The organism is Komagataeibacter diospyri (assembly GCF_043995075.1).
Lineage (GTDB): Bacteria > Pseudomonadota > Alphaproteobacteria > Acetobacterales > Acetobacteraceae > Komagataeibacter > Komagataeibacter diospyri.
On the sequence record NZ_CP171837.1, the window covers coordinates 57,672 to 114,361 of the forward strand.

The following is a 56,690-nucleotide window of genomic DNA, read 5'->3' on the forward strand; positions in this document are numbered from 1 at the left end:
GACCCGACGGGTCGCGGCGGCCATTCGGGCCATTGCGCTCACCAATGCAGGTCTGCTCAGCGCGCTCACGGCGCGATGGATGCAGACAGGGCAGGCGCATACAATCCTGCACGCCATCCAGAAAGAACTGCGCCTGCGCCAGTCCATTGCCCGCAGGGTGCTGGGGGAGGGGCATTGCATGAGCCCCGACGGGCCGCATGTGTGGCTGAAACTGCCGGACTGGTGGGGCAGTGCGGATTTTGTGGCGTATGCCCGCAGGCGAGGCCTGGCGCTGGTGCCCAGCACCGTTTTCACCATCAGCGGCGAGCCGCCGCAGCGGGCGCGGATTGCATTGGGCAGCGCACCGGATGCTGCAAGCCTTGAGGAATCCCTGCATGGCGTGCTGTCGGTGTTGCAGCATAAGCGCTCACCCGGCTTTGCCGATATTGTGTGACCTGCGCGCAGCGTCAGGAATCGACGGGGACATCTGATTCCGGGGTGCGCCATGCGGGCGCATGGAAAAACAAAAAGGCACTTCATTCACGACTGCGTGATTATAAAATCAAGCTAAAACAGATCCTTATGGATACCCCTTACGATTGTATGGTTGTCGTATATTTTTTGTATGTCTCTGTCTTGGCAGGATGGCGGCATGTAATCTGATTTGAGCCGTTTGTACCCTTTTCATAAGGCATACAATATTTTGGCTCTCTGCCATCCCGTGCCACGTTTGCCTCGGCAACGCGGTCAGCCCCGGCTCCCTGCCGGAGACCGCAGCACACGGGAGATATACCATGCCGAAAGTCGAACACGCTCCGTACAAAGACGGCGATTGCTTCGTCAATTATGAAAACAAGGTCTTCGAGGACGTCAAAGCCAAACCCGGCGAAAAAGCCCTCATCACCTTCCACACCGTCGCCAATGAAGGTTCGGTCGGATTTGTAAACCTGCTGCAGGCCACACGCCTGATCCGCAAGGGCTTCGAGACATCGGTGCTGCTGTATGGGCCGGGTGTAACCCTTGGTGTGCAGCGCGGCTTTCCCCGTCTGGGCGACGAAGCTTTTCCGGGGCACATGAACTGCAACAAGCAGATCGCGAAAATCCTTGAGGAAGGCGGAAAGGTCTATGCCTGCCGCTTCGCGCTCCAGGCCCTCTACGGCTACGGCGAGCAGAACCTGATCCCCGGCATCACGCCCATCAACCCGCAGGACGTGCTCGACATCATCCTGCTGGCCCGTCGCGACAACGCCTTCATCCTCAATACCTGGACCCTCTGAAGGCCGAAGGGAGGACCGCACGCCATGTCCCGTATCGTTCGCGCCGCAGCCATCCAGATCAGTCCCGTCCTTGGTGACGATGGTCTGGGGACTGCCCGGAAAGTCTGTCAGGCCATCCGCGAGGCCGCCGAAAAAGGCGTGAAACTGGCGGTCTTTCCCGAAACCTTTGTGCCGTACTACCCCTATTTCTCGTTCATCCAGTCGCCTTTCCGCTTCGGTGGGGAGCATCTGGCGCTTTACGAACGCGCCGTCGTCATTCCCGGTCCGGTCACCGACATGGTGGCAGAGGCCGCGCACCAGACCGGCATGGTCGTGGTGCTGGGCGTGAACGAGCGCGATTTCGGCACGCTCTACAACACGCAGATCATCTTCGACGCCACGGGTGAAATTCTGCTCAAGCGCCGCAAGATCACGCCCACCTACCATGAGCGCATGGTCTGGGGGCAGGGCGATGGTGCAGGGCTGAAAGTGGTGGACAGTGCCGCCGGTCGCATTGGCGTACTGGCCTGCTGGGAGCATTACAATCCGCTCGCCCGCTACGCGCTGATGACCCAGCACGAGGAAATCCACTGCGCGCAGTTCCCCGGCTCGCTGGTCGGGCAGATCTTTGCCGACCAGATGGAAGTCACCATCCGGCATCACGCGCTGGAATCCGGCTGCTTTGTGGTGAACGCCACGGGTTGGCTTACCGAAGAGCAGATCAAGGAAATAGCGGGCGACCCTGCGCTGGAAGGGCCGCTGCGTGGTGGGTGCTTCACGGCCATCGTCTCGCCCGAAGGGAAACTGCTCGGCACACCGCTGACGGAAGGCGAGGGGATGGTGATTGCCGATCTCGACTTCGCCCTGATTACCAAGCGCAAGCGGATGATGGATTCCGTAGGGCATTACGCACGGCCCGAACTGCTCAGCCTGCTTCAGGACCGGCGGCCCGCCCGCACCGTTCATTACGTTGGGGAAGCCAATCCGGTTCCCACATCTACAGATGAGGCTGCGTCATGACCATTCCGACGCTCGGTACACTTTCTGGTCGCAAGCTCGTTACCGACCTGCAATCCTTCGGGCTGCAGATTGGTGAGCAGACCGGCGGCATTGCCCGCAAGGGAGGCGCCGGTCCTTCGGATCACAAGACGATTACCATTGCAGGCCAGACCGTCATGGTCCCGGTCTATACATCTGGCGCGCGGCATTCACCATTCCAGGCCAGCCCGCCGGACCAGCACGGGGCCAGCACGCTGCTACGCGATGGGCAGACACTGGGCACGATCCATTTTCCGGCCGCCCCGCGCTTTTACGGACTGAGCACGGCGGACGGCATTCCGTACTGGAAGATTGCCCTGCTGCATGGGCGTGACACGCTGGCGACCACGGTGCACCAGACCTGCATCCGCTATGCCGACCGGCGCACGTCCTGCCAGTTCTGCGCCATCGGCCAGTCGCTGGAGGCCGATCGCACCATTGCCTACAAGACGCCAGCACAACTGGCCGAGGTCGCCAAGGCCGCCGTGGAACTCGACGGCGTGCGCGACATGGTGCTGACCACCGGCACGCCCAACGTGGTGGACCGGGGTGCTGCCGTGCTGGCGGAATCAGCCCGTGCCATCCGGGCCGCAGTGGATCTGCCGCTGCAGGTGCAGTGCGAGCCGCCGCGTGATCACGGCTGGTTCCAGCGCCTGCGCGACGCCGGGGCCGACAGCCTGGGGATGCATCTCGAGGCTGCCACGCAGGCGGTGCGTGAGAAGATCATGCCCGGCAAGGCCACGGTCAGCGTTGATCGCTATATGGACGCTTTCGCCAGCGCCGTGCCGGTCTTCGGGCGCGGGCAGGTCAATACCTACATTCTGGCCGGTCTTGGCGACAGTGCCCGAGATATTCTGGCTCTGGCTGAACGGCTGATTGCGCTCGGGGTCTATCCCTTCGTGGTGCCGTTCGTGCCGATTTCCGGCACACCACTGGAAAATCATGCCCCGCCTTCGGCCGATTTCATGAAGTCCGTGCTCGCACCACTCGGGCGGATGCTGCGCGAGGCGAACATGAAATCCACCGACATCCGCGCCGGGTGTGGCCGGTGTGGCGCCTGTTCCTCGCTTTCGGCGTACGAATAATGACAGCGATCCTCGAAGGCGTGGACGACCGCCCGTTCATCCCTACGGAATATGTCGTGCGGCTGGCCCGCACGCCGTGGGAACGGGCTGGCTACCATGCGCTGCGCCGCGACGTGTTCTGCACCGAACAGCAGGTGTTTGCGGATGATGACCGGGACGCAATCGACGCGGTTGCCATTCCCATCATCGCGGCGTGCTGCTTGGCGGGCATGCCGGACCGGGTGGTGGGCGCCGTGCGCATCCATGAAGCCGACCCCGGCGTCTGGCGCGGCTCCCGTCTGGCCGTCCATGAAGACCATCGCAAACTGGGACGGATCGGCGCGGAACTCATCCGCATGGCGGTCAGCACGGCACACGGGCTTGGGGCCACGCGGTTCCTGGCCCAGGTACAGGAACAGAACGTGCTGTTCTTCCGCCGCCTGCACTGGAAAAGCCTCGGGGCCATGACCCTGCATGGGTTGCCACATCACGACATGCAGGCCGACCTCTCACGCTATCCGGCGCATGGCCAGGATCAGACCTGGCTGCTGCGCCCGCAGCCCCGTAACCGGCAGGTGGCATGATGGCACACGAACTGACTACACTGTTGCGCACGCTTCGACACGGTCGGGCCCTTGCGGGCAAGCAGGATATTGCCGAAACCGTCGCAATTCTTGGTCGGGATACCAGCGATGGTATCCGCCTTGGCGATGACTGTGCCGCCATACCGGATGGCGATGGCTATCTCCTGCTGGCCAGCGAGGGGTTTCAGGACAGCTTCGTGCGCGCCATGCCTTGGTTTGCCGGGTATTGCGGCGTGATGGTCAATATCAGTGACATCGCGGCCATGGGCGGTCGCCCTGTGGCTGTGGTGGACGCGCTGTGGAGCGATACGTCCGAGGCGGCCGCGTCCATTCTGACCGGTCTGCATGAAGGTGCGCGCACCTATGGCGTGCCGGTTGTCGGCGGCCATACCAACATGCGCAGCACCCATAATTCGCTGTCGGTGGCGATCCTTGGCCGTGCCCGTCATCTGCTGACCAGTTTCGATGCCCGACCGGGCGAAGTCCTGATCGCCGCCATCGACCTGCGCGGCCGCTGGCACGACCCGCACCCGTTCTGGGATGCCAGTTCCGCACTGTGTCACACTGAGGGGGCGGCACGCCTTCGAGATGATCTCGATCTCTTGCCCGGCATTGCCGAGGACGGCCTGAGCCGCGCTGCCAAGGATATCAGCATGGCCGGACTGCTGGGCACCGCGCTCATGCTGGCCGAATGTTCGGGTATCGGCATGACCATCACGCTCGATGACATTCCACGCCCCGACGATGCACCAATGGAACGCTGGCTGTCTGCATTCCCCAGCTATGGCTATCTGCTGACAGCCCGGCCCGAGGATGCCCGGGCGATTATCGCACGTTTTCAGGCGCGCGGGATCACTGCCGCCATCATCGGACAGTGCGATATGACACGACGCCTTGATATCATATGGGACGGGGAGAAAGAAACCTTCTGGGATCTCGCCCGGATGCCTCTCATGGGGTGTGCGCCATGACCCTCTCCATCGGCATCCTGACCCATTCCACCAATCCGCGTGGCGGCGTGGTGCACGGCATGGCGCTGGCCGAAGCCCTGTGCGACGCAGGCCACGACGTCACCCTGATCGCTCCGGACGTGACCGGAACCGGTTTCTTCCGCACGCCCCGCTGCGCCACAAACTGCATCCCGGCCGTGCCCGAGACCGACCTGCCAACGCTGGTGGAACGCCGCATCGGCGAGATCAGGGACGCCCTGCGTGGGCAGCATTTTGACGTGCTGCACGCGCAGGACCCGATCAGCGCAAATGCACTGGCCGAACTGGTGGAGGAAGGGCAGATACCGGGCTTTGCCCGCACGGTCCACCATCTTGACCATTTCACGCACCCGGTCCTTGCCGCGCGGCAGGAACGGGGGATCAGGGCGGCGGCCGAACTGTTTACCGTCAGCACAATGTGGGAAGACGTCCTGCGCAACGACCATGGCCGCGAAGCCCCGGTCGTGGGCAACGGGGTTGATCCCGTGCGCTTTTCGCCCGTGCCGGACGTGCAGGATGCCACGCTGCGGGCGCGGCATCACCTGCCTGCCGACCGTCGCCTGATCCTGTCCGTGGGCGGGATCGAGCGGCGCAAGAACACGCTGCAATTGCTCGACGCATTTCTCGCCCTTCGCCGTGAACGGCCTGATGTGCATCTGGTTGTGGCGGGCGGGGCTTCGCTGCTGGATCATTCTGCCTACCGCACCCGGTTCATGGCGCGTCTGCGCGAAAGCGGTGCGGCCGATCATGTCACCATCACCGGGCCGGTTGCGGATGAGGACATGCCCGCCTTCTATCGGCAGGCGGACGTGCTGGCCTATCCATCCGTAACCGAGGGGTTCGGGCTATGCCCGCTGGAAGCCCTGGCCTGCGGCACGCCTGTTATTGTGTCGGCAATCGCACCTTTCACGGAGCATTTTTCGGCAACGGATGCGCTGTGGTGCCAACCGGCGCACCCCGACACCTTGTTCATGGCGTTGCGCGACGCCCTGCGCGTCGAAAGCCGTGACCATTTCCGGGTCAGCGGCCCCGCAACGGCCCGCCGTTTCGACTGGGGCCACGTCGCCAGTCGGCACCTCCCTGCATACCGGCGTCTGGCGGCCCTGCGGCACGCAGGTGCCCCTGTTTCTGGAGCTTTGTCATGCCCGAAATGACCTTTCGTGTGCGCTGGCCCGATGGGAAGGAGACTGACTGTTACTCCCCGTCGCTGGTCATAAGGGACCACTTCACGCCCGGTCAGGATTATCCGGTCCGGGAGTTTCTTGAAAAGGCGGACACCGCCCTGACGGACGCCAGCGAGCGGGTTCGCGCCTGCTACGGCTTCCCATGCAGCCGCGCCCTTGGCCAGCTTCAGGCCATAAGGCAGGCCAGTGCGCCTTTCCTCAATCGACCCGATGCGCAGGTGCGCGTCCTGTCTTTCAGTTATTGAGACGAAAAGAACGACCATGACACAGAACGAGAAAAGCATCCCCGTCATCATCGTGGGTGGCGGGCAGGCCGGGCTCTCCATGAGCTGGTATCTCTGCCGCGAGAAGGTGGAGCACATCGTCTTTGAGGCAAAGACCGCCTGCCATTCGTGGGATGATGAACGCTGGGACAATTTCTGCCTGGTCACGCCGAACTGGCAGTGCGAACTTCCCGGTCATCCCTATAAGGGGAAAGACCCGCACGGCTTCATGGTGAAGCAGGAAATTATTGACTACGTGAGGGGCTTCGTGAACTCCTTCAATCCGCCCCTGCGCGAGCACACAGCCGTTACTTCCATCACCCGCCATGAAGGTGGTGGCTATCGCGTGGTGGCAGGTGGTGAGACGTGGCACGCGAAGCATGTGGTCATCGCATCAGGCGCGTATCAGGACGCGGTCATCCCCGGCTATGCCAGCGCGATCGACCCCGCCATCCATCAGGTTCACTCGCAGGATTACCGCAACGCGGCCCAGTTGCCGGCAGGGGCTGTGCTGGTCGTGGGCAGCGGCCAGTCCGGCGCGCAGATTGTCGAGGACCTGTTCCTTGAAAAACGCAAGGTCCATCTCTGTGTCGGCTCCGCCCCGCGCGTCTCGCGCTTCTACCGTGGCCGCGACGTTGTGGACTGGCTTGCGGACATGCACTTCTACGACCTGACGGTGGATAATCACCCCCTGCGTGACGGCGCACGCGATAAGACCAATCATTATGTCACCGGTCGAAATGGAGGCCATGATCTTGATCTGCGCCTCTTTGCAAAGAAGGGCGTTGGCCTGCATGGCACGCTGGAGACAATCCGCGATGAAGTGGCGCACTTCGCGCCGGACCTTGCGGAAAACCTTGATGATGCGGACAAGACCAATGCCGACATCAAGAAATCCATTGACGCCTACATCGCCCGTGAAGGGATCACGGCTCCGACCGAAACCCCTTATGTGCCTGTGTGGGAGCCCGATGGCAGTAACACCCCGCTCGACCTGAAGGCTGCCGGGATCACTTCGATCCTCTGGTGCATCGGCTTCCGTCCGAACTATCGCTGGATCGACGTGCCTGTCTTCAATGGGGCAGGCAAGCCGGTCTGGCATCGCGGCGTGACCGATGCGCCGGGCTTCTACTTCCTCGGCCTGCCATGGCTGCACACCTGGGGATCGGGACGGTTCTCCGGTGTTTCGCGTGATGCCGCGTGGTTGGCCAGCCAGATCACCGGCAAAGATGTGCCTGTAGCCTGATCGGAGTAAGCGCCATGCTTCCATGGACAACATACGAGGCGATGTATGACGCGGCCACAAGCCAGCCAGAACAATTCTGGCTGGAGGCGGCGCAACGCATCACATGGAAGCAGGCACCTGTGAGCGCATGCAGGACACGGGCGGATGGCTGGCATGACTGGTTCCCCGACGCCACGCTCAACACCTGCCATAATGCCGTGGACCGGCATGTTGAAAACGGGCGCGGCGGGCAGGCGGCGCTGATCTGGCATTCCTGCGCCACAAAGGAACGGCAGGTGGTAACCTACCGGGAACTACAGGGCAGGGTGGCCGGGTTTGCCGGTGGCCTGCGCGCGCTGGGGGTGGAGAAAGGCGACCGCGTCCTGATCGCCATGCCCACCATGATCGAAACGACTATTGCCATGCTGGCCTGTGCGCGGATCGGGGCGGTGCATGTGGTGGTTTTTGCGGGTTACGCAGGCCCCGAACTGGCGCGCCGGATTGATGATGTGGCCCCGAAAGTCATCATCATCGCCAGTTGCAGCTTTCAGGGGCAGACGCCCGTTGCGTCCGCGCCGGCCCTGAATGAGGCCCTGGCCAAGGCCACGCACCGCCCACAGGCCTGCGTTGTTGTGCAACGTGCAGCGTGTCCGACAGCCCTTCTGCCAACGCGGGATCATGATTTTCGCACGCTGGAACAGTCCGCACCGGCAGAGCCGGTCACGCTGCGCTCCGAAGATCCCCTATATATTCTTCACACGTCAGGCACGACGGGTCATGCGAAAGGCATCGTGCGTGACAACGGCGGGCATGCCGTGGCACTCGCCCTGTCCATGGATCTGATCTATGGTTGCAAACCCGGTGACACCTTCTTCACGACATCGGATATGGGCTGGGTGGTTGGCCATTCCTACGGCGTCTATGCGCCGCTGATCAGCGGCTGCACCAGCGTGATCGTGGAAGGCGGCGCATCGGCTTCCGCCATCCGCGCGCTTTGCCATGAGCATGACGTGAAATGCCTGTTCACCACACCAACACAGATGCGCCTCATGCGGCAGGAAAGCCGTCATCTGTCAGGGGCCATCCTGCCTGCACTGGCCCGCATTTTCGTAGCCGGGGAATATGCGGACCCGACCTTGCTCGACTGGGCGCGGTCGTATTTCCGTAGGCCCGTGGTCAATCACTGGTGGCAGACAGAAACCGGATGGAGCATTACCGCTCATTTCTTTGGCCTGCCCGAGCGCGAGCCGGTCTCGCTCATGAACGATATCGGACGACCCGCACCGGGTTTCCGTCCGGCCATCGTGCCTTCCATACCCGGTGAACAGTGCGGCGAGATTGTCCTTTCGCTGCCGTTGCCGCCCGGCTGCCTGGCTGGCGTATGGAAGGATGGAGCGATCCATGTTCCCACAGCTTATATGGACGAGACCGGCCAGTATTATCGCACCTTCGACGAAGGCATGATCGAGGCCAGCCGCGCCGTGCATATGCTCGGGCGTTCCGATGATGTCATCAAGGTCGCAGGACGGCGGATTTCCGGCGTGCAGGTCGAAAAGATCATCGCCACCCATCCTGCTGTTCATGCCTGTGCCGTGGTTGCAATTGCTGACACGCTGAGAGGACAGCGTCCCGTTGCCTATGTGGTTCCAGATCCCGAAGCGGAATACGCGCCTTCTGCCGAGGAAATCGTTGCGCGGGTCAACGCAGTCCTCGGACGCTGGATTGGTCTGAAAGAAGTCCGCTTCGTCAGGCATCTGCCGACCACCGTGTCCGGAAAGATCACGCGGAAACGCCTGCTGGTCTCCTGACGTGAGCAGTATCGTAACGGGCTAGAGGGCCTTCTCATGCCTGAACATGCGGTGTGGTTGGATCAACCGGGTCGGCTCTGGGTTCGGAATCCCTCTTTCTGCCCCGGACTGGATTTTATCCGGGGCAGAAAACACACATCCCCTATCAGGCGATGCGGATCAGCTTACGGTTGATGAACTCCTCAATGCCCAGGAAGGACAGTTCGCGGCCAAATCCCGAATTCTTGATCCCGCCAAAGGGCAGTTCGGGTGCTGCGGCCGTGGCCGTGTTGATGAACATCATGCCGGTTTCGACCGCTTCGGCCACCCGTTCCGCCCGGCCAAGGTCGCGGGAGAACACGGAACCGCCAAGGCCATAGGGGGAATCATTGGCCAGTTCGATGGCTTCATGTTCGGATGTAACCTTGTGCACGACGGCAACGGGGCCGAAAATCTCCTGATAGAAGACCGGGTTGTCCTTTGACACGTTGGTCAGGATGGTCGGCTCCATGAAGAAGCCCGTCCGCTCCATCCGCTTGCCCCCAGCCACCAGCGTTGCCCCCGCCTTGACCGCTTCGTCAGTCTGCGCCAGTGCAGTGTCGAGTGCCTTCCTGCTGCTCATCGGGCCATGGGTGGTGCCCTCGGCCAGCGGGTCGCCGATGCGGAACTGCGTGATCGCCTTTTTCAGACCGGTGAGGAAGGCGTCATAAACCTTTTCATGCACGATCATCCGCTTGGCCGCCGTGCAGACCTGCCCGTTATTGGCAAACCGGCCCCACGTCGCCCATTTGACGGCGAGTTCAAGGTCCGCGTCATCCAGCACGATGAAGGCATCGCTACCACCCAGTTCCATCGTGTCCTTCTTCAGCGCAGCCCCCGCTTCGGCTGCGACCGTCTGGCCCGCGCGTTCGCTGCCGGTCAGGGCGACGCCACGGATGCGAAAATCCTTGATCAGTTCAGCGGACTGGTCGTTATCAAGGAAGATGTTGGTATAGACGCCCACAGGCGTGCCCGCATCGTGGAACAGCTTTTCAAACGCCAGCGCGCATTGCGGCACGTTGGGCGCGTGCTTGGCGATGACCACGTTGCCCGCCATCAGGTTCGGCCCCGCCACGCGGGCAAGCTGGTAATAGGGGAAGTTCCATGGCTCGATGCAGTAGATCAGGCCAAGCGGCTGATTGATGATCTTCGCATGGCCTTCCTTGACCTTCAGATGCGTGGGGGCGAGGAATTCTGCCGCACCATCGGCATAGAAGGACAGGATATCGGTCGTGATGTCGATTTCCTCCAGCGCGTCGGGCAGCGCCTTGCCCATTTCGGTCGCGATCAGGCGCGCATGTGCCACGCGGTCACGGCGCAACAGGTCGGCGGCCATTGACATGATGACCTTGCGGGCGGCGATGTCGCGCTTCTTCCAGTCGGTCTTCCACACATGGTCCGCGCGATCGACAATCGCCTTCATCTGCGCGGTGGTATGTAGTTCAAACGTGCGTTCCACGGTTTCCGTGGTCGGGTTGAGGGTCTGGTAAAAACTCATTGGTCCGTTCCCCTGTTTATTGATTATGGAAAGGGTAGTCGGTGTAGCCATGCGCGCTGCCGCCATACATCGTCGCCGGGTCCAGCGGATTGAGCGGCCAGTTATGTTCCAGCCGCGCGGGCAGGTCCGGATTGGCGATGAACTTCCGGCCAAAGCCGATCATGTCCGCCCATCCATGGCCCAGCACATGCTGCGCCTTGTGCAGGTCGTAACGGCCCGCGCACAGAATGCGGCCACCAAAGATGTCGCGCACGCTGGCGCGGAAGGTGTCCGGCATTTGGGGCGCATTGTCCCAGTCAGCCTCGGCCAGCGAGACATAGGCGATGCCTGCCTCGGCCAGCACGCGCACGGCCTGCGTGTAGGTTTCCGCCGGGTTGTCTTCCAGCAGGCCGAGATAGACACGCTCTTCCGTGGTCGTGCCGAACAGCGGAGAGAACCGCACGCCCATTCTCGCGGGCGTGACCACAGCGGAGACGGCCTCCACTACTTCACGCAGAAAGCGCAGGCGGTTGGACAGGCTGCCGCCATAGGCATCGGTGCGGAAATTGGCCCGTTCGGAGATGAACTGGTTGATCAGGTAGCCATTGGCCGCGTGGATCTCCACGCCATCAAACCCGGCGGAAAGCGCATTGCGCGCCGCCTGCGCATACATCTCTACCAGTTCATGGATTTCGGGGATGGAGAGTGCGCGCGGCATGTCAGGGGGCACCAGCTTTCCCGTGCCCGGCCCCGTGGGGATGAACACGTTCACGCCTGTTGCCGCAACCGCTGACGGGGCGATCGGCGCCTCATGACCGGGCTGCAATGCGCGGTGAGAGACACGACCCACATGCCATAACTGCGCAAAGATGGGCCGCCGCTTTGTGTGCACCGCGTCAGTGACCAGTTTCCAGCCCGCGACCTGTTCAGGGGAGTAGATGCCCGGTGTCCAGGCATAGCCCTGCCCGCGGGGTTCGATCTGCGTGCCTTCGGTAATCAGGAAGCCGGCCTGCGTGCGCTGCGCGTAATACTCGGCCATCAGCGCGTTGGGAATATCGCCGGGCTGGGTGCTGCGGCAGCGTGTCAGCGGTGGCAGGAAGATCCGGTTTTCCAGCGACAGGTCGCCCAGCCGCACAGGTCCGAATAAAGAAGATGAAGACATGATCAACCCTGTTTACAAATGCAGGCCATCCGTTCGGCCCGCATGTAAACATTGACCCAGCCTGTGGTGTGCGCAAGAACGCACATAAACCGCCACTAGTGTCAGGAATGATACCATGCCCCGCATCCGTCACACCACGCTGGCCTGCAGCCCCGGCTGTACGGTGGAAGCCACGCTCGAACTGTTTGGGGGCAAGTGGAAGGCGCTGATCCTGTATCACCTGTTCGCGGACGGGGTGCTGCGGTTCGGCGAACTGCGCCGCCGCCTGCCCAACGTCACGCAGCGGATGCTGACCAACCAGCTTCGCGAACTCGAAGCCGACGGGCTGGTGTCCCGCACCGTCTTCCCGGAAGTGCCGCCGCATGTGGAATATGCTCTGACCGATCTGGGAAAGACGCTGAAGCCGGTCATTCAGGCGCTCAAGACATGGGGAGATCGCTACGCCCATTCGGTTCAGCGGAACAAAGCTGCTGATTGAGATTGACCGAGAATGCTTGCAGAAACCAAGGAGACGGCTGGCTTCACTTTCTTCGCAATGGAATAATTCATCGTCAGACAGCCCGAGATTCCGGGAAATACGATATCTGGTGACTATCTGTCGCAGAGGTATTGATCACCGTTGGGACGTGAGCAGGCAGAGGCTGGACATTGCCGGTTCACTCGGTCGCAGCTTGGGTAGCTGCCGCCATGAGAAATACCTGCTGGTAGGGGATACGCTATTCCATATCCCGGAAAAAGCGCTGTTCTACTTCAAGGAAGCAGCCCGGATCGTGGCCTCCAGCCAAGCACTAATGCGGGTAATGACCTCTGCCTCAATGCCAAAATAGCCGTGTGGCGTAAGCGAACCACAGTTCTTTTCAGACCGGATTGTGCCGCCTGCCACCATTAACACGGTGACGTCACGACTGCCTGTCATGGCCGCGCCAATTCGCCTTGCATCCTGTGGCGGGGCAACGTTGCATCGGTCATCGCGATTGGCGACAACAAGAACGGGAGCCTGCACCTTCTCCGGATGGGCGCTGAAAACGGTTTCTCCGCTGCCGCCCATAACGGATACCGATTCAGTCAGCACGACACCGGCAATATCCCCTGAAGCGGCATGGGCCGCGCCATTGACGGCTGCAACGGCACCCTGGCTTGTACCAAGTAGAAAAACAGGCCCTGAGTCCAGTCTATGCACGGAAGCGATGATATCCTCGACAAGGTGGGCATAACGCGCGGAACTACGCTGCCCGCGCAGATTGAGACGACCAACTGTATCGGGAATGAGAACCGCAAACCCCTGCCTGTTCCACGCGTCACGCGTTCGCACGACGAAGTTGTCGTCATGACGGATGCGCCCATCCTGCCCGAGGCCGATGTCACCAGTTCCGCCCGGAAACATGATGATCGTCGCCAATGGCCGCTCCGGGGAACTGAAAATGACCCGGACAGATCCGCCTGCACGGAGAGGTATATTCATGACACGTTCATTGATGCCCGGATCTGGAATATTGCCAGTAATCCCCGGTGCGGTGCGATCACCGGCATATCCCACGCGTGGCAGGAGAACGCAGGCGGCCAGCACGATGATCGTGCAGCACAGATAGTTCGGCATGAGCCTGTGCTGACTGCTTCTGATCATTTCATCCAATGCCCAGGCCCACTATTGCTCATGGCCCGAAGACCAGACATGGTCTCCGGGCCGCTTCATATATCATTGTGACGTTCCGTTTGTGGAACGGCCAGCCTTCAAATGGCCTGACCACCAGAAACTTCGATCCGCTGCGCATTCACCCAGCGATTATCCTCGGACAAAAGCGAGGCAATCATCGGGCCGATATCGTCAGGAAGGCCAGGACGCCCAAGTGCGGTGATCTCCCCAATATGGCGGGCAATGTCCGGATTATCCCGTACCATGCCGCCCGAGAAATCGGTTTGGATCGCGCCTGGCGCGACCGTATTGACGGCAATGCGACGGGCCCCAAGTTCCTTGGCCATGTAACGTGTCATCACTTCCACCGCCCCTTTCATGGCGGCATAGGCAATCCAGCCGGGATAGGAAAAGCGCGTCAGGCCGGATGAGATGTTCACGATCCGCCCACCATCCGCGATCAGCGGCAGCAGCGTCTGCGTCAGGAAGAACGGACCCTTGGCGTGAACGCGGTAGGCGGCGTCGAAATCCTCTTCCGTTACCTCGCCAAACAGCCCGCTATGAGATGTGCCAGCCATGTTGACCAGATAACTGAAACGTTCTGCTCCCCATTCGCGCAGCACGCGCCCGACTTCCTCGGCAAAGGCAGGAAAGGCATGCGTATCGCCGGTGTCGAGTGGCAGCGCCACCGCGCGGGCACCGCTGCTCTGGACATTCTCAACCACCTCATCGGCTGCGGATCTGTTGGTGTGGTAGGTGAAAATCGACGAGACGCCGCGTCGGGCGAGAGCCTCAACGGTGGCGCGGCCCAGTCCACGGCTGCCGCCGGTGACAATGGCAATGGTGTTCGCTTCTGGCATGAGTATCTCCATCTGATGAGGGACCAATCTTGGTCACACCATTGCCCGTTCGATAAGATCGCTCTTTCCGCCAGCATTGTTTTGCGCCATGGAATAATCCCATGGACAGGCTTGCCACACTCGACCTCTTCGTTCGAATTGTTGACCGTGGCAGCTTCAGCGCCGCGGCAGCCGATTGCGGCGTCTCCCGCCCGGTTGCGACCGCTGCGATCAAGGCGTTGGAGCAAAGGCTCGGCACCCGACTGCTGCAGCGCTCCACCCGCCACGTCCGGCCAACCGAGGAAGGTGCCGCCTATTATCGTCGGTGTGTGGCGATTCTGGCTGACCTTGAAGATGCCGATCGTGGCGCGAGTGGGGCTGTGGCCGGTCTGTTGCGCGCTGACGTCATTGGCCGTCTGGCGCGCATGATCCTGCTGCCGGCATTGCCGGACTTCCTTGCACGCCACCCGGCGCTGACCGTTCATCTTGGCGAGGGCGAGCGGTTTGTCGATCTGGTGCGCGAAGGGGTGGACTGCGTGGTCCGGACCGGAATCCTGCCGGATAGCGACATGATCGCCCGGCCGCTGGGCGTGATGGAAGAGGTGACGGTCGCCAGCCCGAACTATCTGGCGCGGCACGGAACGCCTGCCTCCCCCGACGATCTGCAGGGGCATCAGATGATCGGCTTCGTATCCTCACGCACTGGCCAGCCCCTACCACTGGAGTTTACGCGCGGAGATGAGGTGATCGAGGTCTCGCTTCCCGCACGCCTGCTGGTCGGCGGCGTTGATACCTACGCCGAAGCGGCCAGGCTCGGCTTTGGCCTCGTGCAGGTGCCGCGCTATGGCTTTGAGGATGACCTTGCAAATGGCACGTTGATCGAAGTTCTCCCTAATTTCCCACCCATGCCAACGCCGGTCTCTGTGCTTTACCCGAGCAACAGGCAGCTTTCTCCGCGTGTGCGGGTGTTCGTGGACTGGCTGGTGGAGATTATTGGCCCGCGACTTCATTCACAATGCGCGTGAGCATCCCTACGCGGGCGCAAAGGCGAGATAGAGCGAGATTGTTGCAATCGAGAACACGGTGGAGGCGAGGACGACCCGTCCCGTAAGGGCTGCCTCCCGATCATAGAATTCCGCCAGCATGAACGAGCCGGTTCCTGTCGGGAGTGCGGCAAGAAGCACGGCAATATGTGTCATTGTTGGCGGCAGGTGCAGCACGGGCGCTGCGATGATCCACGTAACCAGAGGCTGGGCAATCAGCTTCAGGCCGACAAGAATGGCGGCAGTCGACGGGCGTGCAGACGCAGCACCGGCCGAATTCCCGGCAAGGAACAGACCGAGGGCGATCAGGGCGCAGGGGGATGCAGCCCCGCCGAGAAGCTTCAGGAAGGCATGAACCGGTTCCGGCAGGTGGCCACCCGATACCATGACAAGGCCACCAAGTGCTGGCGCCACCAGCAATGGATTTTTCACCAGCGAGAAGAGCGTTTTCGCGACGATGTCGCGCGGTCGTGCTTCGGTCTGCAGTCCGGCCTCGATCAGGACGATCGCTATGACAAACAGCACACAGACCGTCACGATCGTGGCGATGAGCGTTGGCGCCATGCCGGTATCGCCGACAAGGGACAGGACAAGCGGGAAGCCGACGAACCCCGTATTGGCGTAGCTCGCGTTCAGTCCGTCAATGGCCGCATCGGCAAGATGATGTCCTGTCGATACCCGCCACCACAGCGTTCCGGCGAACACGATAAAACAGCCAAGCGTGAATGCCGCAATGAATCCCGGCTCCCACAGATCGGTCAGTTTTGCGTTCGCCACGATATCGAACAGCACCGCAGGCAACGCAAGATAGACCACCAACCGATTGACCTCGCGTGTGGCATTGGGGCCAAGCGCACCCGATTTGCGTGCGATCCATCCGGTAAGGATGAGGGCAAAGATAGGCAGGACGATCAGCAGATTGTTCAGCATCAAGAATCTCGGGCGGTCAGCAAAAGCGTGACGCTACCGGAGGCTATTGATATAATCCAATGCTCATATGGTTCACGATCAATGCTTTCAGGGTATCAGATGGACACGCGGCATATGCAGTATTTCATGGCCCTGGCGGAGACGCTCCATTTCGGTCGGGCCGCCGAGCGAATGAACATGAGCCAGCCGCCGTTCAGTCGCCAGATTGCCATGATCGAGCGCACGTTGGGCGTGAAGCTGTTTGAACGAAACTCGCGCAACGTGGCGCTGACCCCGGCCGGGGAATACTTCATGAAAGACTGCCGTAACGTGCTGGGGCAGTTTGAGGAGGCCTGCCGGGATGTCAGGCTGGTTGCCAGCGGCATGAAGGGCGAATTGCGGTTTGGATTCATGATGCATGCCGCCCACAGCGTCGTGCCGCAACTCGTGCAGCTTTATGCAGAGTCAAGGCCGGATGTCCGGCTTGTGCTTGATGAACGCACGCCGACAGAAATCGATGAGATGCTGGTGGCAGGAACGCTGGATGCCGCCGTAACATTTGACTGCGGATATGCGCCACACCTGCAGACCGTGCTGCTGGCCAGGGAGCGATTACGCATCATCATGCGTAAGGACCATCCCCTTGCCACAGTCGGCCAGATTGGTCCTGAGGAACTCCGCGAGGAGAAGATCATCGCAGCACCCGCCGCGACGGCGCCGGCTCTGCGATCCGCGATCAACAGCTATTTTTCGGCCAGGGGAATTGTCCCGCATGTCGTGCTTGAACCGCGGTTGCAGCACACGATCATCCAGCTTGTTGCAAAAGGGCTGGGCGTAGCCCTTATCCCCGCATCGCTGTGTACCGAACTGGGGGCAGGACTGATATCACGGGCTTTGACAGACGCGCCGCAACTCGACGTTGTCCTTCGCGCGCCGATTACTACAAAAAACCCAGCAGTCTCGACATTTATGGAAATCGGGAAATCGATACAGCGGACTTCACTCTGATCCATGGAACCTGTGCAGAGAGCCAGTTTCCAATATCTTTGCTCTTCATATTCCATCGTCATGAGTGGAGTAATTTCATGATGTCTTCCGATGCCAGACCCAGCCCAAGAACAATCATGATCGCTCCAGATATATAGCCCATCACGATGGACGCCTTGGGGCGGCTGCTTAATATTGTCCGCGCGCCAAATCCGACCATCAGATAGATGGATACGCAGTTCATTGTATGAATGATGCCCAAGATCCCGATCTGTAAAAAGATCGGCCATGATGAACCCGGATTTGTAAACTGGGGCAGAAGGGCAAGAAAAAACAGAAGAGCCTTGGGGTTCAGGCCACTGATGGCGAACCCTTTGGCAATCCAGCGCCGCGCACCAGTTTCCCGTTCATGTCCCTCTTTCGGCACGGGAGGATGACGCAACAGGGAAATGCCCAGTTTTATGAGATAGGCCGCGCCTGCAAATGTCAGAATGGTGACCGCAAGCGGCATGCTGGCGACAAGCGTACCGATACCACCTGCGACCGTTCCGGTAATGGCGAGATATCCCAGGAACAGGCCGAATACCGCAGGAACGACTGCGGCATGAGCACGTATTCCGGCGGAAATGACATACGCCCAGTCAGCACCAGGAGTTGCGGCAAGGAGGATGGAGATTGTCCAGAAGGCAAGAAGTGTATGCAAATTCATCGAAGACGCGCCGCTTTAGAAGAAAATCTACAAGGTCCCGCGGCGTTTTCATGCTCTCCGATTATGCTTTGGATCACTATTCCTGCGACGCGAGAGAGAGCAGGATAGCGCGGACCAGCGGACAGGGGGTTGCGTTTATGCCAATTTTTCCGCCAATATCTGGCATATGATTGCGTCAAAATGTTCATGAATGATATAAAATGCCAATGAAACTGGATGCGATTGATCGGCGTATTCTTCACGTTCTCCAGGAAGATGGCCGCTGCCCTAACAATGAACTTGCCAGGCGCGTTGGGCTTTCTCCCTCGCCATGCCTGCGCCGGGTGCGGATGCTGGAAGAAAGTGGCGTTATCGAGGGGTATGTCGCCGTTGTGAACCCCGCAAAAGCCGGGTTCGGCGTGACGGCTTTTGTCAGGATATGGCTGACGGGAGAAGACGAGCGGCAGTCCGAGCATTTCGTCGAGGAAATCGGGAAGCTTCCGCAGGTGACGGAAGCGCATGTCCTTGCGGGAGATTGTGATTTCCTGTTGCGCGTTGTTGCAGAAGACCTTCCAGGACTGAGACGTTTTCAGAGCGAACACCTTGCGCGGATCAAAGGTGTGCGGAGTATGAAGACCGACATACCCCTCCTGAAGGTCAAGAACGCAAACTTTGCATAAGATATCTCACCCATCATGCTGGAGATGATGGAAGCGAAGCGGGCTGTTATATTGGCGCATGCGTGAAAGCACCGTCCGGAGATCAATTCTTCCGTCCTGATCTGACAGAATGCGCGACATTCAGGTACGCAAATACGCCTGAAGGCGCGGAATGACGAAGTCCAGAAGCACTTTCACGCGCTGGGGCGTCTGTTTGCTACCAAGATACAGTGCATGGATCTCTTCTTCGTCCTGCGCGTCCGCATGGGCCAGAACCTCGACGAGACGGCCGGCCTTGATGTCATCGCGCACATGATAATCGCCAAGCCGCGCCAGCCCCGCACCCCGTAGCGTCAGGCGTCTGACTGTTTCGCCGTTATTGGCGAGCAGGGGACCTTGGACAATACGATCCGCGATGCGCCCCTTCTCCTGCAGCGGCCAGACAGGGGCGGCACGCCGGAAATTGAAGCCAAGGCATTTGTGTTGGTCCAGATCATCAATGCGCTGCGGTGTGCCGAACCGTTTCAGGTAATCCGGTGATCCAACAATCTTGCGTCGTGCCGTGCCGATATGCCGCGCTGTCAGATTTGAGTCCTGCAACGGTCCGACCCGAAAGGCGACATCCGTGCGGTCAAGATAAAGGTCCGTCAATTCATCGGAGAGCGACAGATCAACGACGATATCCGGATAGGCATTCCAGAATTCTGGAAGGAGAGGTTCAAGCGCCAGCGCCCCGAAGGCCACCGAGGCATTGATGCGCACAGTGCCGCCCGGTCGAACTGATCCTGTGGTGAGCGCATGTTCCATATCGTCAAGTTCGGCGATCAGTGCCTGAGCACGCTCGTAGTAAAGCTGCCCTTCCGGCGTGACGGAAAGCCGCCGTGTCGAACGTTCAAGCAGGCGCACGCCAAGGCGTGTTTCAACACGGGCGATCAGTTTGCTTATTGTCGAGGGCGTTGTCATCGACAGGCGGGCTGCCCCGGAAAAACTGCCGCTTTCCACGACACGCAGAAACATCTGCATTTCGCCAATCCGGTTATCCATCAGCGCCTCTTTGATGAAACAGGTTCACAGGTGCTGTGGAGAAGCGACGGATTATCAAAGCCTGTCAAGTTCATCATGTTCCGTAGGGAACAGATGCCGCTCGCACCGCCAAGGCGCCGTCATATTGAAAATGCTTCCGGACAATGGCTCTGAAACCTGATCAGGCGTATCCGGGATACTTTTGCAGGACACTATTGCGATGAAAAACATTCTCCTTCTGAACGGTGGAAAGGCTTTCGCCCATTCTCATGGTCGTCTGAACGATACGCTGCATGACGCCGCCCTTGAACTCCTGTCGAATGCGGGTTTCAACACGCGGCAGACAAAGATCGACGCCGGGTATGACATTCAGGCCGAAGTCGAGAATATCCTGTGGGCTGATCTGGTCATCTACCAGATGCCGGGCTGGTGGATGGGCGCGCCGTGGACGGTCAAGAAGTATGTCGATGAAGTCTTCACCGCCGGTCATGGCACGCTTTACGCCAATGATGGGCGCAGCCGGTCGCATCCTGAGCGCAAATACGGTTCAGGCGGCCTGCTGCAGAGGAAGCATTACATGCTTTCCCTGACATGGAACGCCCCGGAAGAAGCCTTTGTCGATCCGGCACAGTTCTTTGAAGGGAAGGGGATTGATGCGGTCTATTTCCCTTTCCATAAGGCCAACCAGTTCCTGGGTATGGCACCGCTTGCAACGTATCTTGCGTCAAACGTTATGAAGGCACCGGCAGTTGATCGGACCGTCGCGCGCTACCGTGCCCATCTTGCAGACGGTCTTGGCTTTGTCCTGCCAAGAAATGGCGCTGAATCGTAGCCCGGATCGCAGGGTTTTGCCGGGCAACATGGAACCGAGAGAATAGCATGAAGACATGGATACGTTGGGGCAGCGCCGGAGTGATCGGCCTGGCGGTGCTTGGTGCAGCGACATGGGAACTGGTGCTATGCCCGGAAAGCGCATCCCTTCCCGTAACGGCAGGAACAGGCCCGCATCCTGATCTGCCGCAGCCCAACCATACGCTGTTTCCGACTGTCAATGTCGCGACACCCGTGGGTTGGGCGGACGGGCAGGGACCCACATCCGCTCAGGGATTGGCGGTTGCGCCCTATGCGAAAGGGTTCGACCACCCCCGATGGCTCTACCGTTTGCCCAATGGCGATATTCTGGTGGCCGAGAGCAATTCGCCCAAAACGGATGTCCAGACACTCAAAAACCGCATTGCGGGGTTTGTGATGGGTAAGGTGGGCGCGGGGGAGGCCAGCCCGAACCGGATCATCCTGTTGCGCGACACCAAGGGTGATGGGGCGGCGGATACCCGCACGGTGTTCCTCGACCATCTCTATTCGCCTTTCGGCATGGCGCTGGTGGGCAATGATCTCTACGTTGCCAACGCCAATGCAATCCTTCGCTTTCCCTATCATGACGGTGACATGCGGATTGATGCGCCGGGAACCAAGGTTGTGGATCTGCCAGCGGGCTACAACCATCACTGGACGAAAAACCTGCTCGCCAGCCCGGATGGGCGTTTCCTGTATGTGACCGTCGGGTCCAACAGCAATGTTGCCGATAACAGGATGGACGTCGAAGAGGGACGGGCCCGGATTGACCGGCTCGATCTGGGCACGGGAAAGCTGACGCCCTATGCAACCGGGCTGCGCAACCCGAACGGCCTGGCCTTTGAGCCGGAAAGCGGTGCCCTGTGGGTGGTGGTCAACGAGCGCGATGAAATCGGCAGCGACCTCGTCCCCGACTACATTACCTCGGTCAAGGAAGGCGCATTCTATGGCTGGCCTTACAGCTATTACGGCCAGCATGTTGATACACGGGTCTCGCCGCAGCGGCCGGACCTCGTCGCGCAGGCGATTGTGCCAGATTACGCGCTCGGCCCGCATACGGCCTCCCTTGGCATCACCTTCTCTCAGGATGCCACCCAGCTTCCGGACGCCTGGCGCCACGGGATGTTCGTCGCACAGCATGGATCGTGGAACCGCCGTCCCAAAAGCGGCTACAAAGTCCTCTATGTGCCGTTTGCCGATGGGAAGCCGTCTGGCAAGCCGGTTGATGTGCTTACGGGTTTCCTGACGGCCGACGAAGCGCATGTGCATGGTCGACCGGTCGGCCTCGCAATTGACAGGTCGGGCGCATTACTGGTGGCAGACGATGTGGGCGGTGTCGTATGGCGTGTGTCCGGTAACGCTGCCGAATGAATGGGTTGCAAACCGGATGCACCCGGCTCATTTCTCTTGGACCGGTTCTGAGATGACATATGCCACGCTCATGACGGACTGATGTCGTCAGGGGAGCGGTTAGGCAACTTCCTCCACCATAGGTCATTTTCGGCATAACTGCCTGCGAACCACGAAAACTGTCCGGATTGACCTGCTTCAGCACAGCTATTGCAACCGACCCGTCATGGTATGACCTGAAGGTTGCCCCGACAGGTCTGTGCGTGACAGATGAAGTCCTGACCAATGGAGTGACCTGATGCCTTACTCATCAATCCACGATCTGCCAGACCGGGTCCGTCTGCACCTGCCCACCCATGCCCAGGAAATTTTCCGGGCCGCATTCAACAATGCCTGGACCGAATACGGTGCGAAAGGTGAAGACCCCGAGGAAGCCGCCAATCGCGTGGCGTGGGCGGCTGTGAAGCGTAAATACGTCAAGGATGGTAACGTCTGGGTCGAACGGAACGATGCCTGACGGGTGCCACCCATTGTCATGCCCGCCGGATCTGTAGTGTTTCAGAAGCATCTGCCTGTCCTCTGAAGGACCATATCACTCACGCGAACTGGTCAAACAGATCGACCACGCTGGCGGGTGCATCCGGTCCAAAAAACAGGTCCAGATTTTGCGCAGACAGCCGCGCCTTTTCGTGGCTTCGTGGAAAAAGTGCCGCCTCATAGGCCGCCACGGCCGCGTTCATGTCATGGGGATGGGCGATGAGCAATTGGCCGAGTTCCGCGCCGTCATCCAGGGCAAGATTGGTCCCGTTGCCCGCGAACGGAGACATGAGATGTGCGGCATCACCAATCAGGGTCAGGCCGGGTTGGTGCTGCCACAGTAGTACGGGCGGCAGGGCTATATCCGTCACGCAGGGCGACGGTCATTCCGCCCGCCAGAACGCTCCCATTCAACTACGATGCCGATACCCGCGATCCGGCGATGAGAATATCGACCAGACGCTTCGCACTGGTCTCCCAGCCGGGGCCAGCGGCGTAGTTCGAAACCCCGGCCAGGGCACGCAGCAGGTCAACCGGCTCGATATCCGCGCTGATGTCGCCACTGGCAACGGCAGCTGCGACAAGCCCGTCGATCGCACCCTGCAGGACCGTGCCGGATTGGGCATAAAGTGCGCCCGTGCCGCCTGCAAGCCCGTTGAGGGCAGGGGCGATCACCAGCTTGGCGGCAACATAGTCAACAAACAGTCGCATCCAGGCCCGTAGTGCTTCCACCGGCGGGTGCTGGGCGGCAAGGACCGGCGCAGCATCGGCAAGGCGGTCGAGTTCAGCACGATAGACCGCCTCGATCAGCGCATCGCGATTGGGAAAATGGCGGTAAAGCGTGCCGATCCCCACGCCTGCACGTCGGGCGATCTCATCCAACGGAATATCGGTTTCTCCTGCCGTGAAGGCTGCCTTGGCCACGTTCAGCAGGTTTGTCCTGTTGCGCTGTCCATCGCTGCGCGGTCGGCGGCGCGGCTTTTTTTCGTCGGTCACCGGTTTCCCTCTTGTTAAACGGAGCAATCCTCCGCATATACCAAGCGGAGCCATGCTCCATATAACATCCTGCATGCCATTTCGGCAAAAAACGGATGCATCCTTTCAGGGAGTTTTCCCCATGACACAGACTTTTGGCGCAAGCTCGACAACGGAAGATGTCCTCTCTAGCGTATCGCTGAAGGGCAAACGCGTGCTTGTAACCGGCGTTTCTGCCGGTCTGGGCGTTGAAACCGCGCGTGCCCTCGCGGCTCATGGTGCCCACGTGGTGGGAGCGGCGCGCAATCTGGAAAAAGCAGAGCATGCCACCGGGCAGGTCCGCGCGGATGCGGCGCGTGGGGGCGGGAGTTTCGAACTGGTCGCCCTGGACCTTGCGGATCTGGGTAGTGTCCGCGCCTGCGCCGATCAGTTGAACGCAGCCGCCCTGCCTTTCGATCTGGTCATCGCCAATGCGGGCGTGATGGCGACGCCATTTGGCCATACAAGGGATGGGTTCGAGACGCAGTTCGGCACCAATCATCTGGGGCACTTTGTCCTTGTCAACCGCATTGCGGGGCTGATGCGCACCGGGGCCCGGCTTGTGAACGTATCCTCAGCCGGACATCGCTTTGCGGATGTTGACCTGAACGACCCGAATTTCGAGCATACGTCGTACGACCCGTTCATCGCCTACGGCCGTTCCAAGACAGCCAATATCCTGTTTGCCATAGCCTTTGACGCACGGCACCGCGCGCGCGGCGTGCGCGCAACAGCGGTGCATCCGGGTGGAATCCTGACCGAACTGACGCGTTACATGCCAGCAGGCGGCATTGAGGCGATGGTGGCGCGGATCAATGAACAGGCTGCGGCGGAAGGCAAGCCACCGTTCCAGTTCAAGACCATCCCACAGGGGGCGGCCACGGCAGTCTGGGCGGGCGCGGTGGGAGCGGCTGATGCCGTCGGCGGCCATTACTGTGAAGACTGCCACGTAAGCCCGGTCGTGCCCGATGACCAGCCGATCAGTCTGGTCAGTGAAGGGGTACGGGCTTACGCGGTCGATCCTGCACATGCCGAGGCCCTGTGGGCAAAAAGCGAGGAAATGGTCGGGGAGAAATTCTCCTGAGTCATCCGTAGCCCTGTTTGTGGCATAATGGACGTTCCTGACGCCCAGACAGACAGTTTACCGATATGAATGGCCCTGGCGCAGGGGGATGAAAAAGTCTCCCTGCGCTTGCGTGCGAGGATATTGAATGCGCCTTGTTGTTTTCGGCCTGCCCCTTCTTGTCGTGATCCTGAACTGGCTCTGGCCGTTACCGCTTCCGCTGGGGCTGAAGGTGATTGCTGCGACCCTGATAATCATCGCCGCCCTTTACCATTACTGGTCTCGGCTTTCCTCGGGTTCCATCTTTGCCCCGGAATTTCCCCGGCCTGTCATTATCCTGTTCAACTGGGCGTTCGGGGCGATCGCGTTTCTCATGCTGTTCCAGATCGCGCTTGATATCGGTGCGCTGCTGGTTGCGCTGGTAACGTGGCAGCCGGTGCATATCCCGGTGGCGGCGCGGGCCGCCGTGGGTGGTCTCGCCGGGGTACTTTCCGCCATCGGCGTTGCCAATGCGCTGCGGGTGCCCCCGGTCAGGGATGTGACCGTAACCATTCCCGGCCTGTCGCCAGCGTTTGACGGATATCGGCTGGTCCAGTTGACCGACATGCATATCAGCCGGCTGTTTCCCGCCCGATGGGCGAGGGCGGTTGTCGAGCGCACCAACGCGGCCAGGGTCGACATGATTGTCGTAACAGGCGATTTTATTGACGGCTCGGTGGCCATGCGCCGTGCCGACGTGGCACCGCTTGTAGGGCTATATGCGCCGGACGGTGTTCTGGCGATCCCGGGAAACCATGAATATTTCTTCGATTATGGCGACTGGATGCAGCACCTGTCAGAACTGGGCTTTCACATGTTGCTGAACCGCCATGTGGTGATTTCAAGGGGAAGGGCCGGACTGGTCATTGCAGGCGTTACCGACCGGTCGGCACTCGCGCATGGGCAGGCTGGCCCCGATCTGGCTGCGGCCCTTGCGGGGATTCCTGTCGGTGTCCCGGTCGTGCTGCTCGATCACCAGCCCGGTGATGCGCGTGAGGCTGCCGCCCAGGGTGTTGCCCTGCAATTGTCAGGACATACACATGGTGGGATGATTGTTGGCCTCGACCGTCTCGTCGCGCGCGGCAACAGCGGTTTTGTTTCCGGGCGCTATGATGTGGGGGGCATGGTGCTTTACGTCAGCAATGGCACCGGGCTGTGGCCGGGTTTTGCGCTCCGGCTGGGCAGGCCATCTGAGATCACCCGTTTCACTTTGCGTGCGGGGTGAGGGGGAGAAACTTTATCCTGTGCTTGAAAATTTCAATATTCTAATGCGATTTCCTGTGTCGTTCGGGTGATGGCTCCTGTCCGTCCGGTCCTGCAGGGAACCTCTTTTTACACAGTGAACAAATATGCGCGTCGTATGACCGGCTGACCGATCTCATTTCAGGACGGCCTGCGCGCTGTCTTCAAAACCGGTTTACGAGCCTGAGTGACAGTGTCGGCATTCCACCGCTTCCCGATTACCCCATTGCCTATGATGCGGGGAAAGCACTCAACAAGGCCGCCAAAAACTGTGGTGAAAGTGGTTTTGGTGCTTATTGGGCCGGATAGTGGGCTATGCCAGTAGGGCAGCTTATGGACAAGCTAAAGGAAGAACTGCACAGGGCACATTATTTAAAGACATAATCGCCAACCTGCTCGGCGTTGCCAACTTCATTCAAAACTGGATAGTACGGTTCGATACCTTGTGGTGGATGTCGAGGACGCTGTGGCACTGTCGGATACCACTGATCTCTGAAATCGAATATGCCTCAGGAATTCTCTACCTCCTCCTTCTGTGTACATGATATGATGACACACAAGGAGGAGACCATGAGCGAGCATCTTTCAGATAACGCCGCATCCCCACAGAAAATCGGTGTTCGGGAGTTCCGGGGGAACCTGACAGCGTATCTGCGTCAGGTCAGACAGGGCAGTACGATCCTCGTGACGTCTCATGATGAGGTTGTGGCTGAACTGCGTCCGCCAGCTCCTTCCTATCGCCCCCGCCGTCAGCCTGGAGCTCTTCGCGGGCGGATCAGAATGAGCGAAGATTTTGATGAGACGCCGCCGGACATTCTTGAGAGCATGGAACGCGACCTGTGAAGGTTCTGCTCGATACGCATGCGTTGCTCTGGTGGCTTTCGGACTCCGACCGGCTGGGTGAGAATGCACGGGAGATCATTGCAGATCCGGCCCACGATATTCTGGTGAGTATCGTATCATTATGGGAGATTGCGATCAAAATCCGTATCGGAAAACTGGATGCGGATATGAACGATATTCTGGCAGCCATTCCTGCGGAAGGTTTCTCGCTGCTACAAATACAACCCGAACACCTGCAGATCCTGATGTCTTTGCCTCTGCATCATCGTGATCCGTTTGACCATCTCCTGATGGCGCAGGCACAAGCTGAACACGCCACATTCCTTTCGGAAGACGGACAAATGGATCACTACCCCATCAAGCGAATACGCTGTTCGTGAAGCAGAAACTGCCGTCAGACTACGCCTTCATGTCGGTCATATATGGGTGCAAAACTTTATCCCGTAAGCGGGGACGTCTTATGTCCGTTATGAAAAGAATAAGTTCGGATTTATTTTTTGAGCCATGAAGGCCATTGTGGACTGAGACCCAGTACCCGAAGGGCTTTCCGATTACATGCGCCTGTCAGGCTGTTCTGGAAATAGACACTTTCCTCACCTAAGAGTTGAAGAGCCTTCTGCTCATCGAGGTAGGGAGGAGCATCAGCTCCGATCCAGTTTGCATATGCCGGTAGCCAGTCAGACATTGTCGTCGGTTGGTTATCTACGATATTGTAGATACCGCTTGGCGCTGTAAGGGCCGCCACCGTTGCCTGTGCAGCATCCTCTACATGGATGAAGGAAAATGTGCTGCTCCCCTTGCCGATCAGAGAAACTTCCCCCTTGAGAAGATGGCGACTGAATGCACCGTCGGGCCAGTACCATGTCCCGGGACCGTAGAAGAACCCATAGCGCAGCCCGATACCTTCCATTTCCTGTGCGCTTGAAACCCTCTGTTCCAACGCGGCATACATACGGGCACTGTCACCGATCGTCCCTGAAGCATTGATCCTCAAGGGTGACGCTTCCGTTGCAAGCCCTTTTCCACCATCCAGATAAAACCCGGATAACTGCTGGACATAACGTTTTACTTGGAAAGTCTTGGCTGCCTCGAAAAGATTACCACCGCCATCCAGCCGCAGTCGGCGATCAGCAGGCAGGCGCTGTGGCAGGTCGAAAGGACTGGACGGCAGGGAAGTCAGCTGATCGATCACCACGTCCGGGCGGATCTGCTCAATGAGTTCGAAAATATTGGTCCGATTAAGTGCATCACCATTCACAGGATGAACACCGAGCCTTTCGATCGTTTTCAGACTCTCGGGACAATGGGCCAACCCCCAGACCTCATGCCCGGAATCCCGCAGAATCCTGATCAGCGGACGCCCCAATGCACCGCTGGCTCCAGCCACTAGAACCTTCATGATAATTCGATATCCTTTTGATCACTTCGCGGGAAAGACAAATGGAGCTGCTTTATCTTTGACGAAAAACGCAAGGAAACGCGCTGGCGCTGTCTGACTGGCATTACGCCCAACGAGATGGACCTCGTCTGGTCCCTCATAGAAGCTCTGTCCTTCTTTCAGCGTTACGGGCGCGTCACCTTTGACCTGCATGGTGATGCTTCCCTTCAGGACATAGACAAAAACGGAAGCATTATGTCTGTGGATTGGATCCGAGCCTCCGGGGGCGTAATCGACCGTCAGCATGGCCCCCTCTTTGCCGGGAATACCCGAAAGATCATGGGCTAGCAGAGGCGTGACTTTGGTCTCAGCATGAAGAGACTGGGGCCAGAAACCTGCAGCCACGGCAGCAAGAGCAATAAACTTGCGCATTTTCAATATTCCAATTGGTAAAAGCTTTGTGGTGGTCAGGATATGTTCAACCGTTTCCGTTGCCTGACTTTGCTGGTACGGCGGGTCTGAATACGCTCGTCGAACCACGACTGCGCCTCTCCGAGAAAGGGAGAAGGAGCCTTATCCCGCACGGAGCGTGCTAGATCTGCCAAGGAAATCTGCGCCAGTTCCCGACGCATGGCCTGCTCAGCTCGCAGCATGACACCATGAATTTCGCAAACACCCTGCGTTGCCCACTCGGGCGGCCGCTGATCGAAGAGAGCGCAGCGACCGCGGATTTCCTGACAGTTGAAAAGGTCCTTTGGACCCTCAACTGCATCCACCACCGCCAGAACGCTGATCTCTTCAGCCGTTCTGCCCAGTTTGTACCCTCCTCTCAAGCCCTCCACCGCGGTGAGCAGGCCCGCCTTTTCAAGCTTGGGAAGCAGCTTGGCGATAAACGCCGCTGGAATGTCCTGCAGTTCTGCCAAATCGAGACTGCTGACAGGTTCGGGATTATCGACCAGCCAGAGCAGGCTGTGCAGGATATATTCGGTTCTTGCGCCATAAAGTGCCATACGCGGACCTTACAGGTCCGCGTTTTGAATCGCAAGACGCTGTACTGGTCATTCTGACCTTGCAGCCACCTCGAATGTAAATCCTGAAATGTCCCTTTCTGAAAGAAGCGGCGACTAAGCCGACGTTCCGCTTCCCCCGCTGAACTTCCTGTCCGCTCAAGGAATGTGAAGCGGACAGGCCGCAGACGCTTTCATGTGGGTCATAAGAAAAGCCGTCGAGGCCTTCCGAAAGCGGTCATACTTTCGCGCAAAAATATGGGCATACAAATGCACATAAACATGTGCTATATCTTGACCACCAGTCTATAGGAGCAAAGCTATGGTTCGCGTGCATTCTGGCACTCCATCACGTCGCCCCACAAATGTGACGCTACCCGCTCAGCTGCTCGAAGAAGCCAAGTCGTTAGATCTCAACATATCGCAGGCCTGCGAGCAGGGGATTAGGTCAGCGATCGCGTCGATCCGTGCCCAGCAATGGCTGGCAGACAATCGCGCTTCCCTCGAAGCCTCACGGCAGTATGTTGAAGAGAACGGGCTTCCCCTGGCGGACTATCGGAACTTCTAAGTGGCCCGTTTCGATGTGTATCGTCTGGCCGGACGGGGAGAAGCACGTTTCGTTCTGGATGTGCAGGCAGATCTTCTGGACGCCCTGGGTACCCGTGTCGTTGTTCCGCTGCTGCCGCAGGGAACCGCACCAAAGCCTGCAAAGAGGCTGAACCCGGTGTTTATGGTTGACGACTGTCCCTTCGTCATGATGACGCAGTTTATGGCCGCAGTTCCTGCCCGTGATCTAAAGAAGATCATTGCTTCATTGTCGCTTTGCCAAGACGAAATTACTCAGGCGCTTGATTTGCTTCTCACAGGTTTCTGAAACGCGACGGTGGTCGGCTTATGCCTCCATTTCGGACATTTAGGTCATTCCAGATAGACCGGAAAAGCAGATATTCGTGATGGTAATTCTCTTGAAAAAACGGGTTCAATTCTGAAGGGAGCCCAAAGAGATGCAAAGATTGGGAGATCAATAGAACGTCAACATTTGATGCAGGAGCAGATTCGAAAGTTCATATGGTAAATTATGGGTATAAAACAAAAAATATTGAGTTTATGGAAATTAAATATAGAAACGTCAACTAATGACTGCCTTGAAATGAAGGATACTATGATAGGTGCTTTCAATGATGCGGTCCTGACCATTTTCGATCGCGATGAAGCCTCCGTTCTCCTCACCCAGGCTTTTTTTGACAATCCGGCCCATGTTTTCCTCTATCCCAATGCCGTAACCCGGCGCGCGCGCCTGATGTGGCTGATGAAGGCGAACCTTGGCGTCCAGTTCGCGCTGGGACGGAGTTTTGCGGCGCGTGACCATAGGGAAAGGGTTGCCGCCATGGGGTTCTGGCACCCACCCGGCTCTCCTGAAGCATCTCCTGCTCTGTTGGCACGTCATGGCCTTCTGGCGTTGCCCTTCCGCCATGGGTTGGAGACCTTTCGGTGCACGTTAAAAGTCATCAACATGATCGAGGCCCGGCGGAAAGCATGCCTGAATGGGCACCCGAGTTGGTATCTTAATAATATGGCTGTTCGTTCCGATTGCCAGGGGCGCGGGTTGGGTTCCAGCATATTGCGGCGCGAACTGTCATACGTAGTGGATACATCCCCATTCCCGGCATCACTTGTTACCCAGAAACCACAAAACGTGACCTTCTATGAGAAGCTGGGATTTCAGGTGGCGAACGATGAACCCATTGCCCTCAATGGCCGTAGCTTCCCGAACTGGATCATGGTCAGACAGAAACCGCGCTGATTCCCCCCTAAACAGCCTGTCTGGTGCCATTCATTGAGCAGGCGGGCTGTAGTAGCCCTCAAGGCAGACATCGAAGTAGTGATGGTGGTTGCGCGAAAGCCGACATTGTTAACCGCGATAGACCGGGTTTGGGACAAATCTGCCTTTTCTGGCGGCACCACTGTATGGCGGCTTCAACGGCATAACCTGCTGGTCAGTTAGCGACCCTTCCGGGAGTGTCGGAAAGCGAGAACGGGACGATGGCCGTGCTGCCAGTGCCGATCCATTTCGATTGTCCGAGGTAGAGCCTTTCGGCGCGTGCTTTTGGCGGTATCCCCCCGTGCGGATTAGGGCCGTAACGACTATATTACGTGTTATGTCTGGAAACCTTGACAATTTTATTGAGCTGGATCGTACTTTCCGTGATCTCTCCATCTCCGATGAGCATGGTGATGAGGCGAAGATGGTGCGGCTTTTCACGCGAGAGGCATCGACGCGCTGGGCGGATCTTTTGGCCGAACCGCGTGTCATCCTGCTTGCCGAGGCTGGTTCTGGAAAGACGGAAGAGATCCGGCATATCTGCCGTCGCCAACGCGCCGAGGGCAAGCCGGCCTTCTTCCTGCGCATTGAGCATGTCGTCGACGATTTCGAGACGAGCTTCGAGGAAGGGGATCTGGAGGAGTTCGAGGCTTGGCTCAAGTCGGGCGATCAAGGTTGGCTCTTCCTCGATTCCGTGGATGAGGCACGTCTGCGGGCCCCCAAGGATTTCGAGCGAGCCATCCGCCGCATTGGCAGGCGGATCGAACGTGCCCTGCAGCGCACGCATATCATCATCACGGGTCGCACGGAGGCGTGGCGCCCTGCGACCGACCTCATCTTATGCCGGACCTACGTGAGGTGGGATGCGTCGGTGAAAGCACCCGACGAGGTGCCCGCGCCCCAAGGGGAATATGCGGTCGCGGCTGAGCAAGCGGCAAAGCGCGAGAATAAGCACGCCCCATTCCGCATCGTGACCCTCGAGGATCTGCACGGCGCCCAGGTCAAGACTTTCGCGATCGCCAAGGGCGTGGCCGACATCAAGGCCTTCACCAAAGCTGTAGAGCGAGCCGAGGCGTGGTCGTTCACGACCAGGCCGCTCGATCTCGCCGAGACGGTCGAATTCTGGAACGATCACCAGCGGATCGGCTCTCGGTTCGACCTGATGACGAGCAGCATCGCGAAGCGCCTCGAGGAGCGGGATCAGGACCGGGCCGACGCGCGGCCGATCGCGGTCGACCGTATTCGCGAAGGCGCCCGCCTCGTCGCCGCAGCCACCACGCTCTGCCAAGAATCGACCATACGCGTACCCGACGGGGACAAGAATGCCTTAGGTCTTCCGATCAAGGACGTCCTCACCACCTGGAACGATCAGGACTGCTCGATTCTGCTATCCCGGCCGATCTTCGATCCGGGCATCTATGGCACGAAGCGGTTCCACCATCGTTCGGTGCGGGAATATCTGACTGCCGAATGGCTGCATTCACTGTTGGTCGACGAGGGCTCGCGCGCGAAGATCGAGGGGCTGTTTTTCCGCAAGCAATATGGCATCGAAGTCATTGTGCCGACGATGCGGCCAGTGCTCCCGTGGCTTGCGGCATTCGATCGGCGGATCCTCGACAGAGTCGTGGCGCTCGCGCCCGAGGTGCTGTTCGAAGGCGGGGACCCCACAAAGCTGCCGCTCGACACGCGGCGTCACATCCTGCGCCGGACCTGTGAACAGGTCGCTCAGCCCGCGCACGGCCGCTCGATGATGGAATATCAGGCGGTCCAGCGCTTCGCCAACCCCGATCTCGCCGAGGAGATCGGGGCGCTCCTCGACCAATATGCAGCAGACGACAACATCACCTGGTTCCTGCTGCGCATGGTTTATCAAGGTGGCATCGACGCCCTCGCCGCCAAGGTCAAGCACTTTGCGCTTACGTCCCACGCCAAGTATACCCGCATCGCCGCAATCCGCGCGGTGTTCGCGGTCGGTACGCCCGCCGATGCTGCAGACATCCGCAATGCCTTCCTAATGGAGGGGCCGGAGCTGTCGCGCGACTGGTTGGGCGAGTTGCTGGCCGATCTCCCCCATGACGAGGCGGCGATCGGGTGGCTGTTGCAGGCGCTCGAGGCGACCGCGCGAAAGAACGAACACGAGGTCGATCCCCTGTCTGATCCGCTCGGCCATCTAGTCGACGAACTGCCGGTCGCGATGCTCCGCGGGCTGATGGACGGCCTTGTCAGGCTTCTGCTCCGAGAGCCCGTCGTCGAGGAGCGGCATTGCGAGATATCGAAAGCCTATGGCTGGCTCGCCGCGACGGCCGCGCGCGTTGCCGTGCGCCTGATCGAGGCGCGTGATCCTGCGGCGCTTGCGCTCTCGACGCTGTCCGCACTGCGGCTGCTTCCGATCGTCCGCGATTATGGTTGCCGCCATTTTGAAGATATGCGCAAGGATCTGCCCGACCTCGTGCAAGGGTGGCCGGAGCTCAACCATGCGCTGTTCTGGCATTCGGTCGAACAGGAACGGACGTGGCGCGAGGACAAACAAGAACAGCGCCTTGTCGACTGGTGGTATGTCTCAATCTTCGGTCGCTACTGGGCTTTCGGGCCGGACAGCTTCGATGCGATTTCTGCCGACATCGAGGAACGGCCGCGGCTCGACGATCGCCTTGTCGCGCTAACCCTCGCCTTCAATCTCTATGTCATCGGCAAGCGACCGTGCAAATGGCGCGAACGGCTGAAGCGTCTGGCGGCAAAGGACGAGGCGCTGAGCGAGAAGCTGGAATCATTTCTCCATCCACCCGCCGGTGAGCTTGCGAAATTCCGCAAGCAGGCGGTTCAGTGGAAACAGCGTAATGCGCGGATTGTCGCCGCTCGGGAGAAACAGCTCAAACGCGACAAGATGCTTCTCGCCGAGCGCGTTGATCAAATTCGGGACCCGGGCAAGCCGGCTATTCTTACTCAGGAGCAGGCCTATCTGATGGAGCGGATGCTGTCGGCGGGACGGGACGATCACAACCACTGGACCGATGGCAACTGGCGTTCGCTGGTTGACACCTATGGCGAGCTTGTTGCGACTGCATTCCGTGACGCTGCGGTGCGCTTCTGGCGCGAGTTCAAGCCGAAAATCCGATCGCGGGGCGCGTCAACAAATCAGACGCCCAACACGGTCATCTTCGGCCTGATCGGGATCGCGATTGAGGTGCGCGAGGCCGAGGATTGGTATAAGACGCTGACGCCGATCGAAGCGGCGCAGGCGGCGCGCTACGGACTCGCCGAACTGAACGGCTTCCCTGTCTGGTTCCCGGACCTGTATGACGCGTTTCCCGACGCGGTCGCTGACGTGCTGCTGACCGAGATCCAGCACGAGCTCAAAGTTGAGCAGGCCGTCGGCGAGAGCCATTACGTCCTATACGACATGGCTTGGCATGGCGCATTCGCGCGCGACCAGATCGCACCGGCGCTGCTGCCCGCCTTGCGCGCCAAGCGCATCAATCCGCGCAATCTCGCCTATCTCCTGTCGATCGTGCAGGGCTCATCTGTGCCTGACGCGAACATCGCCAAGATCGCCGCGCACAAGGCAGCTGGGAAATATAATCCGGACTTTAGCCCGATCTGGTACGCGACCTGGGCCGGTGTCGATCCCGACGCCGCGATCCCTGCTGTCGCGGGGCGCCTCGCCGCGCTGAACGATCCCGCCGAACAGACCAACCTTGCATTACGCTTCGTCGTCGCGCTGCTTGGCGGCCGCCAGCAAGAGGGCCGGGCGCGGCTCGCCTACCGCACCGTCGAGCATATGAAGACGCTCTACCTCCTAATGGCGAAATATATTCGCGAGGAGGAGGATATCGACCGATCCGGCGGCGGCGTCTATTCGCCGGGCCTGCGCGACGACGCCCAGGATGCGCGCAATGCGCTCCTCACCTTCATCCGCGAGGTGCCGGGCAAGGAAGCCTATCTCGCGCTCATGGAAATGGCACGCGCGCACCCGGCGGTGAAGTCACGACCGTGGATGAGCTTGCACGCCAAGACGAAGGCGACTCTCGATGCCGACTTCGCGCCGTGGAATCCGGGTCAGATCAAGGAATTCAACGACGCGCGCGTCGCTACGCCGACCAATCATCGCGAACTCTGGTATTTCGGCGTGGAGCGGCTTGAGGCGCTGAAACACGATCTTGAGCATGGCGACGAGAGCATCGCCTCAATGCTGCAGCAGACCGACCAGGAGACCGACTTCCGCAAGTTCATCGGTGGCTGGCTGCGCGACCACGCCGGAGGACGCTACAGCATCCCGCCCGAGGAAGAGCTTGCCGATGCCAAGCGACCCGATCTGCGGTTCCGAGGCGCAGGGTTCGACGCGCCGGTCCCGGTCGAGCTGAAGGTCGCCGACAATTGGACGGGTCCGCATCTGTTCGAGCGCATGGAGGTCCAGCTTGGCGGGGACTATCTGCGCGATGCTCGCTCGAGCCGGGGCATTTTCCTACTCGTCTATGTCGGCATCAAGCATAGCTGGGATCTGCCGGGTGGTGACCGCGCCGAGAGTTTCGAGGCGTTGCTCGCGGCGCTGCGCCAGCGTTGGGCGGTGCTTGCGAGCCAATATCCCAATGTTGAGGATCTTGCCGTCGTCGGGATCGACCTGACCCGTCGTGGCGTCGATACCAAGATGGTCAAGAAGAAGAGCGAGGCGCGCAAGGCCTCGGAAAAGGCGACTAAACTGGCGTCGAGGAAGACGGCGGGAAAGAAGGGGCCCGTGAGGCCCTGATGGGCGCTCCGACGCTGCACGCGCATTCACCGCGGCGGTCGATCTCATTGTTCAGGAGCTAAACTCAGGTTCGTTGACATGAAATAATCGCGGGCCGAACGGCTGCTTGCGGCAATATCGACTGCTAATATCCGATTGCCGGACGGTGTATGCTGGTTGGTAGGCGTCATGAACTTGAACGCTGCGAGTGGCCGCTTTCGGTCATGCTTTGCCAATAGCCGGCATGCTGCTCACCGCCGCAAATCCGCCTTCCTGCTCCATCTTATTGAGCAGACTGTCAGCAATCGCCTTCATGTCGGTCGCCCAGTAAGCACATGTACGTTTCCAAAACCGGACGTAGATTTCAAGTGCCGACCCGGAGCGGGTTGGGGATGGCTGTAATAGGGCTACTTCCAAGCGTGAGGCTTGGATAAGCTGTCATCTAGCCAGAAGCGCCTGCGGATAGTTATGTTTACATTTTCGATCCTGAGTGTAGGATTGAAGCAATTGAAGCTAGGTAACTTAGTTTCCGCTAGATGGATACGATTAGAAAGACGATCTTTTTGAGCAAAACGAAGCAAGCCTTTGACCGATTTCGCAGCGTCTATCCGGAAAGAGAATGTCCTCCTGTAAGTCATGAGGATGAGTCTCGTGAGATGACGAGCGATGATGGACTCGAACAATGGTGCGACGGGACGATTGAGGCTGCTGAGGGTAAACCGCCGCAGCTAAAGAAAGATGATCCGAGGTTGCGCTTGTGGGTCGTGCGCGCTGAAGATGTTGTCCATGCGTTAGAGTGCGGCGGTTTTGCAGATACGCTCAAAGAGAAAAAAATTAAGCATAGCAATCTCACAGGCGGTCGTCCCGCACATTGTGGCGGCCAGCTTGTCTTTGTCGAGAACGATGCAGTTGCGCTTGACGGGGGGTCAGGTCGCTATGGTCCACGTAGCAAAGAAGAGATGACTGCGGTCGCTAAGGCGTTTAAGAATTCGGGCTATGGGGTGTGGAGTTATGGTTGGGACGATGAAAATGCGTGGCCTTTTCGTATTGGGTCTCGTCTGCCGCAATGGGTAAAATGAATCTCCCATTGAAGGCTGAACTTGACAGCGTGTTCGGTCCAGAGTCGTGTGGCGATACACCAGAAGATCGGGCTGCCAGTTCTTCACGTCGTTTTGTTAGAAGTCAGTCGCAAATTTCTCCCGAGCGTCCTGCTGCGACTGGACCACGCATGACTGCCCGGTGGGCATTAAAACAATTTGGCTACGCTACACTCCGTGAGGCGGTCGATGAAGGTGCGAGCGTCATTGGTGTCAGCCTTGATGAGCCTGCGCGCTCACTACGGGAGCAGCGCGAGAGGCTAGGTCTTACTCAAGAGCAGGTGGCTCGGGCTAGCACGCTTACTGTCGCCGAAGTAAGGCGCGCTGAGCAGCCAGGAGCGATCTCGCCTATTCGTCGTCTGCAAATCCTTGCTCAAACTCTTGGGCTTAACGATGAGCAATTGGGCATCCGAGCAGATGCGAGCGCCGATCAGCAATTAGCAGTCCGTCTGCGGACGCTCGGGAATGCCGGACGTCATGTGCGCTTCTCACCCACTTTGGTGCTGAAGCTTGCGGAGGCGGCATGGACGATATCGCGGCAAAACTTGCTCGCGGTCGAGCTCGGTGTTGTTCCGGCTGTACTCAAGCAATTTGATGCAAGTGATGACTATTATGCTCCTGTGTGGCGCCGTGGATATGAGCTGGCAGAACGAACCCGCACCCTGCTGGATCTAGATCCTCTTGCTCCAATCCCATCAGTGCGCGAGCTCATTGATAAGCTGGGGATTCCACTGATTCAGGCTACAATGGGAAGGGCTTTCGCAGGCGCAACGGTCGTTAATGGTGACGATCGAGGGATCGTCGTCAATACTGAAGGCGACAACCAGAATGTCTGGGTTAGGCGGATGACCCTGTGTCACGAGCTTGGCCATTTGCTCTGGGATCCGCCATCTCGCCTGCGCCACCTTCATGTCGACAATTACGATGACTTGCGTACAGCCGAGGCCGGAGGCGGCGACGAAGTGGAAGCGCGTGCTAATGCTTTCGCCATTTCCTTTCTGGCACCGTGTCAGGCTGTAATCGAAATCATCAAACGCGGTGAAAGTCCGACGGATCAGGTAATCGAGCTCATGAAACGCTTCGGCGTTGGCGCAACGGCCGCGAAGTATCACATCGCAAATGTCTCGCGCAACTGGGGTGCCGAGGTCGATACACGGCATGTCACATCTAACGAGCTTCCACCACCTGGTGATTATTGGGTAACAAACGAGAACTGGACGGCGGACTATTTCCCCGTCGCCAGCGTTCCTATTAGTCGTCGTGGGCGCTTCTCCGGGTTGGTAGCTATTGCTGCTTCCCAAGAGTTGATTTCGACCGATACGGCAGCATCATGGTTGCAGGCGGCGCCCTCAGCGTTGGCTCCGCAATTGGCGACAATTGCCGAGCTCACTGCTCAGGATCTTGTGGTTTAGATCACTCAAGGGGAGAAGTGGGCTTAGGCCGCTATTGTCGGCCTTAAAGTCTTCACGACATCGGGGAGTATAGCTCTCATGAAGGACGGTCGTGCGAATGGCAGCTTTTCTACCCTCGTAGACCTGAACCGGACATGCTGCTTTCCCCCAAGTCGGACGTTCCATTCCAGTTCTTCATGCAGGGAGAATTATCGTCGAACAAGGCGGGCATGATCTCCGAAGCGGATATGTCTGCGGTGCTTCGTGTCTTCCCTAGGCGTTTTCACGCATGCCTTTGCTGTTCATACACGCGGAGATTCAGATCCGTGAGATCCAGGAGAGGCGTAGGGACCTGATGGACGCGTGCCCGCCTGACCAGGTCACCAATAATCTGCTGCGCCTCCACAGGCGCATCCTGCAGCAGATCCCGGAACATGGAGGACGTCAGGGTGGAGTCCGTTTTCGTCAGGAGACTGGTCGTGCTCTTCAGGGTGGCACCCCGCAGGGGATAACCGGCGGCAGCGGCCGTTGACGCACATTCATGGATCACCGCCTGTGCAAAATCCTGACCTGCTGGCTGGCTGGCGACATCCTCCACGGTTCCGCGCATCAGGCAGCAGATGCTGCCCAGGGCAGCGAGCAGAACCCATTTGTCCCACATGTCCTGCAGGATGTGGGTGGAACACACGGTTTCAAATCCGGGGCCTGACAGGGTTTCCGCAATACTGCGCGCCGCTGGCGTATCACGACCTTCTCGTTCCCCCACGGAAAGCCGGGGGAGGGAACCCGCCTGGACTATGCGCCCCTGCGCATCAAGCTTGCTGACGATAAAGCACGTGCCTCCCATGACTGCGGCAGGACCAAAGCGGTCTGCCAGAATATCAAGATGCTGCATGCCGTTGAGAAGCGGGACAATCCGTGTCTGCGGTCCCACTGCAGGCGCAAAATCGTTCATTGCCGCCGTCAGGGAATAGGCTTTTACGCTGAGCAGGATGATGTCGTAGGGACCCTCAATCCCACCGGCCGTCACCATCCGGGGGGCGATGGTGACGTTGCCAACGGAACTGATCAGGCACAGGCCCTCGGCACGGAGCTGCTGCAGGCGCCTTTCGCGCACCAGAAAGGTCACGTCATGCCCGGCGCTGGCCATGCGGGCGCCAAAATACCCACCCACGGCGCCGGCGCCGACAACAAGAATTCTGGAACCCATGACGCTGTTTCCTCTCTTTGATCCGCCCTGACGTGTCGCGGTTGAAGGCGAGTTGAAGCGCTCTGGAGGCAGGGGTCAAGACAGGCTCAGAATCTCGATCTTCCCGGGTGCCGGGCCTTGATGCTGGCTTCGTCGATATAGGTCTCGACGACCTGAAGGCTTTTGTGCCGCGAGAAGCGCTTCAGTTCCAGGAGACCATACCCGTCCTTTGCGCCCGTGGTGATGGCCCCGCGGCGCAGGCTGTGTCCGCCAAAGTCCCCCTCAAGGTGGGTGTCGCCGCAGCGTTTGCGGATGATGTCCGTGACGGCCCGGTCCGACAGGGCGTGCGGCCCGATCCTGGGCGGGGTTCCGACGAGAGTGGCGCCAGCCCTGCGGCCCCGTGCGGACCAGATGCGCCGGAAGACCGGACCTTCCGTGATCCCGGCCTGCCGGAGCCAGGTCTCGTATGCCAGAACCGGGCAGTTCCGGGTCAGGCCCCTCGGAATGCCGATCAGCGCGCCCTTGCGCTGGGGATCCCCCTTGGACCGGCCCAGCCGGATCTGCATGCCATCCTCGTCCACCGTGATGTCGTCCACCTTCAGTGCGGCAAGTTCGGAGCGTCGGAACGCACCGGCAAAACCGAGCAGAAGAATGGCCCGATCCCGCGCACCGACCAGATCGTGGGAACTGATGGTCTCGACGACCCGGACCAGCCTGTCCCAGGTGAGCGCGGTTTTCTGGCGGGGCAGGGTCTCCTTTACCTCCCGCCGGATGCCGGCGAGCGTTGCGGTGACCATCGGGTGGGCGGTGGGTACGGCAATCTGCGCCAGGTGGTGCAGGTAGCGTAGGGCGGCCCGATGCAGGTCGATGGTGCTGGTCCTGCGGCCCTGCAGCGCCATGTCGGCCAGATAGGCGGCAACATCCTCGCCGCGGGCCGGCAGGGCGGGCAGGGCGTGGCTGGCAGCCCAGCGGCACCAGGATCGGACGGCAGCGCGATAGGTGCGCAGCGTGTTCTCGGCCTTGCTGCGGTGCATATAGGCATCGGCGGCCTGACGGGCCGTAGCCAGGCGGCCATCATGTTCGGGTACGGGCTGTGCCGAGACGACAGAAAACCATTGCGCGACGGCAGCAGCTGGCTGGCCGACGGGCGCAGGGGGCGCTGCGTCTACCGTCTCGGAACGGGAGCCTACGGACTGGAGCGGCCGGAACCAGGCCAGGAAGCTGGGCACGCCATCATCGATTTCCAGACCGACGGCCAGTTCGAACCCTGACGGGATATCCGCAACGTGGTCCTGAGCCATCTGTTGGGCGGCCGACGCATACGGCACGCCTTGGGCGAGGGGGGTATCCGGGGAATAGCTACCGTCCGGCAATTCGATGCCCGCCAGAAGCAGGGGCAGGGGCGGGGTGAACCGCGCGGTCGAGAGGATTTCGCGCCAGCGTGCCGGATCCTGTGTCTCGGCCAGACGCTGCCGCGTCAGAGGGTCAACACGGGCATGCAGCGCGGCCTGCGCCTGCCCGCTGGAGCCGAGGATCCGGACATCGCTCAGCATGGCAGGCTTGCCCGCGCGTAGGATCCCTGGCCGTCACCTGGGCAGCAGGGAAGGGGTACGCAGACAGGCTTGGCGAAAAGGCTCGGAAACAGGCGCATTTTCGGATTTTAGCAGGCATTTTGGAATTTTTCACCTACTTCCGACAAGATAACTTATCGGAAGTAAACTTTTGATCGGTCGGAGTTTGCCCGGCGGAGAGGGAAGGAGGCAGAAAGTCTGGAAAACCGCGCCTTTCCGGATCAATTGGGCGCTTTTCCGTTCTCCAAAACCCGTTAACATGATACGACGTATTATATGAAGCGCAAACGCCTTAATATGGTCGGGGTCAGGCGGCGCGGTTTCCCGCTGAGGATGGGCAGGCTGTCCTCTTCGAAAGCCTGTTCGGGATCGGCCCGTAGGGCGTTCGGGGCGGAAAACCGGGGATCTAATCAGAATGGCTGAGACCGGCCGATTGCTGCAGGCGGCGCGGCCGCCGACCGGCCTGTCGCCGGCCACGGCACGGGCCTATGCGGCCTCCTGGCGTGGTTTCGTCGGGACCCAGGCCGTCGATAGCGGCTTTCCGGTCGGCCCTGTCGCGGTGGCAGCGTGGCTGGAGGCCCGGGCGAAGGCCGGACGGCCGCGGCAGAGCCTGGTGGTGGATCGCGCGGCGCTGACGGCCTGGTGTGCCGCCAATGGCGAGGGGCTTGATGTCGCCCTGCCCGCCACACGGGTGCGCCGGACCGGGGCCGGGGTCGATGCGGCTTCTCTACTAGCTGCCGCGCGACGCTGCGGGCCCGACCTGCCCGGCCTGCGCGACCGGGCCTTGCTGTTGCTGACGGCCGCGCTGGACATCGGCGCTGAAGCGCTGGCCCGGCTGACCGTTGAGGACATCACCGACACGACAGACGGGATGACCGTTGCCCTGCTGCGGCCCCGGTCGGGGCGCCACCAGTTGCGCCGGTTGCGGCGACGCCGGGATCCGGCCGTCTGTCCGGTGCGATCCTGGGCCGTCTGGCGCGATGCCGCGCAACTGCGCTGGGGGGCAGCGTTCCGGAGGATCGATGCGCACGGCACGGTCGGGGATCCGCTGTCGGTGCCGGGGTTCCGGTTCGTGCTAGACCGGGCACTGGGACGTCCAGACCACCCGGCCCACCGGACGCGGCGGACAAAATCCAGATATCCGCCAGAGTCCTCAGTCCGGATGCCAGCGCGCCGACGCACACTGAGACCAACCCCGGACTGGATCCGGACAATGCTGACGGTGAGCGGTCCGGTAGACGAAGTGGCCCGGTTCCGGGTGGCGGCCCAAGGCCCGGGGATCATTCCCTGGCAGGTGGATTTCGACTACGAACAGGCGCGCCTGCTGGCGCCGATGGCAGGGACGGGGGCGCAGGCGGTGACGCTGGCCCGGCTGCTGCGCCAGGCATCCGAGCGCCTGCATCGGATCGCCCTGCAGCACCAAGCAGCAGGCACGCCGTCATGCGCCTTTGACCTGCACCGGCTGGTACCGGTTCCAGGGGCCATTCTGGAAGCAGGAGCGGACTCCCGCGTGGCGGCAGCCTGGCTGCAGGCGCAGTGGGGCACGTTGCTGCCGTTGCGCCGGGTCGAGGTCGAAGCCGTGCGCGATCAGCGCGCCCGCCGCAGTGGCCGGCTGGTCTACAGCTTCTGGTCGGCGGAGTGGACGCCATGGCAGGCGCTGGAGCGGGTGCGGACGGACTGGCCGGAGCTGGTTTTCGACATCCGGCCGCAATATGCGCGCGCTGATGCCGGGAAGACCGCCAATGCTGCCTGACGAGGAAGACTGGGGTGACCCACCGCGTCGGCTGCCGCGCCCGGTGGTGCCCGAGTTCCATGTCGAGGGGTTTGACGGGCCGCTGGACCTGCTGCTGGATCTGGCGGAACGGCAGCGCCTGGATCTGGGCATCTTGTCCATTGCGGACCTAGCGGCCCAGTTTGTGGATGAGGCGGAGCGGCTGGCCCAGACCACGCCACTCATGCAGCGCGCGGACTGGGTGATCTGGATCGCCCGGCTGGTATTCCTGCGCTCGCGGCTGCTGTTTGCCACGCAGGCGGAAAAGCAGGTTGCCGAGAGCGAGGCACGCCGGACGGTAAACCAGATTGAGGAACTGTTGCAGATGCGCGCGGCAACGGACTGGCTGGAAGCGAAGCCACAGCTTGGGGCGTCGGTTTTTGCGCGGGGCAGGGGCGACGTGGAGAGCGCCGTTTGTGGCAGGCAGGGGACGTATTTCAGTCTGATGGAAGCTTGTCTCAGTATGCTGGAACGGGAATTGGCACAGGTCGAGACGTCCGTCCCGATCTATCGGGTTGATGTGCCTTCCTACTGGCGTGTGACCGATGCATTGGTCCTTATGCGTGAAAAAATAAGGAACGGAACCTTTCGGAGCATATGGGACTGTGTTCCCACGATGGCGTCTACCGAGCCTGAGGGAACCATTGGTCGTCGAACGGCTGTAGCTGCGACATTTGTGGCTGGGCTGGAATTGGTGCGCCAGGGAGATGCGTCGATTGATATGATTAAGTTTCCCATAGCATAATGCATCGTGGTTGTAGAGGCTCTGGAATGGTCGGGATCTCGCCATTAGATCTGCTTTCGCGTAGGGGAGAGGGCCGCAGTCGGGGTCACGCGTACACTTCCGAGATGATGGCCATGTCGGGATAACGGCTATTGGGGGAGAACGGAATGTCCGTTCTTGCACAAGAAAATCGGAGAACGACGGTTCGTACAGCGTTGGCTTGTAGCACGAAAATCTATTTGTTTCCGACTGCATATCCAGTGGTCAGTAGTGTTTTGTTTTCTTCATCGAAAACAGCGGCTATCAGATCTCAATAAGCATTGAAGGTAAGGTATCAATTTTAGAATGAGAGTTCCTGACAAAAAGTGGGCGGCGAAGCCCGAGTATCAGTCCCTTTTATATTTTTGCCAAATGCTCGACGATATGGTGTGGGACTTCACTCGTGACAGCCATCGTGCTCCCGCGATGAATACATACCATCTCTGCATGGAAGTACAGCGAACATGGGATGAGACCCAAGCGTCGTCTCTTCGCGAGGGTTTGATCAGCACGATTCTGGATGAACTCCACGCAACGGGGAGTGGCGATCCTACAGTGATCGCCCATTTTTCTGAGCCATGGTGTAAGCTGGCGTTCGCGCTAAAGTTCAGCGTTGCCCAAGATATAAAGGTTGGTGCGGTCGCTCGTTTCTTTCACCAGATTGAGCACTCTTATCTCAAGCGCTGTAGAGATGAGATCCAGAAATTGATTTCTGGGCGGCCGACCCAGAAAGAGAAGATGGCGATCCTCACGGGTGCATTTTGCTCATATCTCCAAAACACAGGCTACACTCCACGGCACATCTCCCGCGTTATCTACTTACGATTTTTTAATCGCGAACTGGTCAGCAAGCCGGTTCGCGAGCTTCAGGCCTTCTTCGCGTTGTTCTCAAGTCGGCCGATTGAATTCGATATCTACATGTCCGTGACGGAACAACTTGCGGCAGCCGCGAGTGATCGCGATTTCGTAGATTACAATGGTAGGCTGCCTTTGATCACGAGGGATATCGCAGCCTTTAAATCAACAAATGAAGACCCCAAGAAAATTGTTTTGTTTCATAGCATCAGAGCGCTTGATGAGTTCGGTGCGGTTGAACAAGCTGAAGCGAAGATGGCGCTCGTGCGCGCAGTCGCCTACACCGCACGCGCCGACGTCGACCTCGCTTGGCACGACGAGGCTGTCGTAACCAGTCCGACAAACAAAAGAGGATATCTTGTCCGGGCACGTGATGAGCAACTTAGAAAACGCTATCGTGACTCTGCTTCATACCAGTTTCAGGTCGTGGGCAAAGCGAAACGTGCAGTTCTTGAGGACCAGCTTCCTTCACCTGATGCCAACCGGCTCAAAAACGCACTGCTGAGCTATGCAAACGCCTTCCATTCCGAGAGCCGCGCAACGCAGTTGGTAACGCTATGGTCAGCGCTGGAGGGGTTGCTGCCAGCGTCCAATAGTGAAGGACGCATCGACACAGTTGTACGTTATTCGCTCGCGTGTCAGCGTAATCTCTATCTCCGCAATCTATTCAGATGGTCCTTTATCGAACATCTGGCGATGGGCCGAGAACCGTTCTTCAAGCTACTCAACAAGGCATCAGATTATACGGAAAACCTGTCGCGGTTTGTTGCGCTACTCTGTTTTCCGAAGGACGAATCCTTGTCGATAGAACTAGGTGCTCTAGTAGCAAAAAGTCCGCTTACAACACAGCGCGGCTTCGCACTTTACAATGCATCAAAGAATGTCCGGGACCTACAACGAGTAGTGGACGCTCACGTCCAGCGGGTTGGGTGGCAGCTCCGCAGAATCTACCGGGAACGCAATAGGATCGTCCACCGCGCTGATCCCTCGCCAAACGTTGGCACCTTGATCCTAAACTTGAACGAATATCTCGTGACCGTGTTCGAGGTCCTTTTCACAGCCGATGTGACGCGACCATATGAGTTAGGATTGGATCGCCTCTTCGAGGCTATCTTATTGGACGAGGAGTTCCGATCAAAAAAAGCAGCGGAACTCCTCAAGAAGCCCCTTTCGGCTCAGAATTCCATGACTGTGCTGGGGTTCGCTCTCCAGTGATTCGTCATTTACAGTGTATAAGCATCGCCGACTTAAGGCTTGCGGGGATTTATCGTGATTGGATGATTGCGATGGCGAGATAGATTATGCTCGGCGCTCACTCAGCGCCAGAATGTCCTGGATAAGAGGTGATGTTGTGGACGGCCCCCGCACGAAATGTGCGAGGATGAAATCGTCACCGTCTACAACGCATGGAGCCACCTATGGGAACGATTTCGACGATTGGCCTCGACCTGGCCAAGAATGTTTTTCAGGTGCATGGGATCGATAGTCTTGGGAACATTCTCGTACGCCGTCGCTTACGGCGCGGTGAAGTTCTCCGGTTTTTTGAAACACTCCCGCCATGCCTGGTCGGTATGGAAGCGTGTGGCACGTCGCATTACTGGGCGCGCTCGATTGCGGCTTTCGGACATACGGTCAGGATGATGCCGCCGGTCTATGTGAAGCCCTATGTCAAGCGGGGTAAAACTGATGCCGCTGACGCCGAGGCGATCTGCGAGGCGGTGACCCGCCCGACGATGCGCTTCGTGCCAGTCAAATCACCGGCTCAGCAGGCAGCGTTGCTTCAGCACAAGACGAGGGATTTGCTGGTGCGTCAAAGAACCATGCAGGTCAATGCCCTGCGGGGGCACCTTGCCGAGTTCGGTATTATATCGGCAGCTGGCGTCGCGGGCCTGAACCAGATGATTACATTGCTGCATGCGGAGCAGGAGATGTTGCCCGAGCCCGCTCGGAAACTGTTTCAGGAAATTGTCGCGCATCTGCGGGCTCTTGAGCAACACATCGACGATATCGAGAAGCAGATCGTCGCGGAACATCGGGCAAGCAGTGTCAGCCGTCGGTTGGCTGGCATTCCCGGTATCGGCCCGATCACTGCCAGCGCGATCGTCGCGGCCGTTCCGGATGCCTCGACTTTCCGGTCAGGCCGTCAATTCGCTGCGTGGCTTGGTCTGACGCCCAAAAGTCACAGCAGTGGTGGCAAGGAACGACAGGTTGGCATCAGCAAACAGGGGGATAGCTATCTCAGACGCCTGCTCGTGCTGGGCGCCACGGCGGTGATCCGTCTTGCACGCAAGGAAAACGCCAGTCGTCAATGGGCCGCAAAGTTGCTCGAGAAGAAGGCGGCGCGTGTCGTATCTGTCGCTCTCGCCAACAAGACTGCCAGGATTGTCTGGGCACTCCTCACAACGGGCAATGTATACAGCGCCAGGAGCGCCTGAAAGAATTCAGAGATTCGCCCTCGTCGAACACCAAAAGCGACGAAGGTGAATGTGCGGAGTGGTGAGATATGATGGCGAACCGGTCAGGCCGGGGAGAGGATAAACCCGACGGGACCAAGCGCAGAAAAAGCGCGCAGAGGTGATCAGGGATCCAATCCGCGGACTTCATCAGGGCCAGCAGCCCCCGGGCTGCGCAAACAGGCCGGACACATGGCTGCACCCGACCACCAAAATCATACTTTCCACTTGCATCGTCAGGGCCGTCCACACATGGTCCCCATTTTTCGGACAGGGCGATAAGCTATCATCTGGCCTGAACGAGGACGGGTTTTATGGGCAAGGTTACGCGGAAACGGTATGCGGCAGAGTTCAAGTCACGGGTTGCGCTGGAGGCGATCCGTGGGGAACTGACGCTGGCGGAACTGGCTTCGAAACATGGCGTGCATCAGACGATGATCGCCCAATGGAAACGGCAGGCGATCGAGGGCATGGCAAGCCTTTTTTCTGGTAAGTCAGTAACGGAACCTTCAGTCAGCCTTGCTGATGTAGAGAAACTGCACGCCAAGATCGGCCAGTTGCTGGTGGAACGGGATTTTTTGCGGGATGCCTCTGCTCGGTTGGGCGTGATCAGAGGCGGCAGATGATTGACCCGAAGAGAGCATGCCTGCCGATAATCCGGCAATGCACGCTGCTGCAACTCAACCGGTCGGGCGTCTACTATCGGCCTGTGCCACAGAGCGAAGCCAATCTGGAGCTGATGCGGCTGATCGACGCCCAGTTCCTGGAAACGCCGTATTATGGCTCACGGCAGATGACATGGCATCTGCGCCGCCAGGGACATGAAGTGGGCCGCAAGCGGGTCCGGCGGCTCATGGCGATCATGGGCCTGCGGGCGATCTACCAGAAGCCGCGCACGACCGTGCCCCATCCGGAGCATCGGAAATATCCATATCTGCTACGGGATCTGGTCATCAATCGGCCTGACCAGGTCTGGTGTTCCGATATCACATATATTCCCATGAAACGGGGATTTCTCTATCTCGTGGCGATCATGGACTGGTTCACGCGCAAGGTCCTGTCCTGGCGTCTGTCGAACACGATGGACGTGGAGTTCTGTATCGAGGCGCTACAGGATGCCCTCATGCGCTATGGCGCCCCGGACATTTTCAATACTGACCAGGGGTCGCAATTTACGACACCCCGTTTCAGCGGGATACTGGAAGAGCGTCAGATCCGCATCAGCATGGATGGGCGCGGTCGCTGGCTGGACAACGTGTTCATCGAGCGTCTGTGGCGGTCGCTGAAATACGAATGCGTCTACCTGTACGCGTTCGAGACCGGATCAGAGCTGAGGGCCGGGCTTGGCAGATGGATCGCCCATTATAACGAAAGGCGTCCGCATACGGCGCTGGCTGGACGAACGCCCGATGAGGCGTATCATGACGTGCCGACGCCATCTGGTCCGGGGTTAACCCCGGACCAGATGGCCAACAGCAACGCCGTCAGAAGGGCGGCATAACAACAACCGGGTATAGCTTATCAAGCCCGCAAAACTGTCCGAACGGACGGGACCACCTCAAGCACGCCGTAGCTCAATCGATGGTGACTGGACACTATCGCCATTCCCGCATTTCCCTCTTTTGGGTCGTTGGAGCGACCGGCAGTGTCCCGGCCGAGAACCCATGTCTGATCTCGTTGCCGTCTTACCTGAAGGACCTGCAGATACTCAGGGGTTGATGCCACTAAATTTTCTCAGATGAGAGGGATAACTAAGGGAGTTGCTGTAGTGAGGCGCGCGGTACCAGATGGTGTATAGGGCGGGCAGCTACAGCAGGAACCAAATTGTCCCGGCTATTGTTCCGCCGATAAGCATGAATGCCATCGATCCCCAGAATACCGATTCCTATAACGGGACGAACGCAGGCACGGCGGCGAGTGATGTAAGGATGACAGGCCGACCGCGCTGCACTGTCGTTTCCTTGGCGGCGTGGGATGTGTCCAGTACAGCACCTTCCTCGATCCGCATCCTTTTCACAGTGGATAACCTGGGCACCGTCGGTGCACAGCGGTGTCTATAGCCTTGTGGCTTACGCGCCTTCGTGGATGTCGACCATTCTTTACAGCACTTTTCGCTAGGGCATATACAAAGATGTTCGGAGTTGAGGAGCGGGCGTTTACGCATGTAGTTCTGCTTGCTCTTGGTTGGTTATCACCTTAACTCAACAGTCCTCTATGACAGAACCGGAAAACGCCTTACCTGTTGTTACGGCGGCTTTTGGAAAACTCAGCTCGCCTGGATTGCGCTGGCGGTCTTTCAACGTCTGTTTCGTCGTTATTCTTGCATTGGCCCGAATGTTCTGGCACAACAATGAGCGCGTGCCACGCCGTGGTCTGGCATGCATCCAAGGACGTATGTCGCATCCCCACTCCCATGCGTCGGCAAGACCTGAATTGGGGTGTCAGACGATCCAGATCCACGTCCTGTATCCGTCCGATAACAAGCAGAAAGGCAAGTCTCACGGGTTGACGACGTTGTCAGAATTGTCGGGTTGTAAGGCGGGAATATACGCAGCCCCGCGGACGATGGGGACGGCTGCTTCGCCGCTAAGCCTTAAGTTGGGTCATCACCCCTGCGATGTCGCCCATACCCCAGTGCTCTACGATCATGCCGTCGGCCACGCGAAAAATGTCACATGATGTGAAGCGCAATCGTCGACCTGTTGGCGCCACGCCGAAATAAACACCGGTTTGTGTGCCCTCATAAACGAAGCTTGCGGCTGCCATATCGCGGCTCACTACGCTTGCCTCGATTGTCACCTTCAAGTCCGGCAGCCCCTTTAGGCGTGCGGCAAAAAAAGCGACGCTGGCGTCCTTGGGCGTAACGTCAGGACGGGGAGCCGCAGCGGCGCTCAATTGGTGGTTAACGTAGTTCGAGGAAAATAATCTTGCGAAGGCATGAATGTCGTGTGCCGACAGCGTGGCCGCGAACTGTTCGATCATTTTCTGTCCATAAGGCGGTTCCTGTGCGTTGGCCGATGGAAGGTTGCCCGACTGAACTATGAGGCCAGCGAAGGACAAACCAGCCAAAAGATTTCTTCGATTCATCTGTAGACCCTTTCTACGCCCTAGGCTCAGGACTCATAGCCAGAAGATGACGGTTGCGGCGAGACAGATGGCGGAGAAGAAGACGGTGGGGCATCTGTCATAGCGGGTTGCGATCCGCCGCCAGTCCTTGAGCCTTCCGAACATAATCTCGATGCGGTTGCGTCTTTTGTATTTTCGCTTGTCGTATTTGACTGGCTTTCCGCGGGATCTCCGTCCTGGAATGCAGGGCCTGATCCCTTTTTCCTCCAAGGCATCCCGGAACCAGTCAGCATCATAACCCCGGTCCGCCAGCATCCACTGTGCCATAGGAAGGCTGTCCAGCAGAGCAGCGGCACCGGTGTAATCACTGACCTGTCCCGCCGTCATGAAGAAGCTCAGCGGTCGTCCGTTCTGATCCGTGACCGCATGCAGCTTCGTATTCATGCCACCTTTTGTCCGTCCGATCAGACGCCCTGGATCCCCTTTTTTAACCGCAGGCTTGAAGCCGTGCGATGTGCTTTGAGATAGGTCGCATCAATCATAATGGTCTGAGGCTCTGCTTTTTCGGCAGACAGGCCATCCATCATCCGCATGAAAATGCCCATGTCGCCCCAACGTTTCCAACGGTTGTAGAGCGTCTTGTGTGGGCCGTATTCCCGGGGCGCATCCCGCCAGCGCAGACCATTGCGGTTCACGAAAATGATGCCGCTCAGCACGCGGCGGTCATCAACACGAGGTTTGCCGTGGCTCTTGGGAAAAAACGGTCGCAGGCGTTCCATCTGATCGTCCGTCAGCCAAAACAGGTCGCTCATCTTCAGTCTCCTTGTAGAGCCTGAATCAAAATTCCCTACAAAAATCAATGGGTCCTGAGCCTAAGAAAGGGAATAGATCCGCGCGCCCGTGCGTATCCACGACAGACGCTTTCAAAGGAGGGGTACATTGGGAATGAAGCCTGTCACGCTACCCGCCGCAGGCATGCGCTGGCTCGGCGTTGTTGCTGCGCCGGTCACGCTTGCACTGGCATTTCTGTGGGCAGGCGGCTGGCTGACGCCTCATCGTCTGACACAGACCAGTCTGCTGAACGCGCTGCGTGAGGTAGATGGCGTGCATCCAGGATTTCGTCGCAACCATGCTAAAGGCATTTGCGTGGCGGGCTGGTTCGAAGGCAATGGCAACGCCACCCCTCTCTCTGCTGCATCCGTTCTGAACCGGGATCGTGTTCCTGTGATCGGACGCTTTGCACTCGCCGGCGGCATGCCTTTTCAGTCCGATGCGCCGGCAAAAGTTCGGAGTATGGCGCTGCGCTTCATGTTGCCCAACGGCCAGGAATGGCGCATGGGCCTTAACGACATCCCCGTTTTTCCCGTCCGGAGCGCGCAGGAATTTCGTGACCTCCAGCTCGCGTCGCGCCCAGATCCTGTGACCGGAAAGCCAGATCCCCTACGGATGAAGGCATTTGGTGCGAGTCGTCTGCAGGCGCAGAGGGCGATCGAGCAGGTCAGGCGTCGTCCCCTCACGTCGGGTTTTGCCGATGATAGCTATCGCAGTCTCGACAGTTTCTTGTTCGTGGCGGAGAACGGCACGAAGACAGCCGTACGCTGGACCATGGTGCCTGTGCAGCCTGTTGCGTCAGCCGACAGCCATCCAGACGCTCCCGATTACCTTTTCCGTCAATTGATCGATGACATTCATGTTCATCCTCTTCAATGGCGATTGATGGTGACGGTCGCAGGCAGCCAGGACGCTATTGACGACCCGAGTCAGAACTGGGCAGAAGGCGACCGGCAGATCGACGCGGGCACCCTGACTCTCATGACCATCGAAAGTGAGGAAGGTGGTTCCTGTACCGGCATCACATTTGATCCTCTGGTTTTGCCAGTAGGCGTAGCGCCGTCTGGTGATCCAATCCTTCAGGCTAGGTCGGCAGCCTACATGCGGTCATTTGCCTTGCGTTCCGGCGAAAAGCCAGGTGTTCCGGCCATCACTCCCGCCATGACGGCTCTCCCAACTGGAGTTGAAGAGAAAAAATCATGAGCAACATGACGTCATTTTCCCTGCTGTCACGCATCCTGCACTGGATGATGGCCATAATGATCCTTGGAATGCTGTTCGTCGGTGTATTTATGGCATCAACCGTCGGACCTGAATATCACCGCCTGATGACGCTGCATCGCCCATTGGGCATCGCGATCCTTTTGCTCGCGGTTGTGCGTCTGGCCAATCGCTTATGCTCCCCGCCTCCCTTGCTGTCGGCAGAACTTCCTTCCACGATGAGATTTGCGGCCAATGCATCGCATATTTCGCTATATGCGCTGATGATCGCCATGCCGCTTGTTGGTTGGGGTATGCTATCTGCCGGCGGCTACCCTATTCCGTTATGGGGACAGTCTATGCTTCTGCCGCCGATCCTGCCGCACAATCCAGTCCTTTGGGCACGGCTCCGCGCGACGCACACAGTGCTGGCTTTCCTTCTGTTCGGACTTGTGCTGCTTCACATCAGCGCCGCGCTATTTCATCGGCTGATCCTGCGCGACGGAGTCCTACAAAGTATGCTGACCCGTAAAAGTAGGTGCGATGGTGCCCTGGACTCTGACCGAATGTCTGGACGTTAGCCGCCACGGTCACTCCTGGTCATTCGCAGATTTCAATAAGAAAAAGGTATAAACGAGCGTGCTCGATTACGTACTGCATATGTTAGCGGACTGCCCGCTTCCCATTTTGCGTTTACTAAAGCCGAAAACGGGACGGCAGATTGCCAAAGCAGACCTTTTGCCTATTTATGGCGATATGAACAGCGTCATATAACCTCGCAGTCCCGAGACCTTTTGATTATTTTCTTATGATGTCGGCGTGGGATTCCGCCGTAAAGTAAAACGGGCTGAGTACTCGCGCATCTTCTCAGTTAAAGGCGTATCTCGAATGGCGCAGGTCGTAAACAGTTAGAAACAAAACCACTATAGGGAGAAAAAGTCCGAAACGTGAAATCTGTTCAATAATAGCCCCAAGCATTGAGGAAATAAAATAGCAAAGCCACGCGGCACCTGGAAGAAAAACTTCTTTGGGCGTCGGTCGTGTTCGCTCAAACCGCTTCCGATCGAGCCATACAGCTATATAACGGCCGATAAATCCATCCGCGAATTTAACCATGTTGTTCGTGACGACAAGTGTTTGCAGGGATACGCCGCCAAAACGGGTCAATGTTTCTCCTTGCATGCCTATGGCCAAGGCGACCAGTGGCAATTCTAGGAGGTTCTGCAGCGTCGGAGAGAGGCGCACGAAGGTTACGATAAGTAGGACCATTGCCATTAGCAGGAGTTCCCAGCATGGCCACTTCATGTATCGACGGATGAGGCTTGCACACATGCAGCCGCAGAAGAATGATCCGATCGCACTTCCCGTGAGCACAGCGTTCGACCAGTGATGTAGGGCAACAGACCGACCGAACTCTACCGTATTTCCCGTCATGATGCCCGGATAAATTCTTCCGACATCCATATAAACCGTTACCTCTACGAATGAGACAACAAACGTCAGTCCAACCACGCGGCGAAGCAAGACAGGCAATGGAGGTGACGGACGGCCACATTCTGGAGACTGCGTTGTCGACGCGACCGTCATTTCGCCTCGGCCGCAGAGAATTCCATGCGCAAGGCAGCCCCATGTTCGTCCAGGCGAGGCGCGGGCCCACGTTCATGCGGGTCCTCGTAGCCGCTGATTTTAACCGGATTGCCGGGCATCATGATGCCCCCTGCGTTGATCAACATGTTCCGTGCTGTCGTCTGAGGAAGCGCTGCAGCCTCGGCGATATCTAGCAATGGACCAACTGGTACTCCGCCCTTATGGATCACATCCAGCCAATGATCAGCTGGCTGTGTGGAAAGTACCTTTTCCAGTGCTTCCTTAAGGGCATCATTATTCGCCATCCGGTTATCGTTCTCGATAAATCGAGGATCCTCGGCTAATTCTGGCGCTCCAATGACTGTGCACAGAGCCTGGAAAAGAGAATCGTTGCCGCAACAGATGACAAAAGGCTTGTCCTGCGCCTGAAACACGTCGAAAGGTGCCATATAGGGGTGGCGGTTTCCAATTCTCGGAGGAGATTTTCCTGTGGCGGACCAGCACATCAACGCATGCTGAAGGAAAGCGAGCGTACCATCAAACATCGAGACGTCAATGTGCGCTCCCTGCCCCGTACGCTCTCGAGCATAGAGTGCGCTGGCGATGCCGCAGAACATGAAGACTCCGCCGCAGAGATCAGACAGCGATGTGCCGCCGACGCGAGTTGGCGGACCATCTGGAAAACCGGTTGCCATCATCATCCCACTCATTGCCTGCACAATTGTGTCGTAGGCGGGATAACGCGCGAGCGGCCCAGTCTGACCAAAACCGGATGATGACGCGTAGATCAGACGGGGATTGACCTTCTTCAGTTCTTCATAGGAGAAGCCAAGGCGATCCATCACGCCAGGCCGGAAGTTTTCCGCAAGAACATCGGCCTTCCGGACCATCCGGAGGAAGATAGCTCGGTCGGTGTCTTCCTTAAGGTTCAGTACAATGCTCTCTTTGCCGCGATTGACGAAAGAGAAATAGAGAGATTGGTCGTCGAGATACGGACCATAGGATCGCGTGTCGTCACCATGTCCTGGTGGTTCTATCTTAATGGTACGAGCACCGAGATCCGTCAGGATAGTGGTCCCGAAAGGACCGTTTAAAACATGGGTAAGATCAATTACAAGCAATCCGTCGAAAGGTCCTTTGGGATTGCTGATCGTGGGAGCATCGGTCATCACACCAGCTCATTTCGTGATTACGTTTGGGGAAACATTGCCGGTAGTGACGGCGCTCTGCGGATTAAGCTTGCTTAAATGCCCGCTTTCCGTACCGGCATGGGGGTCGATGACGCAATTGATTATGGCCGGCGTGCCAGCAGTCAGCGCAGCCTCTAAAACTTGCTTTAGTTCGTCGGGATTTTTTGCATTATATCCAGTTCCCCCAAACGCCTCTATAATCATTTCGTAGTGGGCTGATGGATCCAGACGCGTGACACCAGGATCTGTTCCGACACCCCGGTTCACGTCATCGCCCCGATAGATGCCACCATTGTTGAAGATGATCACGACGACCGGCAGCTTGTAGCGGCAGATCGTTTCTACCTCCATTCCGCTGAACCCAAAAGCGCTGTCGCCTTCAATTGCGACGATGGGCTTGCCCGTTGTTACGGCCGCTCCAATTGCGTATCCGAGGCCAACGCCCATCGTTCCCCAACTGCCTGGGTCGAGACGCCGACGGGGCAGATGCATATCAATGACGTTACGGGTCACGTCCAGCGTATTGGCGCCCTCGTTGACGAGGTAATAATCACGTCCCTCAAGTACACCCTTGATTGCGTTTAGCGCGGTGAAGAAATTCATGGGATCGGTGACTTTTGACAATCGTGAGGCCATTTTTGCGACATTCTGCTGGCGCTTTGCATCCAATACCGCGAGCCATGCAGGATCGGCCTTGACTCCTTTTTCCGCCAGAGCCGCATTGAGAGCGATCACGGCCTCGCCGATATCCCCAGGCAGAGGGGCAGCAATAGGACGATTGCTGTCAAACTCGCTCGGATTGGCTTCTATCTGGATAAATTGCACGGTAGGAGACCATTGTGGCGGCTTGCCATGAGCAAGCATCCAGTTGAGCCGAGCACCGATAAGCAGCACTACATCGGCCTGACTGAGTGCAAGCGACCTCGCCGATGCGGCTGACGAATGGTGTCCGTCCGGCAGCAGGCCCTTTGCCATTGACATCGGTAGAAACGGAATGCCGGTCTTTTCGACTAGATCCCGGATGGGTGTGTCAGCCTGAGCATACGCAGCACCTTTTCCGAGGAGGATGAGCGGACGCTTCGCCTGCGCCAACAAGGTAGCGGCCCGTTCAACTGCCTCTATCGTTGGGCGCTGAGGAGCCGCAGCGTGAACGACCTTAACCAGAGACGCGCTGCCTACCTGAGCGTCAACTGTGGAACTGAGCACAGCGGCAGGAAGGTCAAGATAGACGCCTCCAGGACGGCCAGACAACGCCGTGCGGATGGCGCGCGCAACTCCAGTGCCAATGTCCTCAGGTCGATCTACGCGGTAAGCGGCTTTCGCGAAAGGCTTGGCCGCATTCATCTGATCGAGCTCTTCGTAATCCCCCTGCTGGAGGTCAACGATGGCTCTATTACTCGAACCGCTAATGAGGATCATCGGGAAGCCATTGGTGTTGGCGTTCGCCAAGGCTGCCAGCCCGTTAAGGAATCCCGGAGCAGAGGTCGTCAGGCAAACACCAGGCTGCTTCGTCAAATAGCCTGCGATCGCCGCAGCATAGCCCGAGGGCTGCTCGTGTCGAAAGCTGATAAACCGCATGCCCTCGGCCTGACTAAGGCGCGCAAGATCGGTTATTGGAATCCCCACAACACCAAACATCGTGGTAATCCCGTTCAGCTTGAGGGCTTCGATTACGAGATGAAAACCGTCGGTGAGCGCACCGGGCGCCGTCTGGTCGGTCATATATCTTTCTCCGCCCTCGCCTGGTCGCATCATGATGAGACCAGGCGAGGAACTATGGTTTTCTGATGCGGTCGCGGACTACAGTAGATCCGTTAGGCACAAGTGATTTTTTTTGCCCTGAGATCTTTAATATCATCAGCGCTGTAGCCGAGTTCTGCAAGAACCTCATCAGTATGTTCGCCCAGTAGTGGTGCGGGCTTAATGTCAGGCGTAAACCCGCTGAATTTGATTGGGTTGATCGTCAAAAACGATCCACGCTGAGGCTGCTGTACTTCGACAATGGTGCCAGATTCGCGCAAATCGGGA

Annotated in this window: 54 protein-coding genes and 2 pseudogenes (2 of these 56 cut by a window edge); 35 read left to right on the forward strand and 21 right to left on the reverse strand. The window is 58.8% G+C overall.

Annotation, left to right across the window (positions count from 1 at the left end):
* The 10 genes from ACE2AA_RS16650 to ACE2AA_RS16695 form a co-directional block, all read left to right on the forward strand.
* Positions 1-433, forward strand: partial view of a PLP-dependent aminotransferase family protein gene (locus ACE2AA_RS16650; RefSeq protein WP_395372445.1) — the final stretch only. The gene continues 971 nt to the left of window position 1, outside the view; the window shows 433 of its 1,404 coding nt (coding positions 972-1,404); its start codon lies off the left edge, out of view; it ends in the stop codon at positions 431-433.
* Between the two features lie 340 nt (positions 434-773).
* Positions 774-1,256 carry an MSMEG_0572/Sll0783 family nitrogen starvation response protein gene (locus tag ACE2AA_RS16655; protein ID WP_110560076.1) on the forward strand — a complete coding sequence of 161 codons (483 nt, stop codon included), beginning with the start codon at positions 774-776 and terminating at the stop codon, positions 1,254-1,256.
* A gap of 24 nt (positions 1,257-1,280) precedes the next feature.
* Positions 1,281-2,255, forward strand: coding sequence for a Nit6803 family nitrilase (locus ACE2AA_RS16660; RefSeq protein ID WP_395372447.1), 975 nt, complete (start codon positions 1,281-1,283; stop codon positions 2,253-2,255).
* Positions 2,252-3,358 carry an MSMEG_0568 family radical SAM protein gene (locus ACE2AA_RS16665; protein ID WP_395372449.1) on the forward strand — a complete coding sequence of 369 codons (1,107 nt, stop codon included), beginning with the start codon at positions 2,252-2,254 and terminating at the stop codon, positions 3,356-3,358. The genes ACE2AA_RS16660 and ACE2AA_RS16665 overlap by 4 nt, the downstream gene beginning before the upstream one ends.
* On the forward strand, positions 3,358-3,921 hold the full coding sequence (locus ACE2AA_RS16670; RefSeq protein WP_395372451.1) for an MSMEG_0567/Sll0786 family nitrogen starvation N-acetyltransferase: 564 nt from the start codon (positions 3,358-3,360) through the stop codon (positions 3,919-3,921). Before ACE2AA_RS16665 ends, ACE2AA_RS16670 begins: the two co-directional genes overlap by 1 nt.
* On the forward strand, positions 3,918-4,892 hold the full coding sequence (locus ACE2AA_RS16675; protein WP_395372453.1) for a sll0787 family AIR synthase-like protein: 975 nt from the start codon (positions 3,918-3,920) through the stop codon (positions 4,890-4,892). Before ACE2AA_RS16670 ends, ACE2AA_RS16675 begins: the two co-directional genes overlap by 4 nt.
* Complete coding sequence (locus tag ACE2AA_RS16680) at positions 4,889-6,064, forward strand: MSMEG_0565 family glycosyltransferase (RefSeq protein WP_395372456.1); 1,176 nt, start codon at positions 4,889-4,891, stop codon at positions 6,062-6,064. Before ACE2AA_RS16675 ends, ACE2AA_RS16680 begins: the two co-directional genes overlap by 4 nt.
* On the forward strand, positions 6,052-6,339 hold the full coding sequence (locus tag ACE2AA_RS16685) for an MSMEG_0570 family nitrogen starvation response protein (protein WP_395372458.1): 288 nt from the start codon (positions 6,052-6,054) through the stop codon (positions 6,337-6,339). The genes ACE2AA_RS16680 and ACE2AA_RS16685 overlap by 13 nt, the downstream gene beginning before the upstream one ends.
* A gap of 16 nt (positions 6,340-6,355) precedes the next feature.
* Complete coding sequence (locus ACE2AA_RS16690) at positions 6,356-7,603, forward strand: MSMEG_0569 family flavin-dependent oxidoreductase (protein ID WP_395372459.1); 1,248 nt, start codon at positions 6,356-6,358, stop codon at positions 7,601-7,603.
* A gap of 14 nt (positions 7,604-7,617) precedes the next feature.
* Complete coding sequence (locus ACE2AA_RS16695) at positions 7,618-9,390, forward strand: AMP-binding protein (RefSeq protein ID WP_395372460.1); 1,773 nt, start codon at positions 7,618-7,620, stop codon at positions 9,388-9,390.
* A gap of 145 nt (positions 9,391-9,535) precedes the next feature.
* On the opposite strand, the gene ACE2AA_RS16700 is transcribed toward ACE2AA_RS16695, so the two are convergent.
* On the reverse strand, positions 9,536-10,906 hold the full coding sequence (locus tag ACE2AA_RS16700) for an NAD-dependent succinate-semialdehyde dehydrogenase (protein ID WP_395372462.1): 1,371 nt from the start codon (positions 10,904-10,906) through the stop codon (positions 9,536-9,538).
* Between the two features lie 16 nt (positions 10,907-10,922).
* A complete protein-coding gene (locus ACE2AA_RS16705) occupies positions 10,923-12,047 on the reverse strand; it encodes an alkene reductase (protein WP_395372463.1) in 1,125 nt (374 codons plus the stop codon).
* A gap of 115 nt (positions 12,048-12,162) precedes the next feature.
* Between ACE2AA_RS16705 and ACE2AA_RS16710 the strand changes: the two genes are divergently transcribed.
* Positions 12,163-12,525: a winged helix-turn-helix transcriptional regulator gene (locus tag ACE2AA_RS16710; protein WP_395372464.1), complete on the forward strand. Its 363-nt coding sequence runs from the start codon at positions 12,163-12,165 to the stop codon at positions 12,523-12,525.
* Positions 12,526-12,792: 267 nt separating this feature from the next.
* Here ACE2AA_RS16710 and ACE2AA_RS16715 read toward each other — a convergent pair whose 3' ends face one another.
* Together ACE2AA_RS16715 and ACE2AA_RS16720 are read right to left on the reverse strand one after the other, a co-directional pair.
* Positions 12,793-13,671 carry an alpha/beta hydrolase gene (locus ACE2AA_RS16715; RefSeq protein WP_395372466.1) on the reverse strand — a complete coding sequence of 293 codons (879 nt, stop codon included), beginning with the start codon at positions 13,669-13,671 and terminating at the stop codon, positions 12,793-12,795.
* 107 nt (positions 13,672-13,778) lie between these two features.
* Complete coding sequence (locus ACE2AA_RS16720; protein ID WP_395372468.1) at positions 13,779-14,540, reverse strand: SDR family NAD(P)-dependent oxidoreductase; 762 nt, start codon at positions 14,538-14,540, stop codon at positions 13,779-13,781.
* A 101-nt stretch (positions 14,541-14,641) separates the two neighbouring features.
* Here ACE2AA_RS16720 and ACE2AA_RS16725 point away from each other — a divergent pair, with 101 nt between their 5' ends.
* On the forward strand, positions 14,642-15,544 hold the full coding sequence (locus ACE2AA_RS16725; protein ID WP_395372469.1) for a LysR family transcriptional regulator: 903 nt from the start codon (positions 14,642-14,644) through the stop codon (positions 15,542-15,544).
* 6 nt (positions 15,545-15,550) lie between these two features.
* Here ACE2AA_RS16725 and ACE2AA_RS16730 read toward each other — a convergent pair whose 3' ends face one another.
* Complete coding sequence (locus tag ACE2AA_RS16730) at positions 15,551-16,492, reverse strand: AEC family transporter (RefSeq protein WP_395372471.1); 942 nt, start codon at positions 16,490-16,492, stop codon at positions 15,551-15,553.
* A gap of 99 nt (positions 16,493-16,591) precedes the next feature.
* On the opposite strand from ACE2AA_RS16730, the gene ACE2AA_RS16735 reads away from it, so the two are divergent.
* Complete coding sequence (locus ACE2AA_RS16735; protein WP_281799316.1) at positions 16,592-17,479, forward strand: LysR family transcriptional regulator; 888 nt, start codon at positions 16,592-16,594, stop codon at positions 17,477-17,479.
* 58 nt (positions 17,480-17,537) lie between these two features.
* On the opposite strand, the gene ACE2AA_RS16740 is transcribed toward ACE2AA_RS16735, so the two are convergent.
* Positions 17,538-18,167 carry a LysE family translocator gene (locus tag ACE2AA_RS16740; RefSeq protein WP_281799315.1) on the reverse strand — a complete coding sequence of 210 codons (630 nt, stop codon included), beginning with the start codon at positions 18,165-18,167 and terminating at the stop codon, positions 17,538-17,540.
* A gap of 206 nt (positions 18,168-18,373) precedes the next feature.
* Here ACE2AA_RS16740 and ACE2AA_RS16745 point away from each other — a divergent pair, with 206 nt between their 5' ends.
* Positions 18,374-18,826: an Lrp/AsnC family transcriptional regulator gene (locus tag ACE2AA_RS16745; protein ID WP_395372474.1), complete on the forward strand. Its 453-nt coding sequence runs from the start codon at positions 18,374-18,376 to the stop codon at positions 18,824-18,826.
* A 120-nt stretch (positions 18,827-18,946) separates the two neighbouring features.
* On the opposite strand, the gene ACE2AA_RS16750 is transcribed toward ACE2AA_RS16745, so the two are convergent.
* Positions 18,947-19,849, reverse strand: coding sequence for a LysR family transcriptional regulator (locus tag ACE2AA_RS16750; protein ID WP_281799312.1), 903 nt, complete (start codon positions 19,847-19,849; stop codon positions 18,947-18,949).
* 199 nt (positions 19,850-20,048) lie between these two features.
* On the opposite strand from ACE2AA_RS16750, the gene ACE2AA_RS16755 reads away from it, so the two are divergent.
* The 3 genes from ACE2AA_RS16755 (at position 20,049) to ACE2AA_RS16765 (ending at position 22,547) form a co-directional block, all read left to right on the forward strand.
* A complete protein-coding gene (locus ACE2AA_RS16755; RefSeq protein WP_281799310.1) occupies positions 20,049-20,660 on the forward strand; it encodes an NAD(P)H-dependent oxidoreductase in 612 nt (203 codons plus the stop codon).
* Between the two features lie 47 nt (positions 20,661-20,707).
* Positions 20,708-22,051, forward strand: a complete 1,344-nt coding sequence (locus ACE2AA_RS16760) for a sorbosone dehydrogenase family protein (protein WP_281799309.1) — start codon at positions 20,708-20,710, stop codon at positions 22,049-22,051.
* A 277-nt stretch (positions 22,052-22,328) separates the two neighbouring features.
* Positions 22,329-22,547: a ChaB family protein gene (locus tag ACE2AA_RS16765; RefSeq protein WP_281799308.1), complete on the forward strand. Its 219-nt coding sequence runs from the start codon at positions 22,329-22,331 to the stop codon at positions 22,545-22,547.
* Between the two features lie 79 nt (positions 22,548-22,626).
* Here ACE2AA_RS16765 and ACE2AA_RS16770 read toward each other — a convergent pair.
* Positions 22,627-22,926: pseudogene (locus ACE2AA_RS16770) on the reverse strand (FAD-dependent oxidoreductase); the annotation flags it as partial.
* A gap of 55 nt (positions 22,927-22,981) precedes the next feature.
* The gene (locus ACE2AA_RS16775; RefSeq protein WP_281799305.1) at positions 22,982-23,563 is read right to left on the reverse strand and encodes a TetR/AcrR family transcriptional regulator; all 582 of its coding nucleotides are present in this window, start codon (positions 23,561-23,563) and stop codon (positions 22,982-22,984) included.
* A gap of 121 nt (positions 23,564-23,684) precedes the next feature.
* On the opposite strand from ACE2AA_RS16775, the gene ACE2AA_RS16780 reads away from it, so the two are divergent.
* The 4 genes from ACE2AA_RS16780 (at position 23,685) to ACE2AA_RS16795 (ending at position 27,148) form a co-directional block, all read left to right on the forward strand.
* Positions 23,685-24,665, forward strand: coding sequence for an SDR family NAD(P)-dependent oxidoreductase (locus ACE2AA_RS16780; RefSeq protein ID WP_281799304.1), 981 nt, complete (start codon positions 23,685-23,687; stop codon positions 24,663-24,665).
* Between the two features lie 127 nt (positions 24,666-24,792).
* Complete coding sequence (locus ACE2AA_RS16785; RefSeq protein WP_395372478.1) at positions 24,793-25,908, forward strand: metallophosphoesterase; 1,116 nt, start codon at positions 24,793-24,795, stop codon at positions 25,906-25,908.
* Positions 25,909-26,429: 521 nt separating this feature from the next.
* On the forward strand, positions 26,430-26,768 hold the full coding sequence (locus tag ACE2AA_RS16790) for a type II toxin-antitoxin system Phd/YefM family antitoxin (protein WP_181015904.1): 339 nt from the start codon (positions 26,430-26,432) through the stop codon (positions 26,766-26,768).
* Positions 26,765-27,148 carry a type II toxin-antitoxin system VapC family toxin gene (locus ACE2AA_RS16795; RefSeq protein ID WP_281799301.1) on the forward strand — a complete coding sequence of 128 codons (384 nt, stop codon included), beginning with the start codon at positions 26,765-26,767 and terminating at the stop codon, positions 27,146-27,148. Before ACE2AA_RS16790 ends, ACE2AA_RS16795 begins: the two co-directional genes overlap by 4 nt.
* Before the next feature lie 110 nt (positions 27,149-27,258).
* Here ACE2AA_RS16795 and ACE2AA_RS16800 read toward each other — a convergent pair whose 3' ends face one another.
* The 3 genes from ACE2AA_RS16800 to ACE2AA_RS16810 are packed head-to-tail and all read right to left on the reverse strand — an operon-like array spanning position 27,259 to position 29,156.
* Complete coding sequence (locus tag ACE2AA_RS16800; protein WP_281799300.1) at positions 27,259-28,167, reverse strand: NAD(P)-dependent oxidoreductase; 909 nt, start codon at positions 28,165-28,167, stop codon at positions 27,259-27,261.
* 21 nt (positions 28,168-28,188) lie between these two features.
* Complete coding sequence (locus tag ACE2AA_RS16805) at positions 28,189-28,578, reverse strand: cupin domain-containing protein (RefSeq protein WP_281799298.1); 390 nt, start codon at positions 28,576-28,578, stop codon at positions 28,189-28,191.
* A gap of 35 nt (positions 28,579-28,613) precedes the next feature.
* Positions 28,614-29,156 carry an Rrf2 family transcriptional regulator gene (locus ACE2AA_RS16810; protein ID WP_110570157.1) on the reverse strand — a complete coding sequence of 181 codons (543 nt, stop codon included), beginning with the start codon at positions 29,154-29,156 and terminating at the stop codon, positions 28,614-28,616.
* A gap of 364 nt (positions 29,157-29,520) precedes the next feature.
* Between ACE2AA_RS16810 and ACE2AA_RS16815 the strand changes: the two genes are divergently transcribed.
* The 6 genes from ACE2AA_RS16815 (at position 29,521) to ACE2AA_RS16840 (ending at position 38,207) form a co-directional block, all read left to right on the forward strand.
* Positions 29,521-29,721 carry a type II toxin-antitoxin system CcdA family antitoxin gene (locus tag ACE2AA_RS16815; RefSeq protein WP_193713795.1) on the forward strand — a complete coding sequence of 67 codons (201 nt, stop codon included), beginning with the start codon at positions 29,521-29,523 and terminating at the stop codon, positions 29,719-29,721.
* Positions 29,722-30,027 carry a CcdB family protein gene (locus ACE2AA_RS16820; RefSeq protein ID WP_193713757.1) on the forward strand — a complete coding sequence of 102 codons (306 nt, stop codon included), beginning with the start codon at positions 29,722-29,724 and terminating at the stop codon, positions 30,025-30,027.
* Between the two features lie 276 nt (positions 30,028-30,303).
* A complete protein-coding gene (locus ACE2AA_RS16825; protein ID WP_395372481.1) occupies positions 30,304-30,957 on the forward strand; it encodes a GNAT family N-acetyltransferase in 654 nt (217 codons plus the stop codon).
* A 355-nt stretch (positions 30,958-31,312) separates the two neighbouring features.
* Complete coding sequence (locus tag ACE2AA_RS16830) at positions 31,313-35,719, forward strand: hypothetical protein (protein ID WP_395372482.1); 4,407 nt, start codon at positions 31,313-31,315, stop codon at positions 35,717-35,719.
* Positions 35,720-36,234: 515 nt separating this feature from the next.
* Positions 36,235-36,777: a hypothetical protein gene (locus tag ACE2AA_RS16835; protein ID WP_227744516.1), complete on the forward strand. Its 543-nt coding sequence runs from the start codon at positions 36,235-36,237 to the stop codon at positions 36,775-36,777.
* 149 nt (positions 36,778-36,926) lie between these two features.
* Positions 36,927-38,207, forward strand: a complete 1,281-nt coding sequence (locus ACE2AA_RS16840) for an XRE family transcriptional regulator (RefSeq protein ID WP_193713793.1) — start codon at positions 36,927-36,929, stop codon at positions 38,205-38,207.
* Positions 38,208-38,469: 262 nt separating this feature from the next.
* On the opposite strand, the gene ACE2AA_RS16845 is transcribed toward ACE2AA_RS16840, so the two are convergent.
* Together ACE2AA_RS16845 and ACE2AA_RS16850 are read right to left on the reverse strand one after the other, a co-directional pair.
* Entirely contained in the window at positions 38,470-39,396 is a 927-nt protein-coding gene (locus ACE2AA_RS16845; RefSeq protein WP_395372484.1) for a ketopantoate reductase family protein, read from the reverse strand.
* Positions 39,397-39,482: 86 nt separating this feature from the next.
* Positions 39,483-40,676, reverse strand: a complete 1,194-nt coding sequence (locus ACE2AA_RS16850) for a tyrosine-type recombinase/integrase (RefSeq protein WP_395372485.1) — start codon at positions 40,674-40,676, stop codon at positions 39,483-39,485.
* Here ACE2AA_RS16850 and ACE2AA_RS16855 point away from each other — a divergent pair.
* From ACE2AA_RS16855 to ACE2AA_RS16880, 6 genes are all read left to right on the forward strand, one after another.
* Positions 40,662-40,949, forward strand: a complete 288-nt coding sequence (locus tag ACE2AA_RS16855) for a hypothetical protein (RefSeq protein ID WP_395372487.1) — start codon at positions 40,662-40,664, stop codon at positions 40,947-40,949. The genes ACE2AA_RS16850 and ACE2AA_RS16855 overlap by 15 nt on opposite strands.
* 412 nt (positions 40,950-41,361) lie before the next feature.
* Positions 41,362-42,699 (forward strand): transposase, encoded by a 1,338-nt coding sequence (locus ACE2AA_RS16860; protein WP_395372488.1) that lies wholly within the window; start codon positions 41,362-41,364, stop codon positions 42,697-42,699.
* Positions 42,689-43,462, forward strand: coding sequence for a segregation and condensation protein A (locus ACE2AA_RS16865; RefSeq protein WP_395372490.1), 774 nt, complete (start codon positions 42,689-42,691; stop codon positions 43,460-43,462). The genes ACE2AA_RS16860 and ACE2AA_RS16865 overlap by 11 nt, the downstream gene beginning before the upstream one ends.
* 324 nt (positions 43,463-43,786) lie before the next feature.
* Positions 43,787-45,550, forward strand: a complete 1,764-nt coding sequence (locus tag ACE2AA_RS16870; RefSeq protein WP_395372492.1) for a hypothetical protein — start codon at positions 43,787-43,789, stop codon at positions 45,548-45,550.
* Positions 45,551-45,753: 203 nt separating this feature from the next.
* The gene (locus ACE2AA_RS16875; protein ID WP_395370563.1) at positions 45,754-46,770 is read left to right on the forward strand and encodes an IS110 family transposase; all 1,017 of its coding nucleotides are present in this window, start codon (positions 45,754-45,756) and stop codon (positions 46,768-46,770) included.
* Between the two features lie 332 nt (positions 46,771-47,102).
* Positions 47,103-48,289, forward strand: a protein-coding gene (locus ACE2AA_RS16880) for an IS3 family transposase (RefSeq protein WP_395372345.1) whose coding sequence is annotated in 2 segments (ribosomal slippage) — positions 47,103-47,373 and positions 47,373-48,289 — 1,188 coding nt in all. Because the reading frame shifts where the segments join, the coding sequence is not laid out codon by codon here.
* Positions 48,290-48,595: 306 nt separating this feature from the next.
* Here ACE2AA_RS16880 and ACE2AA_RS16885 read toward each other — a convergent pair.
* From ACE2AA_RS16885 to ACE2AA_RS16895, 3 genes and pseudogenes are all read right to left on the reverse strand, one after another.
* Positions 48,596-48,778 (reverse strand): annotated as a pseudogene (locus tag ACE2AA_RS16885) (AcrB/AcrD/AcrF family protein); the annotation flags it as partial.
* Between the two features lie 596 nt (positions 48,779-49,374).
* Entirely contained in the window at positions 49,375-49,770 is a 396-nt protein-coding gene (locus ACE2AA_RS16890) for an ester cyclase (protein ID WP_395372493.1), read from the reverse strand.
* Positions 49,771-49,908: 138 nt separating this feature from the next.
* A protein-coding gene (locus ACE2AA_RS16895; RefSeq protein ID WP_395372544.1) for an IS5 family transposase occupies positions 49,909-50,666 on the reverse strand; the annotation gives its coding sequence in 2 pieces (ribosomal slippage) (positions 49,909-50,345 and positions 50,345-50,666; 759 coding nt in all).
* A 133-nt stretch (positions 50,667-50,799) separates the two neighbouring features.
* Here ACE2AA_RS16895 and ACE2AA_RS16900 point away from each other — a divergent pair.
* Positions 50,800-51,888, forward strand: coding sequence for a catalase family peroxidase (locus ACE2AA_RS16900; RefSeq protein ID WP_395372494.1), 1,089 nt, complete (start codon positions 50,800-50,802; stop codon positions 51,886-51,888).
* Positions 51,885-52,466: a cytochrome b gene (locus ACE2AA_RS16905; protein WP_395372496.1), complete on the forward strand. Its 582-nt coding sequence runs from the start codon at positions 51,885-51,887 to the stop codon at positions 52,464-52,466. The genes ACE2AA_RS16900 and ACE2AA_RS16905 overlap by 4 nt, the downstream gene beginning before the upstream one ends.
* Positions 52,467-52,752: 286 nt before the next feature.
* Here the strand turns inward: ACE2AA_RS16905 and ACE2AA_RS16910 are convergent, their stop codons facing one another.
* The 4 genes from ACE2AA_RS16910 to frc all read right to left on the reverse strand — a co-directional run.
* Entirely contained in the window at positions 52,753-53,472 is a 720-nt protein-coding gene (locus tag ACE2AA_RS16910) for a YoaK family protein (RefSeq protein ID WP_395372498.1), read from the reverse strand.
* The gene (gene yfdE / locus ACE2AA_RS16915) at positions 53,469-54,641 is read right to left on the reverse strand and encodes a CoA:oxalate CoA-transferase (protein ID WP_395372499.1); all 1,173 of its coding nucleotides are present in this window, start codon (positions 54,639-54,641) and stop codon (positions 53,469-53,471) included. The genes ACE2AA_RS16910 and yfdE overlap by 4 nt, the downstream gene beginning before the upstream one ends.
* A gap of 9 nt (positions 54,642-54,650) precedes the next feature.
* Positions 54,651-56,384, reverse strand: a complete 1,734-nt coding sequence (gene oxc, locus ACE2AA_RS16920) for an oxalyl-CoA decarboxylase (RefSeq protein ID WP_395372501.1) — start codon at positions 56,382-56,384, stop codon at positions 54,651-54,653.
* 92 nt (positions 56,385-56,476) lie between these two features.
* Positions 56,477-56,690, reverse strand: partial view of a formyl-CoA transferase gene (gene frc, locus ACE2AA_RS16925; protein WP_395372503.1) — the 3' end only. 1,097 nt of this gene lie beyond the right edge of the window; only the last 214 of its 1,311 coding nucleotides appear in the window; its start codon lies off the right edge, out of view — the gene reads right to left on this strand; its stop codon occupies positions 56,477-56,479.

Coding starts and splice junctions, on each gene's coding strand:
- ACE2AA_RS16655 (WP_110560076.1), top strand. CDS start 774: ATGCCGAAAGTCGAACACGCTCCGTACAAAGACGGCGATTGCTTCGTC.
- ACE2AA_RS16660 (WP_395372447.1), top strand. CDS start 1,281: ATGTCCCGTATCGTTCGCGCCGCAGCCATCCAGATCAGTCCCGTCCTT.
- ACE2AA_RS16665 (WP_395372449.1), top strand. CDS start 2,252: ATGACCATTCCGACGCTCGGTACACTTTCTGGTCGCAAGCTCGTTACC.
- ACE2AA_RS16670 (WP_395372451.1), top strand. CDS start 3,358: ATGACAGCGATCCTCGAAGGCGTGGACGACCGCCCGTTCATCCCTACG.
- ACE2AA_RS16675 (WP_395372453.1), top strand. CDS start 3,918: ATGATGGCACACGAACTGACTACACTGTTGCGCACGCTTCGACACGGT.
- ACE2AA_RS16680 (WP_395372456.1), top strand. CDS start 4,889: ATGACCCTCTCCATCGGCATCCTGACCCATTCCACCAATCCGCGTGGC.
- ACE2AA_RS16685 (WP_395372458.1), top strand. CDS start 6,052: ATGCCCGAAATGACCTTTCGTGTGCGCTGGCCCGATGGGAAGGAGACT.
- ACE2AA_RS16690 (WP_395372459.1), top strand. CDS start 6,356: ATGACACAGAACGAGAAAAGCATCCCCGTCATCATCGTGGGTGGCGGG.
- ACE2AA_RS16695 (WP_395372460.1), top strand. CDS start 7,618: ATGCTTCCATGGACAACATACGAGGCGATGTATGACGCGGCCACAAGC.
- ACE2AA_RS16700 (WP_395372462.1), bottom strand. CDS start 10,906: ATGAGTTTTTACCAGACCCTCAACCCGACCACGGAAACCGTGGAACGC.
- ACE2AA_RS16705 (WP_395372463.1), bottom strand. CDS start 12,047: ATGTCTTCATCTTCTTTATTCGGACCTGTGCGGCTGGGCGACCTGTCG.
- ACE2AA_RS16710 (WP_395372464.1), top strand. CDS start 12,163: ATGCCCCGCATCCGTCACACCACGCTGGCCTGCAGCCCCGGCTGTACG.
- ACE2AA_RS16715 (WP_395372466.1), bottom strand. CDS start 13,671: ATGATCAGAAGCAGTCAGCACAGGCTCATGCCGAACTATCTGTGCTGC.
- ACE2AA_RS16720 (WP_395372468.1), bottom strand. CDS start 14,540: ATGCCAGAAGCGAACACCATTGCCATTGTCACCGGCGGCAGCCGTGGA.
- ACE2AA_RS16725 (WP_395372469.1), top strand. CDS start 14,642: ATGGACAGGCTTGCCACACTCGACCTCTTCGTTCGAATTGTTGACCGT.
- ACE2AA_RS16730 (WP_395372471.1), bottom strand. CDS start 16,492: ATGCTGAACAATCTGCTGATCGTCCTGCCTATCTTTGCCCTCATCCTT.
- ACE2AA_RS16735 (WP_281799316.1), top strand. CDS start 16,592: ATGGACACGCGGCATATGCAGTATTTCATGGCCCTGGCGGAGACGCTC.
- ACE2AA_RS16740 (WP_281799315.1), bottom strand. CDS start 18,167: ATGAATTTGCATACACTTCTTGCCTTCTGGACAATCTCCATCCTCCTT.
- ACE2AA_RS16745 (WP_395372474.1), top strand. CDS start 18,374: ATGAAACTGGATGCGATTGATCGGCGTATTCTTCACGTTCTCCAGGAA.
- ACE2AA_RS16750 (WP_281799312.1), bottom strand. CDS start 19,849: ATGGATAACCGGATTGGCGAAATGCAGATGTTTCTGCGTGTCGTGGAA.
- ACE2AA_RS16755 (WP_281799310.1), top strand. CDS start 20,049: ATGAAAAACATTCTCCTTCTGAACGGTGGAAAGGCTTTCGCCCATTCT.
- ACE2AA_RS16760 (WP_281799309.1), top strand. CDS start 20,708: ATGAAGACATGGATACGTTGGGGCAGCGCCGGAGTGATCGGCCTGGCG.
- ACE2AA_RS16765 (WP_281799308.1), top strand. CDS start 22,329: ATGCCTTACTCATCAATCCACGATCTGCCAGACCGGGTCCGTCTGCAC.
- ACE2AA_RS16780 (WP_281799304.1), top strand. CDS start 23,685: ATGACACAGACTTTTGGCGCAAGCTCGACAACGGAAGATGTCCTCTCT.
- ACE2AA_RS16785 (WP_395372478.1), top strand. CDS start 24,793: ATGCGCCTTGTTGTTTTCGGCCTGCCCCTTCTTGTCGTGATCCTGAAC.
- ACE2AA_RS16790 (WP_181015904.1), top strand. CDS start 26,430: ATGCCTCAGGAATTCTCTACCTCCTCCTTCTGTGTACATGATATGATG.
- ACE2AA_RS16800 (WP_281799300.1), bottom strand. CDS start 28,167: ATGAAGGTTCTAGTGGCTGGAGCCAGCGGTGCATTGGGGCGTCCGCTG.
- ACE2AA_RS16805 (WP_281799298.1), bottom strand. CDS start 28,578: ATGCGCAAGTTTATTGCTCTTGCTGCCGTGGCTGCAGGTTTCTGGCCC.
- ACE2AA_RS16810 (WP_110570157.1), bottom strand. CDS start 29,156: ATGGCACTTTATGGCGCAAGAACCGAATATATCCTGCACAGCCTGCTC.
- ACE2AA_RS16825 (WP_395372481.1), top strand. CDS start 30,304: ATGAAGGATACTATGATAGGTGCTTTCAATGATGCGGTCCTGACCATT.
- ACE2AA_RS16830 (WP_395372482.1), top strand. CDS start 31,313: ATGTCTGGAAACCTTGACAATTTTATTGAGCTGGATCGTACTTTCCGT.
- ACE2AA_RS16835 (WP_227744516.1), top strand. CDS start 36,235: ATGGATACGATTAGAAAGACGATCTTTTTGAGCAAAACGAAGCAAGCC.
- ACE2AA_RS16840 (WP_193713793.1), top strand. CDS start 36,927: ATGACTGCCCGGTGGGCATTAAAACAATTTGGCTACGCTACACTCCGT.
- ACE2AA_RS16845 (WP_395372484.1), bottom strand. CDS start 39,396: ATGGGTTCCAGAATTCTTGTTGTCGGCGCCGGCGCCGTGGGTGGGTAT.
- ACE2AA_RS16850 (WP_395372485.1), bottom strand. CDS start 40,676: ATGGCTCAGGACCACGTTGCGGATATCCCGTCAGGGTTCGAACTGGCC.
- ACE2AA_RS16860 (WP_395372488.1), top strand. CDS start 41,362: ATGGCTGAGACCGGCCGATTGCTGCAGGCGGCGCGGCCGCCGACCGGC.
- ACE2AA_RS16865 (WP_395372490.1), top strand. CDS start 42,689: ATGCTGCCTGACGAGGAAGACTGGGGTGACCCACCGCGTCGGCTGCCG.
- ACE2AA_RS16870 (WP_395372492.1), top strand. CDS start 43,787: ATGAGAGTTCCTGACAAAAAGTGGGCGGCGAAGCCCGAGTATCAGTCC.
- ACE2AA_RS16875 (WP_395370563.1), top strand. CDS start 45,754: ATGGGAACGATTTCGACGATTGGCCTCGACCTGGCCAAGAATGTTTTT.
- ACE2AA_RS16890 (WP_395372493.1), bottom strand. CDS start 49,770: ATGATCGAACAGTTCGCGGCCACGCTGTCGGCACACGACATTCATGCC.
- ACE2AA_RS16900 (WP_395372494.1), top strand. CDS start 50,800: ATGAAGCCTGTCACGCTACCCGCCGCAGGCATGCGCTGGCTCGGCGTT.
- ACE2AA_RS16905 (WP_395372496.1), top strand. CDS start 51,885: ATGAGCAACATGACGTCATTTTCCCTGCTGTCACGCATCCTGCACTGG.
- ACE2AA_RS16910 (WP_395372498.1), bottom strand. CDS start 53,472: ATGACGGTCGCGTCGACAACGCAGTCTCCAGAATGTGGCCGTCCGTCA.
- yfdE (WP_395372499.1), bottom strand. CDS start 54,641: ATGACCGATGCTCCCACGATCAGCAATCCCAAAGGACCTTTCGACGGA.
- oxc (WP_395372501.1), bottom strand. CDS start 56,384: ATGACCGACCAGACGGCGCCCGGTGCGCTCACCGACGGTTTTCATCTC.